Source organism: Magnetospirillum sp. XM-1 (assembly GCF_001511835.1).
Lineage (GTDB): Bacteria > Pseudomonadota > Alphaproteobacteria > Rhodospirillales > Magnetospirillaceae > Phaeospirillum.
In genome coordinates this window covers 1,690,714-1,745,882 of record NZ_LN997848.1, presented here as the reverse complement: position 1 = coordinate 1,745,882, position 55,169 = coordinate 1,690,714, and the positions used below count along the sequence as shown (strand labels likewise).

General features: G+C 65.3%; 58 protein-coding genes (1 of these 58 running past the window's edge). 41 read left to right on the top strand and 17 right to left on the bottom strand.

Annotated features, from left to right (window positions below; all coding sequences use genetic code 11):
• The 14 genes from XM1_RS08165 to XM1_RS08100 form a co-directional block, all read left to right on the top strand.
• Positions 1–1,043 carry the 3' portion of a DUF2800 domain-containing protein gene (locus tag XM1_RS08165; RefSeq protein WP_068432513.1) on the top strand. Its footprint begins 205 nt before the window's first position, so 1,043 of the gene's 1,248 nt are visible here — the last part of the coding sequence; the start codon falls outside the window, past its left edge; it ends in the stop codon at positions 1,041–1,043.
• Positions 1,044–1,064: 21 nt separating this feature from the next.
• Positions 1,065–1,688 (top strand): ssDNA-binding protein, encoded by a 624-nt coding sequence (locus tag XM1_RS08160; protein WP_068432511.1) that lies wholly within the window; start codon positions 1,065–1,067, stop codon positions 1,686–1,688.
• A 64-nt stretch (positions 1,689–1,752) separates the two neighbouring features.
• The gene (locus XM1_RS08155; protein WP_068432510.1) at positions 1,753–1,950 is read left to right on the top strand and encodes a hypothetical protein; all 198 of its coding nucleotides are present in this window, start codon (positions 1,753–1,755) and stop codon (positions 1,948–1,950) included.
• A 1-nt stretch (position 1,951) separates the two neighbouring features.
• Positions 1,952–2,233 carry an NUMOD4 domain-containing protein gene (locus tag XM1_RS08150; protein ID WP_068432509.1) on the top strand — a complete coding sequence of 94 codons (282 nt, stop codon included), beginning with the start codon at positions 1,952–1,954 and terminating at the stop codon, positions 2,231–2,233.
• Positions 2,224–4,233, top strand: a complete 2,010-nt coding sequence (locus tag XM1_RS08145) for a DNA polymerase (protein ID WP_068432507.1) — start codon at positions 2,224–2,226, stop codon at positions 4,231–4,233. The genes XM1_RS08150 and XM1_RS08145 overlap by 10 nt, the downstream gene beginning before the upstream one ends.
• Positions 4,234–4,268: 35 nt before the next feature.
• A complete protein-coding gene (locus XM1_RS08140; protein WP_068432505.1) occupies positions 4,269–4,736 on the top strand; it encodes a hypothetical protein in 468 nt (155 codons plus the stop codon).
• Between the two features lie 5 nt (positions 4,737–4,741).
• Positions 4,742–5,410, top strand: a complete 669-nt coding sequence (locus tag XM1_RS08135) for a hypothetical protein (protein WP_068432503.1) — start codon at positions 4,742–4,744, stop codon at positions 5,408–5,410.
• Positions 5,411–5,721: 311 nt separating this feature from the next.
• The gene (locus XM1_RS08130) at positions 5,722–5,904 is read left to right on the top strand and encodes a hypothetical protein (RefSeq protein WP_068432501.1); all 183 of its coding nucleotides are present in this window, start codon (positions 5,722–5,724) and stop codon (positions 5,902–5,904) included.
• Positions 5,901–6,860, top strand: a complete 960-nt coding sequence (locus XM1_RS08125; protein ID WP_068432500.1) for a hypothetical protein — start codon at positions 5,901–5,903, stop codon at positions 6,858–6,860. Before XM1_RS08130 ends, XM1_RS08125 begins: the two co-directional genes overlap by 4 nt.
• Positions 6,853–7,380 carry a hypothetical protein gene (locus tag XM1_RS08120; protein ID WP_068432498.1) on the top strand — a complete coding sequence of 176 codons (528 nt, stop codon included), beginning with the start codon at positions 6,853–6,855 and terminating at the stop codon, positions 7,378–7,380. The genes XM1_RS08125 and XM1_RS08120 overlap by 8 nt, the downstream gene beginning before the upstream one ends.
• The gene (locus XM1_RS08115) at positions 7,380–7,613 is read left to right on the top strand and encodes a hypothetical protein (protein ID WP_068432496.1); all 234 of its coding nucleotides are present in this window, start codon (positions 7,380–7,382) and stop codon (positions 7,611–7,613) included. The genes XM1_RS08120 and XM1_RS08115 overlap by 1 nt, the downstream gene beginning before the upstream one ends.
• Before the next feature lie 158 nt (positions 7,614–7,771).
• On the top strand, positions 7,772–10,270 hold the full coding sequence (locus tag XM1_RS08110; protein ID WP_172821895.1) for a DUF5906 domain-containing protein: 2,499 nt from the start codon (positions 7,772–7,774) through the stop codon (positions 10,268–10,270).
• 422 nt (positions 10,271–10,692) lie between these two features.
• A complete protein-coding gene (locus XM1_RS08105; RefSeq protein WP_082700421.1) occupies positions 10,693–11,148 on the top strand; it encodes a RusA family crossover junction endodeoxyribonuclease in 456 nt (151 codons plus the stop codon).
• Positions 11,149–11,597: 449 nt separating this feature from the next.
• Positions 11,598–11,879 carry a hypothetical protein gene (locus XM1_RS08100; protein WP_068432492.1) on the top strand — a complete coding sequence of 94 codons (282 nt, stop codon included), beginning with the start codon at positions 11,598–11,600 and terminating at the stop codon, positions 11,877–11,879.
• Positions 11,880–12,042: 163 nt separating this feature from the next.
• On the opposite strand, the gene XM1_RS08095 is transcribed toward XM1_RS08100, so the two are convergent.
• The 4 genes from XM1_RS08095 to XM1_RS08080 all read right to left on the bottom strand — a co-directional run bounded on the left by XM1_RS08095 (position 12,043) and on the right by XM1_RS08080 (position 15,043).
• On the bottom strand, positions 12,043–12,240 hold the full coding sequence (locus XM1_RS08095; protein ID WP_068432490.1) for a hypothetical protein: 198 nt from the start codon (positions 12,238–12,240) through the stop codon (positions 12,043–12,045).
• Between the two features lie 104 nt (positions 12,241–12,344).
• Positions 12,345–12,797 (bottom strand): hypothetical protein, encoded by a 453-nt coding sequence (locus XM1_RS08090; RefSeq protein ID WP_068432488.1) that lies wholly within the window; start codon positions 12,795–12,797, stop codon positions 12,345–12,347.
• 93 nt (positions 12,798–12,890) lie between these two features.
• Positions 12,891–13,724 (bottom strand): hypothetical protein, encoded by an 834-nt coding sequence (locus tag XM1_RS08085; RefSeq protein ID WP_068432483.1) that lies wholly within the window; start codon positions 13,722–13,724, stop codon positions 12,891–12,893.
• 2 nt (positions 13,725–13,726) lie between these two features.
• Positions 13,727–15,043 carry an AAA family ATPase gene (locus XM1_RS08080; RefSeq protein ID WP_156428676.1) on the bottom strand — a complete coding sequence of 439 codons (1,317 nt, stop codon included), beginning with the start codon at positions 15,041–15,043 and terminating at the stop codon, positions 13,727–13,729.
• Between the two features lie 125 nt (positions 15,044–15,168).
• Between XM1_RS08080 and XM1_RS08075 the strand changes: the two genes are divergently transcribed.
• The 22 genes from XM1_RS08075 (at position 15,169) to XM1_RS07970 (ending at position 41,685) form a co-directional block, all read left to right on the top strand.
• Positions 15,169–15,717: a terminase small subunit gene (locus XM1_RS08075; protein ID WP_068432466.1), complete on the top strand. Its 549-nt coding sequence runs from the start codon at positions 15,169–15,171 to the stop codon at positions 15,715–15,717.
• A gap of 597 nt (positions 15,718–16,314) precedes the next feature.
• Complete coding sequence (locus tag XM1_RS08070; protein ID WP_068432464.1) at positions 16,315–16,653, top strand: DUF6378 domain-containing protein; 339 nt, start codon at positions 16,315–16,317, stop codon at positions 16,651–16,653.
• Complete coding sequence (locus tag XM1_RS08065; RefSeq protein ID WP_068432462.1) at positions 16,653–17,174, top strand: hypothetical protein; 522 nt, start codon at positions 16,653–16,655, stop codon at positions 17,172–17,174. The genes XM1_RS08070 and XM1_RS08065 overlap by 1 nt, the downstream gene beginning before the upstream one ends.
• The gene (locus tag XM1_RS08060; RefSeq protein WP_068432458.1) at positions 17,171–17,572 is read left to right on the top strand and encodes a M15 family metallopeptidase; all 402 of its coding nucleotides are present in this window, start codon (positions 17,171–17,173) and stop codon (positions 17,570–17,572) included. Before XM1_RS08065 ends, XM1_RS08060 begins: the two co-directional genes overlap by 4 nt.
• A 4-nt stretch (positions 17,573–17,576) precedes the next feature.
• A complete protein-coding gene (locus XM1_RS08055) occupies positions 17,577–17,984 on the top strand; it encodes a hypothetical protein (RefSeq protein WP_068432451.1) in 408 nt (135 codons plus the stop codon).
• 99 nt (positions 17,985–18,083) lie between these two features.
• Entirely contained in the window at positions 18,084–19,460 is a 1,377-nt protein-coding gene (locus XM1_RS08050; protein ID WP_068432447.1) for a hypothetical protein, read from the top strand.
• A gap of 2 nt (positions 19,461–19,462) precedes the next feature.
• Complete coding sequence (locus XM1_RS08045) at positions 19,463–21,436, top strand: hypothetical protein (RefSeq protein WP_068432444.1); 1,974 nt, start codon at positions 19,463–19,465, stop codon at positions 21,434–21,436.
• Between the two features lie 2 nt (positions 21,437–21,438).
• Positions 21,439–21,909 carry a hypothetical protein gene (locus tag XM1_RS08040; RefSeq protein ID WP_068432441.1) on the top strand — a complete coding sequence of 157 codons (471 nt, stop codon included), beginning with the start codon at positions 21,439–21,441 and terminating at the stop codon, positions 21,907–21,909.
• A 6-nt stretch (positions 21,910–21,915) separates the two neighbouring features.
• The gene (gene terL / locus XM1_RS08035; RefSeq protein ID WP_068432438.1) at positions 21,916–23,532 is read left to right on the top strand and encodes a phage terminase large subunit; all 1,617 of its coding nucleotides are present in this window, start codon (positions 21,916–21,918) and stop codon (positions 23,530–23,532) included.
• A complete protein-coding gene (locus XM1_RS08030; RefSeq protein ID WP_068432432.1) occupies positions 23,532–25,676 on the top strand; it encodes a hypothetical protein in 2,145 nt (714 codons plus the stop codon). Before terL ends, XM1_RS08030 begins: the two co-directional genes overlap by 1 nt.
• A 74-nt stretch (positions 25,677–25,750) precedes the next feature.
• Positions 25,751–26,779, top strand: a complete 1,029-nt coding sequence (locus XM1_RS08025; protein WP_068432429.1) for a hypothetical protein — start codon at positions 25,751–25,753, stop codon at positions 26,777–26,779.
• Between the two features lie 29 nt (positions 26,780–26,808).
• Complete coding sequence (locus tag XM1_RS08020; RefSeq protein ID WP_068432427.1) at positions 26,809–27,855, top strand: phage major capsid protein; 1,047 nt, start codon at positions 26,809–26,811, stop codon at positions 27,853–27,855.
• A 75-nt stretch (positions 27,856–27,930) separates the two neighbouring features.
• Positions 27,931–28,830 carry a hypothetical protein gene (locus tag XM1_RS08015; protein WP_068432424.1) on the top strand — a complete coding sequence of 300 codons (900 nt, stop codon included), beginning with the start codon at positions 27,931–27,933 and terminating at the stop codon, positions 28,828–28,830.
• A gap of 60 nt (positions 28,831–28,890) precedes the next feature.
• Positions 28,891–29,262, top strand: a complete 372-nt coding sequence (locus tag XM1_RS08010; protein ID WP_068432420.1) for a hypothetical protein — start codon at positions 28,891–28,893, stop codon at positions 29,260–29,262.
• A gap of 6 nt (positions 29,263–29,268) precedes the next feature.
• Entirely contained in the window at positions 29,269–29,961 is a 693-nt protein-coding gene (locus XM1_RS08005) for a hypothetical protein (RefSeq protein ID WP_068432416.1), read from the top strand.
• Between the two features lie 57 nt (positions 29,962–30,018).
• Complete coding sequence (locus XM1_RS08000; protein ID WP_156428675.1) at positions 30,019–32,328, top strand: hypothetical protein; 2,310 nt, start codon at positions 30,019–30,021, stop codon at positions 32,326–32,328.
• Positions 32,328–32,783, top strand: a complete 456-nt coding sequence (locus tag XM1_RS07995; protein WP_068432410.1) for a hypothetical protein — start codon at positions 32,328–32,330, stop codon at positions 32,781–32,783. The genes XM1_RS08000 and XM1_RS07995 overlap by 1 nt, the downstream gene beginning before the upstream one ends.
• 95 nt (positions 32,784–32,878) lie before the next feature.
• Entirely contained in the window at positions 32,879–33,436 is a 558-nt protein-coding gene (locus XM1_RS07990) for a hypothetical protein (protein WP_156428674.1), read from the top strand.
• Between the two features lie 10 nt (positions 33,437–33,446).
• Complete coding sequence (locus tag XM1_RS07985; protein WP_068432402.1) at positions 33,447–34,244, top strand: hypothetical protein; 798 nt, start codon at positions 33,447–33,449, stop codon at positions 34,242–34,244.
• 9 nt (positions 34,245–34,253) lie between these two features.
• Positions 34,254–35,423 carry a hypothetical protein gene (locus XM1_RS07980; RefSeq protein WP_068432400.1) on the top strand — a complete coding sequence of 390 codons (1,170 nt, stop codon included), beginning with the start codon at positions 34,254–34,256 and terminating at the stop codon, positions 35,421–35,423.
• A gap of 4 nt (positions 35,424–35,427) precedes the next feature.
• Positions 35,428–41,094, top strand: coding sequence for a hypothetical protein (locus tag XM1_RS07975; protein ID WP_068432398.1), 5,667 nt, complete (start codon positions 35,428–35,430; stop codon positions 41,092–41,094).
• A 180-nt stretch (positions 41,095–41,274) separates the two neighbouring features.
• Positions 41,275–41,685: a PaaI family thioesterase gene (locus XM1_RS07970; RefSeq protein ID WP_068432395.1), complete on the top strand. Its 411-nt coding sequence runs from the start codon at positions 41,275–41,277 to the stop codon at positions 41,683–41,685.
• A 132-nt stretch (positions 41,686–41,817) separates the two neighbouring features.
• Here the strand turns inward: XM1_RS07970 and cysW are convergent, their stop codons facing one another.
• From cysW to cysP, 3 genes are all read right to left on the bottom strand, one after another.
• Complete coding sequence (gene cysW / locus XM1_RS07965) at positions 41,818–42,690, bottom strand: sulfate ABC transporter permease subunit CysW (protein WP_068432392.1); 873 nt, start codon at positions 42,688–42,690, stop codon at positions 41,818–41,820.
• A 4-nt stretch (positions 42,691–42,694) separates the two neighbouring features.
• Positions 42,695–43,519 carry a sulfate ABC transporter permease subunit CysT gene (gene cysT / locus XM1_RS07960; protein WP_068432390.1) on the bottom strand — a complete coding sequence of 275 codons (825 nt, stop codon included), beginning with the start codon at positions 43,517–43,519 and terminating at the stop codon, positions 42,695–42,697.
• A 90-nt stretch (positions 43,520–43,609) separates the two neighbouring features.
• Positions 43,610–44,638, bottom strand: a complete 1,029-nt coding sequence (gene cysP / locus XM1_RS07955) for a thiosulfate ABC transporter substrate-binding protein CysP (RefSeq protein ID WP_197603109.1) — start codon at positions 44,636–44,638, stop codon at positions 43,610–43,612.
• A gap of 206 nt (positions 44,639–44,844) precedes the next feature.
• Here cysP and XM1_RS07950 point away from each other — a divergent pair, with 206 nt between their 5' ends.
• Together XM1_RS07950 and rpmG are read left to right on the top strand one after the other, a co-directional pair.
• On the top strand, positions 44,845–45,873 hold the full coding sequence (locus tag XM1_RS07950) for a GGDEF domain-containing protein (protein WP_068432388.1): 1,029 nt from the start codon (positions 44,845–44,847) through the stop codon (positions 45,871–45,873).
• Between the two features lie 74 nt (positions 45,874–45,947).
• Positions 45,948–46,115 (top strand): 50S ribosomal protein L33, encoded by a 168-nt coding sequence (rpmG, locus tag XM1_RS07945; RefSeq protein ID WP_002725389.1) that lies wholly within the window; start codon positions 45,948–45,950, stop codon positions 46,113–46,115.
• Between the two features lie 393 nt (positions 46,116–46,508).
• Here rpmG and XM1_RS07940 read toward each other — a convergent pair whose 3' ends face one another.
• Together XM1_RS07940 and XM1_RS07935 are read right to left on the bottom strand one after the other, a co-directional pair.
• Positions 46,509–46,874 (bottom strand): response regulator, encoded by a 366-nt coding sequence (locus XM1_RS07940; protein WP_068432386.1) that lies wholly within the window; start codon positions 46,872–46,874, stop codon positions 46,509–46,511.
• A gap of 89 nt (positions 46,875–46,963) precedes the next feature.
• Complete coding sequence (locus tag XM1_RS07935) at positions 46,964–47,332, bottom strand: DUF423 domain-containing protein (protein WP_068432384.1); 369 nt, start codon at positions 47,330–47,332, stop codon at positions 46,964–46,966.
• 93 nt (positions 47,333–47,425) lie between these two features.
• On the opposite strand from XM1_RS07935, the gene XM1_RS07930 reads away from it, so the two are divergent.
• On the top strand, positions 47,426–48,052 hold the full coding sequence (locus XM1_RS07930; protein ID WP_068432381.1) for a FecR domain-containing protein: 627 nt from the start codon (positions 47,426–47,428) through the stop codon (positions 48,050–48,052).
• Positions 48,053–48,055: 3 nt separating this feature from the next.
• On the opposite strand, the gene purU is transcribed toward XM1_RS07930, so the two are convergent.
• Complete coding sequence (purU, locus tag XM1_RS07925) at positions 48,056–48,916, bottom strand: formyltetrahydrofolate deformylase (protein ID WP_068432375.1); 861 nt, start codon at positions 48,914–48,916, stop codon at positions 48,056–48,058.
• A gap of 130 nt (positions 48,917–49,046) precedes the next feature.
• On the opposite strand from purU, the gene XM1_RS07920 reads away from it, so the two are divergent.
• Complete coding sequence (locus XM1_RS07920) at positions 49,047–49,388, top strand: hypothetical protein (protein ID WP_068432370.1); 342 nt, start codon at positions 49,047–49,049, stop codon at positions 49,386–49,388.
• Positions 49,389–49,633: 245 nt separating this feature from the next.
• Here XM1_RS07920 and XM1_RS07915 read toward each other — a convergent pair whose 3' ends face one another.
• The 5 genes from XM1_RS07915 to XM1_RS07895 form a co-directional block, all read right to left on the bottom strand.
• Positions 49,634–50,125, bottom strand: coding sequence for a hemerythrin domain-containing protein (locus XM1_RS07915; protein WP_068432367.1), 492 nt, complete (start codon positions 50,123–50,125; stop codon positions 49,634–49,636).
• A gap of 7 nt (positions 50,126–50,132) precedes the next feature.
• Positions 50,133–51,428 (bottom strand): hypothetical protein, encoded by a 1,296-nt coding sequence (locus XM1_RS07910; protein ID WP_068432364.1) that lies wholly within the window; start codon positions 51,426–51,428, stop codon positions 50,133–50,135.
• The gene (locus tag XM1_RS07905; protein ID WP_231920729.1) at positions 51,428–52,012 is read right to left on the bottom strand and encodes a DUF2249 domain-containing protein; all 585 of its coding nucleotides are present in this window, start codon (positions 52,010–52,012) and stop codon (positions 51,428–51,430) included. Before XM1_RS07905 ends, XM1_RS07910 begins: the two co-directional genes overlap by 1 nt.
• A gap of 139 nt (positions 52,013–52,151) precedes the next feature.
• The gene (locus tag XM1_RS07900) at positions 52,152–52,850 is read right to left on the bottom strand and encodes a Crp/Fnr family transcriptional regulator (RefSeq protein WP_068432360.1); all 699 of its coding nucleotides are present in this window, start codon (positions 52,848–52,850) and stop codon (positions 52,152–52,154) included.
• A 4-nt stretch (positions 52,851–52,854) separates the two neighbouring features.
• A complete protein-coding gene (locus XM1_RS07895; protein ID WP_068432357.1) occupies positions 52,855–53,553 on the bottom strand; it encodes a cyclic nucleotide-binding domain-containing protein in 699 nt (232 codons plus the stop codon).
• A gap of 147 nt (positions 53,554–53,700) precedes the next feature.
• Here XM1_RS07895 and murI point away from each other — a divergent pair, with 147 nt between their 5' ends.
• Positions 53,701–54,522 carry a glutamate racemase gene (murI, locus tag XM1_RS07890; protein WP_068432352.1) on the top strand — a complete coding sequence of 274 codons (822 nt, stop codon included), beginning with the start codon at positions 53,701–53,703 and terminating at the stop codon, positions 54,520–54,522.
• Positions 54,523–54,624: 102 nt separating this feature from the next.
• Here the strand turns inward: murI and XM1_RS07885 are convergent, their stop codons facing one another.
• The gene (locus tag XM1_RS07885) at positions 54,625–54,822 is read right to left on the bottom strand and encodes a CCE_0567 family metalloprotein (protein ID WP_068432350.1); all 198 of its coding nucleotides are present in this window, start codon (positions 54,820–54,822) and stop codon (positions 54,625–54,627) included.
• A 66-nt stretch (positions 54,823–54,888) separates the two neighbouring features.
• Positions 54,889–55,098, bottom strand: a complete 210-nt coding sequence (locus XM1_RS07880) for a hypothetical protein (RefSeq protein WP_068437630.1) — start codon at positions 55,096–55,098, stop codon at positions 54,889–54,891.
• Positions 55,099–55,169: the final 71 nt, after the last annotated feature.

Sequence of the window (55,169 nt, the reverse complement as noted above, 5' to 3'; positions counted from 1 at the left end):
TTTGCTCCGAGACGGAAGTCATCGCACCCAAGAAGCCGGACGCCCTCGCGCTCAAGAAGTTCCGTTGGTTTGAAGTGACCGACGAGATGATTGAGGCCGTCCAAATCTACGTGGACGCCGTCCGGGCGGACTTCAATCCGGACGACGGCGACATCCTGATGGTCGAGCAGAAGTTCGATCTGGGGGTGAACTTCACCCAGATGTTCGGCACCGCCGACGCCGTCATCTATAAGAGCGGGGCCCGGTCGCTGCACGTCTTCGACCTCAAGTACGGGCGCGGCGTGCCTGTGGAGGCCCGGACCGGGTCCGGCACGGGTATCGAGAGCGTCAACCGCCAAGCCCTCTATTACGCGCTGGGGGCCACCCTGGCGCTGCCGCCCGGCAAGCCCGTGACCTCCGTCGAGGTGGTCATCGTGCAGCCGCGTGCGCCCCACAAGGACGGCCCGGTGCGCCGCGCCACCGTGGACGCCTACGAGCTGCTGGAGTGGCGGTCGGATGTGCTGGCGGCGGCCCGGCGGACCCTGGAGCCCGACGCGCCGTTGGCCGCCGGCTCCTGGTGCAAGTTCTGCGGAGCGGCGGGTTTCTGCCCCAAGCTCCGGGAGCAGTCCCTGGAAAACGCGATGTCCGAGTTTTCGGATGATTTGTCCGAGTTGACGCCGGACGAAATCGCACGTATTTTGAATGCAGCCGAGGATGTTGAGAACTGGATCAAGGCGGTGAGGGCCTACGCCTATCAGCGCCTGGAGCAGGGGGACGCGGTCCCCGGCTGGAAGTTGGTGCCGAAGCGCGCCACGCGGAAGTGGGCCGAAGATGAAGAGACCACCGCCGAGGCGCTTCGACTGCTGGGGCTGGACGACGGGGACTTGTTCAAGAAGTCCCTCCTGACGCCGGCCCAGGTGGAGAAGCTGATGTCCAAGGATGACCGGGAGGCGCTGGCCGCGCTGACCGTGAAGGAAAGCAGCGGCAGCACTATGGCCCGTGAAAGCGACGAGCGGGGGTCGGTCCCCGGACGCCGCAACGCGCAAGACGAGTTCAACGACTGACACGAAAGAGAGACGCCTAAAATGAGCAAGCCGAGCAACGCTAAGGACACGACCTTCAAGACCCCCCGCGCCCGTCTGAGCTACCCGCACCTCGTTGAGGCGGTGGCCAATGACGACGGTGTCGAGTGGTATTCCTGCGTCCTGATCTTCGACCCGGAGGCCCAGAAGACCGCCGAGTTCCAGGCGATCAAGGAAGCCATCAAGACCGTGGCCCAGGAAGACTGGACCAAGAAGTTTGGCGGCGAGAAGCCGGAAGGCTATCGGATGCTGATCCGGTCCGCCGAGAGCAAGATGAAGGGCGGCGAATACGACCCCGCCGTGCCGAAAGGCTCCGTCTTCATCCAGGTTAAGACCAAGACCCGTCCGTCCGTGGTGTCCAGCAAGAAGGGCCCGGACGGTCGCCCCCTCAAGATCGACGACGCCAACGTGGCGGACGAGATGTACGCGGGCTGCTACGTCCGCGCCACCCTGTCCTACCCCTACGCCTACGAGGTCAAGGGCAACAAGGGCATCGGCATGTTCCTCAATAACATGCAGAAGCTGGGCGAGGGTGAGCGTCTGGGTGGCCGTAAGGACGCCCGCGACGACTTCGACCCGGTCGAGGGCGAGGAAGTCGCCACCGGCGGCGAAGAAGTCTGGAACTAAACCGGGCACGGGGCGGCAGCGATGCCGCCCCTTCGTCCGATTTGACGACAAAGGAAAACGGACAATGGGATACCCACCTAACTTTGACCGCGAGATCGACGACAACTACCTGCTCGATCTGGAGCTGCGCGGCACCCTGGAAGGCCAGGAGCTGTTTTGCTTCTTGAAGCGCGTCCGGGCGCTGATGGAGGACAAGGCCCAGGCGTTGATGGACCTCCAGAGCGCCGAGAACTGCATCAACTCTTTCCGGCAGAGCGTTTGACATGAGCGCGAACGAGGAAGAGTGGGTGACGATCCCAGGCTACGAGGGCTACTACGAGTTCTCGTCCAAGGGCCGGTGCCGAGCCCTCCGTCGCACCATCAAGCACCCCAACGGCGTCACCCGCATCATGCCGCAGAAGATGCTCAAGCGGGGCCGCGCCGGACGCTATAAGACGCCCCTCTACCGCCTGTGCAAGGGCGGGGTGTCGCGCTGCGTCTACGTGACCACCTTGTGGCGGCTGACCTTTGGGGCGCCGCTGGAAGAGGTGTCGCCGTGGAAGTGATCCACCTGCACTTCGACATCGAGACGCGGGGCGCGGTGGACCTGCGGAAGACCGGGGTCTACGTCTACGCGCAAGACCCGTCCACCGCCGTCTGGTGCGCCTGCTATGCGTTCGGTGACGAGCCGGTGCAGGTCTGGGTCGAGGGGCAGCCCTGCCCGCCCCGGATCGTGGAGCACGTCCTGGCCGGCGGCGCCATCTACGCCCACAACGCCGCTTTCGAGCGCATCCTGTGGGAGTTCGTCCTCGGTCCGAAATACGGCTGGCCGGTCCCGAAGCTGGAGCAGTTCTTCTGCACCATGGCCATGGCGTCCGTTATGGCTCTGCCCCGTGGCCTGGGAGACGCCGCCAAGGCGCTGGGCCTGGACGTGCAGAAAGACGACGCTGGGCGCCGCGTCATGCTCCAGATGTGCAAGCCCCGGAACAACGCCGCCGTCCGGGCGACGGGCGACGCCCCGATCTGGTGGAACAGCGCCGAGAAGCTGGAGAAGCTGATCGCCTACTGCAAGATCGACGTTGAGGTCGAGCGCGCCCTCACGCAGAGGCTCAAGCCCCTCTCGGACGAGGAGCGGGCTATCTACCTGCTGGACCAGAAGCTCAACGACCGGGGCGTGCTGGTGGACATGGCCGCCGTCAAGGCCGCCAGCGTGGTGGTCGAGGCCACCGCCGCCAAGCTCAACAAGGAGCTGGCCAAGCTCACCCGGCACGCCGTCACGTCCGCTTCTCAGGTGGCCAAGATGGTGGCGTGGCTGCGCGAGCAGGGTGTGCAGGCCGAGAAGCTGGACAAGCAGACGGTGGGCGACCTGATCGAGGAAGACGAGGACTTGGTGGTCATGGGCGATCCGAACGCCATGCCGCCGGTAGCCCGTCGCGTCCTGGAAATCAGGCGGGAAGCGGCCAAGAGTTCCACGGCCAAGCTGGCAGCGTTCGCTGGCCGGACCTGCGCGGATGGCCGGATGCGCGCCAATCTTCTCTATCATGGCGCGTCCACCGGACGGTGGTCCGGACAGGGCGCCCAGCTCCAGAACCTCCCGCGTCCGTCCCTCAAGCCCAAGCAGCAAGAGTTCGCCCTGGGCCTGTTCGCGGACCACTCCCCGGAGCTGGTGGACCTGCTGGTGGGCCCGCCCATGTCGGTGGTGTCGGACTGCCTGCGGGGCATCATCGTGGCGCCGGAGGGCATGGAGCTTATGGCCTGCGACTTCTCCAACATCGAGGGGCGCGTGGTCGCTTGGCTGGCCGGCCAGAACGATCTGGTGGAGCTGTTCCGGTCCGGCGGCAAAATATACGAAGAGATGGCCGGCTTCATCTACGACAAGCCCGCGTCCGAAATCACCAAGGACGGCATCGAGCGCCAGCTTGGCAAGACGGCAGTGCTGGGCTGCGGCTACGGGATGGGGGCCGCCAAGTTCCAAGCCACCTGCGAGAAGCAGGGCATCGGCATCGACGACGATCTGGCCAAGCTCGCGGTAGCCAAATACCGCGAGAAGAACGACCGGATCGTGGCCTTCTGGTACGACATTGAGGACGCCGCCATCGAGGCCGTCCGGAACCCTGGCCAACCCGTGAAGCACCGGCACATCACCTATGGCTTCGACGGGAAGTATCTCCGCTGCCTGCTGCCGTCCGGGCGGAAGCTCTGGTATGCCCGCCCCCGCATCGAGATGGACGAGAAGTTCTTCGGCAAGGAGGGTCTGACCTATCTGGGCGTCAACAGCCTCACCAAGAAGTGGGGCGTCCAGCGGACCTATGGGGGCAGGCTGGTGGAGAACATCACCCAGGCGGTGGCCCGGTGCCTGCTGGCGTCCGCCATGCTGCGTCTGGAGGCCGCCGGCTACCGCAGCGTCTTGACCGTCCACGACGAGATCGTCGCCGAAGTCCCCGAGGGCTGGGGGTCTGTGTCCGAAATGGAGCGCCTGATGTCGGAAGTCCCGGCGTGGGCGCAGGTCGGGCGCGTGTTGCCCGTGGCCGCCGAGGGGTGGCGCGGGAAGAGGTACAGGAAATAGTCCGTTTTAACTCACCACGAAACAGGAGAACCAGTATGGCAAAGCGAGACAGCGTGTTTTTTGGGGGCGTCCCCACCGATCCGGACGTTCGGGCGATCCGGGAAGCCTACCCCGAAGCGGACCTGCCCGTCGGCATGGTCATTCCGTACCACGATGTCGCCGGGCTCCTCGGCGTCTCTGTCAACTCCAAGCGTTTCCGGACCGTCACCTGGAGATGGCGCCGCCGTGTGGAGGCCGAGACGGACAGCCTCGTTATCGGCGTCGAGAAGGGTGTCGGCTTCAAGGTGTTGAGCGCCTCGGAGAAGCTGGACGCCAGCGTGGCCAAGCTGGGCAGCGCCGTGAAGGCGGCCCGCCGTTCCTATTCCCTTTCCGGACGAGTGTCCGTCACCGAGATCAGCCAGGAAGAACGCGACCGGCTGATGTGGGTCCAGCGCAACAGCGCCGCCCTGATTTCCACCGCAAACACCCGCAGCAAGACGGCTCTGCCGTCCATCGAGGAGTAACCGCCATGAAGCAGTACAACGTGACCCTGACTGGGCTGACCCCCCTGCTGATGCACCAAGACAACCTGTCCTTTGGCGAGAAGATTAAGGCGTGGCAGAAAGACCCCGCCAACAAGGAGCTGTCCACCAAGGGCGACGACCGCTCCCCCGCCTGGACCTGGATGGGCTACGCCTACCACGACACCCGCGTCCTGGGCATCCCGTCCGATAACCTGATGACCTGCATCCGCGAGGGCGCGACTAAGGTGCCGTCGAAGGGCAAGGCGACCTACAAGAAGCAGTCCCAGGCCGGGCTCGCCATCGACCAGCAGCAGTGGGACTTGCGGGTCAACGGGAAGACCATCGACTTCAAGGCGCTGTGGTCCGGGCTGATGGGCGAGAACGACTTCGCCCGGCATATCGACGAGGTCGAGGCCGCCGGTTTCGAGCTGTTCATCAAGCGCGCCAAGGTTAACTCGAATAAGCACGTCCGCGTCCGTCCGATGCTGCGGACCTGGGAGGCCAGCGGCAGCTTCACCGTGTTCGACGACGAAACGTCCGGACTGACACTGCCGGTCCTGACGCGCATCTTCGAGCAGGCTGGGGCTTATTGCGGACTGGGCGACTGGCGGCCTTCGTCCCCGCAGTCGTCGGGGTCGTTCGGCAAGTTCACCGCCAGCCTGTCCGCCGTCTAAGGCCGCGAGCGCGCCGTGCGTATCTCCATGGAACATGGAAAGGCACGGCGTGGCTCGGCTAGGCCGGGCTCGGCAAGGAGCGCGGCGGGGCAGGGCCTGGCGCGGCAAGGCACGGCGAGGATCACGGCTAGGCGGGGCTCGGCAGGGCTCGGCTAGGAGCAGGGTCAGGCTAGGCGCGGCTCGGCCAGGCGTGGTGCGGCGAGGAACACGGCAAGGCGTGGCGCGGCTGGGCTTGGCGTGGCGTGGCAAGGGACGGCGGGACGTCGATAAAAACCCGACCGATTTAACGACCGACACCACAGGACGAAACCATGATGAATTATGACGAAGCCTTCGAGCTGGCGGTCGCCGGCAACGCCGGGTCCGGACGGCCCTACTTCATCTACAAGATGATCTGGACCAACGAATACATCGCCAGCCTGTGGCCACTCCGGGGGCAGCTCCCGACGTTCATGGTGCTGATCGGTGAAGTGAGAAGGATGACCCCGCGATGACCATAGATTGGTCGAAAGAAATCGAAACAACCGAAGACCCGCCGCGCCCTGTGCGGGTGCTGGCGACTGATGGAAAATTTAGGCTCCCTGTTATCGTCGAATTTCCTGACGGCAACGTCTATTTCTACGACTTGAACGGGGAAGCCTGTCCGACAGCCCTTCCTGCCCTCCGCAGCGTGCCGCCCAAGCCCAAGCCGGTGCTGATGGAAGGCTGGGTCAAGCTCTACGCCAATGACGGACAGTGGCCTAGCGCGTCGAGTTCAGTCTTCACCTCCGAAGACGATGCGCGTGAGTCGGTGACGATGCGCGAACCTCTGGCTATCTGCAAGGTCGCCTGGATGAGCGACGGCAGCCCGGTGCCCAGCGAAGCGTCGGAAGAGGAAGACCCGACGCGCTATGGTGTCTGCGAAGTCTGCGTGGAGAAGGCTGTCAAGGCTGCCGATGAATGGCGCACGAAGGCCGAAGCCCTCCAGGCTGAGGTGGATGACTGGAAATCCGAATGGGAAATCCGATGCCGCACCGTAAGCAAAACTTTGGACAGGCGGCGCATCAACGAGACTGAGGCGTTGAAGGACGAGGTGGAACGGCTGCAAGAAGTCGAGCGCGAGTGGTGCGCCCTGCATCACGCAGCCGTCAAGGAATTGCATGCCGAGGTGGACAAGCGCAACGACAGCATCCTTGACCACCTTGAGCGCATCCAAGCGATGAAGCCCGTGGTGGACGCTGCGGTGGACCGTTTCTCTGGTGTCAAGCACCGACCCGAGGGGCAGAAAAGCGCGGCATTGTGGGAAGCCGTCCGCGCCTACCAGTCCAAGCAAGTCCCTGCCGAGCCGGTGAAGAACTGCACGACGTGCCGGTTCAACCACATCTACCACGCTGACGAGCCGTGCAATGTCTGCGCGGGTAACACCCGACGCAAGCCATTCAAAAGCTATTGGGAGCCCCGCCATGACTGACCACGCTGATCTGATCCGGCGGCTGGAAACCCCGTATCCTGCGGGAAGGTGGATGTCGAATGGCACTACCGTAGACCCTGCATGCCTTGACGCCGCCGCCGCCATCAAGGAACTGGTGGCTGAGCGGGACGGGTGGAAGGACACAGCGAACCAACATTGCCGCAACGAACTCTACTACACCGACCTGATCGACGAGGTGGCCCCGCTTCTTGGCCCGACCATGTACACCCAGGACGATGGCAACGTGGTGCCCGAACCCTTGCGGGCCTGCCTGCCCAAAGCTGTGAAGGCGCTGGTGGCCGATTACAAGGGCCAAGGCGAAGCGTTGATCCGAGAGGTTAACGCCAAGCTGGAGGCGCAGTTGCGTGCCGAGAAAGCCGAGGCCGACCTCGCCGCCGCACGGGCTGCTCTGCTGTGGGCGTATGAGGCTCTGCCGATTTCATGCGCTGTGGCAGATGTTGAGGAGCATAACCGCCACCAAGCCGCCATCGCAGCGGCACGGGCCGAGGGAGGTGAGTGATGAAGCCTGATTTTGAGAAGATGGCCGGGGAACTCGACGTTCCATACAGCAACAGCGAGAGCATTGCCGACGCCCTCCGCGCCGCCTACGCCGCTGGCCTGGAGCGTGCTGCGGAGATTGCTTGTGGTGGCAATCTTAATTCAGAAACATACCCCAGACACGTCGTTGAAGTGTCTGTGTGGATTGGGAAAATATTAGCGGACGCCATCCGCGCCGAGGTGGAGAAGCTGTAATGTGCGACATCCTCCCCCGTCTGACCATCCTGGCGCTGTACCTCGCCGCCGTCTGGGCTTCCGTCCGGGCGGTGGTTTCGCTTATCGCCCCCAGTCCGATTTGACGCCGGACGAAACAGACCATGCCATACGAGCATCACCACCCACGGAGTACCAACATGACGACGCAATGCGTCTCCCCCGCCGTCTCTGTCTCTGAACAGACCTTCTTGAACTATGCCGCGTCCGGTTTCATGGACAGCATCCTGCCCATCATCCCGCCGGGCGCCAAGCTCTCCCCCACTTCCAACCTGCCGCCCGAGAACATCGGGAAAGTCCCCGGACGCAAGACGCCGTCCGGCTGGGTCGGCCTGGGCGACTGGGTCAACCACCGATCCACCCAGTCCGATCTGAGCCGCTTCGCGGCCTGGGGCGCGGGCCTCGGGCTCAACTGCCACAATCTGGTGGCCTTCGACATTGATGTGCTGGACGACGCCCTGGCCGCCGCGCTGGAGCGCGCCGTCCTGGAATACGCCGAAGCCTACGGCATGGGGCTGTTCCCGGCCCCGCCCGTCCGGTTCGGCAATCCGGACGTGGCCAAGCGCCTGCTGTTGGCCCGCACCACCACACCCACCCCCAAGCGCCGCTTGGCTTTTCGGCTGCCGGGCGAAAGTCCGGACGAAAAGCCCAAGCACGCCGTGGAGCTGTTGGGCCACGGGCAGCAGTTCATCGCCGAGGGCCTCCACAAGTCCGGAAAGCCCTACCACTGGCGGGATGATATTTCACCCGCGTCCCTGACATCGGACGGTCTGGTGCCGCTGGCACCCGGTGACATCGAGGAACTCTGGGCCGCCATCGGGTCCGTGGTCGATATGTTCGGCGGGGAAGTCTCTTCGTCGTCCGGTGGCAGCGCCTCGACGCTTGAGCGCGTCCCGGTGATCGACGGCGCCCTGCGCGCCCCCAGCCCCGACGCCGCCGTCCGGGCTTTGAAGTCCATCCCCTGTGAGAGCATTTCGGACTACGAGGGCTTCTACCAGCTTGTGGCATCCTTCAAGGCGTCCGTGGGCGGCGACGAAGAGTTCTATCCCGATCTGGAGGAGTGGGCCCTGGGCTGGCCGGACAACGATCCGGACACCGTCCGCGAAAAGTGGGACAGCTTCCGTGAGACTTCGCTGGGCTGGGGTTATCTCTCCAAGACAGCGGACGAGCACGGGTATTGTTCCGCCCAGGATGATTTCGAGCCTGTGGAGACGGGGCCCGGTGGGTCCGGCGGCGCGGGTGAGGACGCGGCAGACGGCAGTGCCATCGACATGCTGGTCCGCCGCTACGCCTACTTCGAGTTCGACGAACGCTTCATCGACCTGGAGACGGGCGCGATGCTGACGGACGGAATGCTCAACAAGCGCCACTCCAACATTGGGAGCTTCGCCTCCAAGGCCAACAGCGCCTCCGGGCAGTATCACCGCCTGCCGGCGGCGGTCCGCAATTACGTCCAGCGAATAACCTACCGTCCGGGGCAGGGCCCGATGCTGACCGAGGACGGCGAGCGCGCCGTGAACCTCTGGCGGCCCGGACCTCTGAGGGCAGCGGTCGGGGTTTCGGACGCGGACATCAAGCCCTGGCTCGATCTGGCCGAGTATCTCGTCCCGGACCAGATGGAGCGCGATACCATCATGGACTGGATGGCCTGCGTCCTGGGCGGCAGCAAACCCAACTGGGCCGTGGTCCTGGGTTCGGACGCGTTCGGCGTGGGCAAGGGCCTGCTGATCCGCCCCCTCCAGAACGCCCTCGGGCAGCGCAATTACCAGACGGTGCCCGCCAAGAGCCTGGAAAGCCGCTTCAACACCTGGGCTTGGTGCTCACAGCTCACGGTCTTCGAGGAAATCCACAGCTTCGAGCGCAAGGGCATCTACGACATGCTCAAGCAGCACATCACCGCGCCGCCCGATTATGTGGAGATCGAGCGCAAGGGCCGCGATCCCATCCAGCACCCCAACGTGACGTCCTTTATCTTCCTGACCAACCACCGCGACGCCCTGGCCCTGGAGGACGGCGACCGCCGCTACTTCGTGAGCTGGATCGAGAAGCCGAGCCACCCGGACGGCAAGGACTACTACAAGCCCCTGGCGGACTGGATTGACGCCAATAGTCATCTGGTGGCTGGGTGGCTGCGGCAGCGCGATCTGAGCCGGTTCAACGCTCAAGGCGCCGCTCCCGTCACCGCCGCCAAGTTGGAGATGACCGAAGAAGCCGCGTCGTCCATCAAGTCCTGGGCTGATAGCTGCATCCGGAACGGCGCGGCCCCCTTCGACACGGACCTGATCGTGATGTCGGACGTGGCGGCCCAATGCCCGGACTGGGCACGGGGCAAGACCACCACGGCCAAGTCCATCTCCATGACGGTGTCCCACGTCCTGAGAAAGCACGGCGCCAAGAAGATGGGCGAGTTCAAGCTGGGTAGGGAGCATCCCCGCTCGGGGCAGCGCCAGGGCGTGCTTTGGGCAGTCCGCCGCGTCGAGATGCTGAAACAGGCCGCTGATGACGGACGGGTGGTGGACCTGTACTGGTCCATGTGGGAGAAGGCGAAGGCCAAAGCCCTGGATGATGGCGACGGCGGCGCCGGAGGTAAGGGTGCGTCTAATGGGCGAGTGATCGACGCCAGCGACGAGTTCGATTGACGGTTGGACATACTATCTGCGGACTACGCCCACTGCGGTGGGGTAGTCCTGCGGTCCGGACGGAAAATAGGATCGTTGCTTCTAATTAACGGATTAATTCGGACGGGGATTTATCCGGCAGGGGTGGGCGAGGGCTGGGGCCGGGCGGACAACGGATTTTTGGTAGTTCGCGGTAGTCCGATTTTAGTCTGTCCGACCGGATGAAACCCTTATATATCCTAGTGTTCTTCTCTCTTAGTAGTACTAGTAGAACTAAAATAAGAATATATGTGTAAGGGGTAATAGGGGGAGGGGTATATGGGGGGTATGGGGTGTGTGGGGAGTGGGGTGTGTGGGGGTGTATAAAAAGGGTTTAGGGGTTTAGTTCAGACAAGTTCGACCGGACCCGGTCCGCTGCTCGCAGAGATAGTAGAGGTTGGAGTATGGGAGTTCATGCCTGCGTGACCGTGCCGGGAAAGGCAAGAGGGAAACAACGACCGCGAGCCGTGCGGACGAAGGCCGGCGTGCGGGTGTACACCCCCGAGGAAACCATCAACGCCGAGGGCTGGGTGAGGGCGTGCTGGTTGGACCAGATTGGGCGGGTCTGGCTGACCGGACCGCTGCGGGTTGAGATCGACGTGGTGGTGGCTCCGCCTAAGAGCCTGTCCAAGGCCCGTCTGAGCCTCGCCCTGGCCAACGACCTGCGGCCCACCACGAAGCCCGATGCCGACAACGTGGCAAAGCTGGCGCTTGATGCCTTGAACGGGGTGGCCTGGGCCGACGATGTCCAAGTGGTCGAGCTGGAGGTGCGGAAGTTGTTCGGGTCTGAGCCTGAGATGGTACTGCGGGTGATCCCCCTGTCTGAGCCTGACGAGATGGCGTTGTTTTTGGGGGCTTAGGCTGGGCGCTTGTGGGTAGGGGTTGATTTGGGCGCCAGATGTGGTATGGTCCCTGTGTGAATGGTGGTTCCTCCTGTGGTGGGAGTTAGAGGCCCCGGACTGGCAGCGGTCCGGGGCCTCTTCACGTCTGAGCCGTAGCCGTCTGAGCCTAGTGCCGGAAGACCACCCCGAAGAAAGCGTCAACGCAAAAAGTCGTTACGCCGACTATAACCATAATAAATACTACGCCAGCCACGTTGCCCATGTCCTCTTTGGAAATCCAGAGACGGGGCTTGGCGGGGGTTGGCGAGTAATCCCGCTCCGGACGAGGGGGCTTCCGGGTGTATTTTTTGCTCCTGGATTTTCTGGGATAGGGCCTTGACATTTCGGACCGTCCGGAATTAGTGTCGGGATACATCGGGGTTGCCGCCCCGATGTATCCCTAAGCCAAGCTCAAATGGAGTTACGCCATGAGCCAGACCTACCAGAACACTACCACGTCCCCCATCACCCTGCCCAGTGACCCCGCGTTGCTGGATGCCATAGCGGACCTTGTGGAGGCTCTCGACCACAAGGCCCTATTGGACTTAGCCCTTAACAGTCTGAGGGTCATGGAGAAGCGCGCCCTGAGCCTAAAGCACGCGTCGTCCAACGGCGGTTGTGTCTTGACCGCATACATGGCGTTGACCCGTCTGGTGGCCGAGGCGCCCGAGGCCCGGCCTGTGCGGCGTCGTCGGGCGGCTGCCTACTAGCAACGCCCGGCCAAGAGAAAGCCCCCGCCGGACGGGCCGACGGGGGCTTGGGGTTGGGGTTGGGGGCGCCTAGCGGATTTGGGCGAACAGGGCGTCGGTCAAGAGGACAGAACCCAGAACGACAAGCCAAACCGCTACCAGCCCGATGAAGTCCAGAACGTCCTCACGCCACCCCACGGACTGCCTCCCCCGTCCGGCGGGCGTAGATGCCCGCGAGGTGGCGGACCATGGCTTCCCCGGCCTCCAAGGCGGCGTCGCCGGTGCCATAGATGGCCGGTGATACGATCAGGGGCGCCCCGGCGCAGTCGTTGACGACATACCAGAACGAGCCGGACGGCGTGATGTGGGTTTCAACGTCCATTGCGGACTTCCCGGAGGATGGCGACGGCGAGCTCCCGCGTGTTGACGATGTGGCCGTCGGAGAGGCGCCAGAGGCGCCCGTCGGTGCTGGCTTGGGTCATTGACCTAGCACTCCCCATAGGTGGCGGACGGGATGCGGACGGGGATCACGTCGGTGATGGTGGTGGAGCCGTCCGCGTTGATGACCCCGATCTGTCCGTCATAAACCCCGGCCTCGGACTTGGCCCAAACGTCCGATTTGTCAGACCAGTGGACGATTTGCTTGACCGTCAGAACGGACACATAGGCCGGAAGGGGGGTGTCCCTGCCTTCGTCGTCCGGCCCCCCGAGCAACAACATACGTCCGGCAAAGGGGCGGACCTCATGGGCGAGGGTGAAATAGCCTTGATCTTCCAGGGCGACGAACAGGCCTTCGTCGTCCACGTAGCCGGTAACATCCTTGCCCAGGGCCACGGCGTCGATGAGGTCGCACTGAATGGCTGCCTTGATCTGGTGGTACCCGGAAACATCGGTTTCGGTGATGGTGCGGGCGATAGGGTCGATAAGAATGGCACGCATGGTTTCTACTCCTCTTGTGGTGTCGGGCGGTCCAAGTCGGGCGGCCCAGCGGATGCCCGGAAGTGTCCGGGCATCCTGTGCGCCGTCCGGCGTTTAATCGGACGTTGTCCGGATGCCTCGGGCCTCCAGGGCGGCGCCAATGTTGGCCACCGCGCTCTCGACTGTAAGCCAGGGCCCGGCCTCGTCCGGGTCGATGTGGGGCAGAAAAATCACGTCGTCCGGAACCTCCAGCGGGCGACACGTCCCGCCGTAGTTCCCGCCGAATGCTTTCCTAAAGCCCGGTTCGGTCGCTTGCTCCCGGAGGGCAAACACCATCCGGCGGTGCATAGAGGGGTGCGCCAGGACAAAGGCCAGCCGGTCAAGCTCCAGGGGCTCGCCGGCCCGCTTGACCGTGTAGCTGGTTTCGTGCCTCCAACCCTGGTAACTGGCGGCGTGGATGGCGGTTAGCTCCACCGAATATCCGGCGTCCTCTAGACGGTCGATGTGGGAGAGGAGAGCGGCGCCCCGATTGATAATCCACTTGGCGTCAACACCGGAGCGGACCCCCTGCCCTGTCAGGATGCGGACCACTGGCTTGGCAGCGATGTGCGTATCCCCCAAGGACCACATGCAGTCGGGGGCGCCCGCCGCAGCTAGTGCCGCGTGGGGATAGGCTCCGGCCACGTCCAGAAAGCGGGCCTGGACGGTCGCGGTGCGTTGCAGGGCGGTCGCGGCGTCGAAGGTCCGGACCAGCCGGTCCCGGCCCTCCTGCCAGCCGTTGCGGGCTAGGTCCATGGCGGCGTCCCAGGTGGGGGTGCCGTAGAAGTACTCCTCATAGTAGGCGGAGCGGGCGTGGCCTTTTTCGTCCAGGGGCTTGCCGGGCACTTCGGCGGCGTCGAGGACGGCGGACCAGTCCGGGAACTCCCGAATGATAATCTTGTCGGCCATGGTCACACCTCCGCCTGGATTTTGGCGATTGTGGCCTTGTCCAAACCCTTCCAGAGCAGCCCGGCTTCTACCGTGTCCCGGTCGAGCCCGGCGGCGAGGGCGGCGGCGCCCATGATCGAAGCGCGGGGGCTCACGATGTGGCGGATTTGCAGTTTCCGGACGGCGTCCCGGACGCGCTGCACATGGCGGACCCAGTCGTTGTTTGGGCAAAGCATCCGCTCCAAGTCCTCGTCATAGTCGAGGGCTACAGAGAAGAACCGGTCGAGGCTGGCGCCGTCCAGCTGGTTACGGCCCACATACACCCGGTCCGCGCCGTTGCCGTAGGTATTGGCGGCGGCGATGCAACGAAAGTCGGGATGGCGCTTTACCATGCCGTCCGGAAAGTCAGCGGCGCCATTGGCGAGGGCTGCGTTGAAGGCCATCAGGGCGCCCGGCAAGCTGGCGTCCACTTCGTCGAACAGGTACAGGCCACCCTGTTCGTAGGCTTTGCGAAAAGCGGTAGAAACCACCCGGCCCTGGGCGTCAATGAACCCCGACAACTTGTACGCGGTGTCAATGGCGCCGTTGAAGTAGAACGGCAGGCCCAGGGCCTCGGCCACTTGCTCGGCCAATGTGGTCTTACCGGACCCGGCGGGGCCGACCAGCATAACGTGGATGCCCGCCCCGGTCAGGGCCAGGACGTTCGGGAAGAGGTAATGGCGGGGGGCGGTGCCGGTGGTGATGGTGCGCGTCGGGGTGGTGACTTCCACTTTGTAGACGGGCGTCTCCGGCTTGGGCGCGTGGCATTGGATCAGCTCAATAATCCGCGCCTCGGACGGTCCGGCATTGGCGGCGAGCGAGGCCAGCAGCGCCTGGAGGGCGGCGGCAGTGTCGGGGGCAGCGGTGGGCGCCTGGGGGAAAGTCATAGCGTGGGGCTCCTGGGGGGTGGCGGTGGGGATGATTTCGTCCGGCTCAAAAACGGACGGGGTGGGCGCGGTGGGCCCGGAAGCGGGCTCAGGGTAGGGCTCGGAGTTGCCGGACGGGTCCGCATGGTGGTTGCGGATGACAGCAGCGAGGTATGCGGGGGCGTTGTAGCACTTGGCCAAATTCGACAGCTTCATCTTATCGACGACAGCGGACGGGACGCCCTTTGCGCGGAGCCAGCCCTTAAGCAGGGTCCTGTTCTCGGTGGTGGCGACGATGGGGGCCGGTCCAAGGACTGCCTCGATTTCGTCCGGTGATTTGGTGGGGGTTCGTGCCATGGTGGTGTATCCTAAGCTGTTGATTTTGTTGACTAATACCTGTGGTGGCCCACATTCAAAATGAATGTAGAGTTTCATTCTGTCCGATTTCGTCCGGTGTCGTCAACACCCTTGTAAATCGCTGTTTTTGTTGACTTTGGCGTTAACCGAAATCAGGTTAAAAGAGGTAATATACCAATAGACAATTTGCCGGGAAAATGCCCATGGGACGCCAGCTTTCAGACAAGCAACTCGCCTTCATCCAAGCCATGATCGCCGGGCGCAACGCGAAAGAAGCCGCCCTAGAGGCAGGCTACGCCGGGGAGGAGTATGCCGCCCAGACGGGCTATCGCCTGCTCCAAACCCCGTCTATCGCCGCCGCCGTCCGGAAAGCGCACCGGTCGCGCATAGACAATACGTTGGTGCCTAAGGCGCTGAACTTGCTGGAGCACGTCATTGATGACGCGCAGCACGCTATCGGCGTCCGGGTCAAGGCGGCGCAACTTGTGCTCCAGGCTGGCGAGTATCTCGGCGCCCTACGGAGGGATGAGGCCGCCGGCGCCGAAAAGCCAATGTCCGAGATGTCGTTGATGGAGCTGGCCCAGTCCGCCAAGGCGTCGAAGGAGCGCATAGTCCAGGCGTTGAAGGTGGTAGAGGACTTGCGGACCGAGGCAGGCGACCGGGTCATAGAGCACGAACCCGACCTGGCGGCGCCTGGCGACGACCAGGCCAACGACCAGGCCGACGACAACGAGCCCGATCCCTGGGACTGATGCGCCCCGTTGCGCCCCGGCCCCGGGCGTATCCGGACGCGTCCGAATAGGAAAGGCGAGCATTTCCGCCATGTTGCGCCCGGTCCGGAAACTGTAAAGGACAGTGTCCCACCCCATGGGGGCCCTGTCCGGCCCGGTCCGACCCCGAGGCCCGGCGGCGTCCGAGGCCCGGCGCCGACCCGGACCGCCTGCCCTCTGCCCCCTGCCACCCCACCCCCTCCCTGGGCACCACGCTCATGCCGCCCCCGCCCCCTGGGCTAGTACCGCGCGCCGCGCGATTTCCTATGCCGGACGGCTTCCGAAAATTTCGCAGATTTTGAAAACCTCGACTCCCCCAACTCCCTATCCTCCAACGAGGCTCCCACGTAGCCGGAATGGTCTGTGGCGGGTTTCGGGCCCCGATCCTGTGTGGGCTCCCCCGGCCAAACCGAAATGGTCTGTGGGGCCGCGCAGGTCTGTCCGACGCAAATCCTACTTGTCGGACAAAATCGAACGGGTTACTTTACCGCGTAGGAGCTTCCCCCAGCTCCGAGTGGCGCGGGAGCCCTAAACCTCCCCGGGTAGCCCGCGCCCAACTAATTCAACGGAGCCTGCCGCATGGACCGTAAGAGCACGCTGGACGGAGCTGCGAAAGCCGTGCTCCAGGACCGCAACCAGTCTTACGGAACTCCCGAGGACTGCTTCGGTCTGGCTGCTAAGTTCTGGACAACGCTGTTCGGGATCACGGTACTGCCACATCAGGTCGCTCTGGCCCAGGACTTGCTCAAGACGGCCCGCATCATGCACAACCCGACCCACGCGGATAGCTGGGTGGACAAGGCGGGCTACGCGGCCTGCGGGGCAGAGGTCGCCCGACCCGTACCCGCTCCCCGCGTCGTCTCCCTCCAGTCAGACCGCCATCAGGCCCAGGCGCCCGCAGATACAGAGGTCGGTTGATGTCCGGGATGGAGTGGCGCCCGGACCAGCGCAAGGGCCACAGCCGTCGCTCCGGCGATGACATCGGAGAGAGGGTGGCGACAATGGAGGCGCGGCTGGAAGGCGTCGAGAAGAAGATCGACGAGATCGACGGCAAGCTCGACAAGACGGACGGCGCAATCGTCCGGCTGCACACTCGGATCGACGAGCTGAACGGCAAGCTCTTGGAGTTTTCCAACTCCGTGCATGAGCGTGTCTCGGAGGTCATCCAGGACGTTGAGCGGTCCATCGACGACCACTGTAAGGACGAGGAGAAAATCCTCGATGCCAAGCTCTCCGCCATCAGTACGCAGCTCGACCATATCGCAACCGAGGGCAAGGCACGCGGCGACGAGGCCCACGAGCGGCAAAAGATTTTGGTGCGGGTGCTAATCGGCATCGCCACGGCTGCCGCGCCGGTTCTTGGTTATCTGGGCGCGAAGCTGTTTGACAGCCTGCCCAAGGTAATCCTGTTGCTCGACAAGCTGGAGAAACTGCAATGAAGTTTGGCCGCGTCAGTCTGGAGCGCATTGCGACCTGTGATTACCGGTTGCAGGAGGTGTTGTCGGAAGCCATCAAGGACTGCCCGATTGATTTCGGGATCACCTGCGGCCACCGGGATAAAGCGGAGCAAGATCGGTGCTGCGCCCAGGGTTTGAGCAAGACGCCCTGGCCCACGTCCAAGCACAACGCCATGCCCTCCAACGCGTTTGACTTCGTCCCGTTCGTGGACGGCAAGGCGGTGTGGAACGACGTGCAGGCGTTCAAGGACATCGCGCATCACATCCTGATGACGGCGGACCGGCTGGGGATCGCGCTGCGCTGGGGCGGCGATTGGAATTGTAACGGGCTCGCGGACGAGAAGTTCATCGACATGCCGCACATCGAGCTGAGGGGCTAAGGCTATGGCTCTCGATCCGATCACTGGGGCCATGGAACTCGTCGGAACCATTGGCGGCTGGGTCAACGACAGCTTCAAGGCCAAGCGGGAATTGGCCGCTGCCGAGGCGGAGAACAAGGCCCGGCTGCTGCGGGACGCCCAGACCAACAACGCGGCGTGGGAGATGGCCAACCTCACGGACAAGGACCAGGGCCTGCGGCGGGTGTGCTTCGGCATCTTCATCTTCCCGTTCTTCTGGTCGGTCTTCGACCCGGCGGGCGTGACCAACTATTTCCAGGTGGTCCTGACCGCCATGCCGGAATGGTACGTCCAGATCGTCATCGCCATGGTTGGCGGCATCTGGGGTATCAGCGCGCTGAAGAACGTGGTGCCGTCCGTCATCGGCCAGACGATCAGCATCCTGCGGAAGTAGCTGGCCGACCGATTAGGCGTCGGACCATATCGGACAAAACACAAGACTTTCTTTCCGGACCGATTTATATTTCGGACGGAACTTGTGGGGTAATCCGCTATGACCATGCCGCCTCGGGCCTATAACAAGACCACCTCTTTTAACGACTACGCCACGAACTATCCGGACGGGGCACTGCCCGGATCGCAGCTCGACGTGGAGATGGTCAACATCGAGCACGCGCTCGACGACACCCAGGCGGCGCTGGCTCTGATCCAGCGGTCGGACGGGGCTTTGAAGAACGGCGTCGTCACCAGCGACAGTCTGGCTCCTTCACTGGCCGCGTCGCTGATCGCGGACGTGGAGGCGGCCACCGGCGCGACTGCGGACGCAGCTCTGGCGGCGGCCAACGCCGCTGCGGCGGACGCGACCACGGCCCTGGCCCATGTGTCGGCCACCAACAACCCCCACAACGTCACGGCGGCCCAGGTGGGCAACGGCACCGCCCAGTGGAACGCCAGCCATATCCAGGGCGTCGAAGTGGCGTCCGGCGGCACGCCGGTCCAGGGGTCTTTCTTCGCCTACGACGCCGTCCAGACCAAGATGACTTTGACCTCGTCCACCACGCTGCTGGGGTCGCTCCAGACCCAGGTGGACACCGCCACGGCGGCGGCGCTGTCGTCTGCCGCGTCGGCTGCGGACGCTGCCGCAGACGCCGGGACCGCGACGACCGAAGCGGGCATCGCCACCACTCAGGCCGGGATCGCCACGACCAAGGCCGGCGAAGCCGCTGCGTCCGCTGCCTCGGTGCTCGGTGTGGCCGCGCTGAAAGCCAACAACCTGTCCGATCTGGCGAGTGCCGCGTCCGCCCGGACGAACCTTGGGCTGGGGACCGCCGCCACCACGGCGGCCAGCGACTATGCCACCGCTGCCCAAGGCGCCAAAGCCGACACCGCGCTCCAGGCGTCCGCCATCGGCGTTACCGTCCAGGGCTATGACGCAACCATCCTCAAGTCCGCTGCCATCGGTGTGACGGTTCAGGGCTATGATGCTACTACGCTGAAGGCTTCGGCTATTGGTGTCACCGTCCAAGGCTACGACGCGACCATCCTCAAGTCCGCTGCTATCGGCTCCACGGTCCAGGGCTACGACGCCAACACCGTGAAGAAGAACGTGGCGAATACCTTCACCGCCCAGCAAACCCCCCTGAAAGCCGCCCTGACCGATCAGGCCACCGTTGCCTGGGATTGCTCTGCCGCCCAAGTCGCCACCCTGACCACTACCGCATCGCGGACCATTGGCGCTCCGACGAACGGCGTGAATGGCACCAGCTATCGTCTGGTTCTGACCACCGGCGGCTATACCCCGAGCTGGAACGCTGCGTTCAAGTTCCCCGGTGGCACTGTGCCGTCGTCGCTGACTGGAACCTGTGTCTTCGACTTCCACTATGACGGCACAAACTTCCTGTGCGTCGGCCAGAACGTGGCGGAGGCTTAACCATGTTTCTCATGGGTAGCCAAGGGCCGACCGGCTACAGCATCACCAACAGCGCACGGTTCAACGGCACCAGCGACTATCTCAGCAAGACGCTGACCACCAGCGCGACCACTTCCGGCTCTGTGTGGGTCAAGCGGTCCAAGCTGGGCGCTACGTCCCCGATCTTCGACAACAAGGTGTATTTCACCAGCGGGGACGCGCTGTATGCCTTCGGCCTGACCAGTACGGCGCTCTATCGTGATCCGTCAGCGTGGTATCACATCTTCTGGAACGGCACGGGCGTCTACGTCAACGGCACGCTGGTCACGGGCACCGGCACATACACCGCTGCGTCAGTCACCAACCCCCGTCTGGGCTTCGACGGCACCAACTATTTCTCAGGCTACATGTCCGACTTCGCTTTCTGGAATGGCTCCTCTGCCAGTCTCCAGGGCGGTGCGGCTGATGCGAATGGAGTGTGGGCGGCAAAGCGCCCGTCTGCCGGATACTCGTTCCTGGCCTTTGGTTCTTCCGGCGCTCTCGGCACCGACACCTCGGGCAACGGCAACAACTGGACCGTCAGCGGCAGCCCGGTACAGACCGTCGATACGCCGACCAACAACTATGCGACATACAACGCTGTCTATCCAGGCGTTAGCGGCCTGACGAACGGCAACATGACTTGTACGGGAACCGCTCGAGCCACGTTCGACGCCATCCGTCAGAACAGCTATTGGGAAGTCACAGCGTCTACTACAGGGGTGACTTCTGGAACCGTCAACGACGCGGGAACGGCCTCTACTGTGTCAGTCCCCAACGGTTCAACCTACGGCTTCCGTATTACCACGGCAGGGGTTCTTGATTACACGACCAACGGAAGCTCTTGGACGAATATCGCCACTGTGTCTGGGCAGGCGTACCCGTACTCTACGGGAGGCACGACGACCGTAAATTTCGGCGCGACAACGCTTGTCAATAGCGTCCCAGCCACCTATGCCAAACCCTGCACCGCAAATCTCCCGGCGGTCAGCATCAAGAAGCCGTCCGACCACTTCAACGTCGTCCTGGCGGCGGGTGCGTCCATCAAGTCGTCCAGCGAAGCCCTGTATACCTACTTCTTCGAATGGATCAAGGACAGGGCGAACAGCAACAACCACCAGCTTATCGACACCGTGCGCGGCGCGTCGGCTGTGTTGCAGTCGAACAGCACGGGAGCAGAGACGACCTACAGCGCCCCGTCCGGGTCGTCGGTGGGCTGGGTGTGGAATGCTGGCAGCGCTGCCTCGTCCAACACCGCCGGGTCGGTCGCCTCCCAAGTGAGCGTCAACGCTGCGGCTGGGTTCAGCGTGGTGACTTGGACGCACACGACCTCTGGCAACTACACCGTCGGTCACGGGCTGGGTGCCACCCCAAAGCTGATCATCGAAAAAGGTCGGAATGCCGTGCTCGGCTGGGGTGTTTATCACCCGGCGTTGACTGCTGGAAATCGCCTCATCCTAAATTCCACGTCTGCGCAGGTTGCGGGGTATTGGAACGGAGCGCCGACCAGCACGACGATCCCGTACCTGACCACAATGGCGAGTAACGGGGACACGATGGTCGCCTACTGCTTCGCCGAAATCCCCGGCTACAGCAAGTTCGGCAGCTACGTCGGCAACGGCTCGACTGACGGCCCGTTCGTCTACTGCGGGTTCCGCCCAAGATGGATCATGGTTCGTGGCGCGACCGCTTCCGGCGCGGGGTCTTGGCGTATCTACGATACCAGTCGAGACACCTACAACGTAGAAGCGAACCCGCTCTACGCCGAGAGTTCTGTCGCTGAGAAGGCGAACGACGCTTCGGGCTTCAATCTGATCGACGTGACTGCCAACGGTTTCAAAATCCGCAGTTCCGCTTCTGGATCAGAAACGAACGCCAGCGGCGCTACTTACATCTTCGCCGCCTTCGCTGAATACCCCTTCGGCGGCTCCAACGTCGCCCCCAGCCCCGCGAGGTAAAAATGGACTGGTATCACCCCTCAATCGGCCTCGTCTCTGCCTCCTCGGGCTTCGTCCTGGCCGACATCCAATACCCCGCCGGCTGGCTTCGTCAGCCCGGTGCTGCTTCCGAGATCGGCTTCATCCCCACCCGCTGGGAAGCACGGCCCGACGACCGGCTGTTCTTCGTGAGCGACACCGTGGGCACCGTAGAAGACGGTATCTATGTGGTGCGGTGGAACGCTACCCCGCGTGACCCTGCCGACATTGCCAAGGCCAATGCCCTGGCCGAGATCGACCGGCTGGAGAAGTCCATCACCGACCGCATGTGGCGCGAGGATGCTGTCGGGTCCACTGCCCTGATGGAAATCAAGAAGCAGGACGAGAACGGAGACTGGGTGGTCGATAACGACGACCCCCGCACCGGCAAGACTGCGACCCAGTATATTAGTTACGTTAACGGGGCCATCGCTAATATCCGTGCGAGGCTCTAGCCCAGCATGGCCACCAAGCCGCTCTCCGTCCGGAAAAGCCTGAGCGCCGCCGAGGCCGAGCTTCGCCGCGAGTTGGAGGCTGCGCGGGGCACGGACCGGCTGTTGGCTGCCTGTAAGGCCCGCGACGACCTGATCGACTTCGTCCGGCTGATGATGCCCGATCCGAACGACGTGGACGATCCGCACCGCTCTCGATACACCCCGGCCAAGCACCACCGGGCCCTGGCCGCTGCCTTGGAAGCCGTCGAGCGTGGGGACATCACCCGGCTTATCATCAACATGCCGCCCCGGCATGGGAAGACGGAGCTGGCCCGCAAGTTCGTCGCTTGGTTCCTGGGGCGCGACGCCTACCGGTCCGTTATCTACGCCACCTATAACGACGACTTCGCCATGGACCATGGCCGGTCGATCCGCGAGACGATCAAGCTGCCGGCGTATCGGCAGGCGTTCCCGACCGTGGACGTGGTCAAGGGCAGCTCTGCGTCCGACAGGTTTGAGACGACCGAGCGCGGCATGGCGGTCTTCAAGGGCGTCGGCGGCTCGCTTACCGGACGTGGCGCGGACCTGCTCATCATCGACGACCCGATCAAGGACCGCGAGGACGCGGACAGCCCGCGCCAACGGCAGAAGCTCTACGACTGGTATCAGGACGTGGCCCGGACCCGTCTGATGACGGCGGGCGCCCGTGTGGTCATCATCCAGACCCGGTGGCATGAAGACGATCTGGTCGGACGGCTGATCGACCCCAAGAACCCCTTCTATAATTCCCGGTCCGCTGCCCGCTGGCGCATCCTCGATCTGCCGGCCCTGGCCTACGACGAAGACCCGCTCGGACGGGCTCCGGGCGAGGCGTTGTGGCCGGAGCGGTTCAGCCGTGAGTTCCTGGAGAACATCAGGGAGGACAACCCCCGAGGCTTCGCCGCGCTCTACCAGGGCAAGCCGGCTCCGGACGACGGCGACTTCTTCCGCCGGGACTGGATCAAGACCTACGGTCCGGACCAGCTCCCCAAGAACCTACGCATCTACGCCGCGTCCGATCACGCGGTCAGCACGGCCCAGGATCGGGATGCCACCTGCCTGCTGCTGGCGGGCGTGGACGAGAACAACAACGTCTATATCCTCCCGGACACTTGGTGGCGCCGGGCGCAGACGGACGTGGTCGTCGAGGCCATGCTCACCCTGATGGAGGTCCACCGGCCCCTGATCTGGTGGGCTGAGAAGGGCCACATCTCCAAGTCCATCGGCCCGTTCCTGCGGAAGCGGATGCAGGAGAAGCACGTCTTCGTCGCCATCGACGAGCAGACCCCGGTCAAGGACAAGCAGACCCGCGCCCAGTCGATCCAGGGCCGCATGGCCATGGGCAAGGTTTTCTTCCCTGCCTTCGCTCCCTGGTACATGGACGCCGTGGACCAGATGATGAAATTCCCCAACGCGACCCACGACGACTTTGTGGACGCCCTGGCCCATCTGGGTCTTGGGCTCCAGCGGCAGGTCGCGGCCAAACCCAACTACCCCTTCGCCGGCCAGGAAGGTGGGCGGCCCAAGTCCGGAACTCTGGCCTGGGTCAAATGGTCTGCCGATAAGGCGCGCAAGGCCGCAGCGAACAGCCACGGAGGCTTCTGATGGACGACGAGAACGAGATCAACTGCAACGATGGTGACTGCGCCCCCACGCAGGGCCATATCATCAACCGGGACACCCCGGACGTTCCGGACGCCCGCAAGAAGCTGGTCAAGAAGTGGAACGACCGCGTCATTGCTGCCAAGGAGCGGTGGAAGGACGACTTCGACCGGATGCGTGAGGACCAAGACCTCGCCTATGGCTACCAGTGGAGCAAGAGCCTGGACCCCGAGCAGTATCAGGCCAACCTGATCCAGCGGCACATCCAGCAGCGCGTGGCTGCCCTCTATGCCAAGAACCCCAAGGCGGTCGCCCGGCGCAAGGAGCGCCTCGACTTCACGCAGTGGGACGGGCATCCGGGGTCGCTGGCCGCTGCCAACCAGGCCGGCCAGATGGCGCTCGCCACTGCCACCCAGCAACCCATGGCGATGCTGGCCCAGCCGCAGATGATGCAGCAGGGCCTCCAGGCCGCCGGCGTGCTGATGGACGTGCAGCAGGGCGTCGCCCGCCGGCAGATGCTGGACAAGCTGTCCAAGACGCTGGAGCTGATCTACGCCTACTACATCGACGAGCAGACGGTGCCGTTCAAGGCGTCCATGAAGCAGCTCGTCCGGCGCGCTGTGACCTGCGGCGTGGCCTACGTGAAGCTCGACTTCCAGCGGATCATGGAGCAGACCCCCGAGGTGTCGGCCAAGATCGCGGACCTGTCCGAACGTCTTTCGACCATGGAGCGTCTGGCCGCCGACATCGCGGACGACGAGGTCCGGACGGACAGCGCCGAGGCCGAGCAGCTCAAGCTGGCGATCACCGCCCTGGCCGCCGAGCCCCAGGTCATCATCCGCGAGGGACTGCTGTTTGATTTCCCGGCGTCCACCGCCATCATTCCGGACCCCAAGACCAAGCGTCTCAGCGGCTTCGTCGGCGGCGACTGGGTCGCGGAGGAATACCTGCTGTCCGTGGACGACGTAAAGGAAATCTTCCGGATCGACGTGGGCAAGGACTACACCGGCTACCAGTGCTCGACCGAGGGCTCCGCCGCCATGCGCCGGTCGGACGAAGACACCAAGTCCGGGAAGGGCGATGTCTGCGTCTGGCAAATCCATTCGCGCAAGGACGGCCTCGTCTACTGGGTCGCGGACGGATACCCTGACTTCCTGCGGGAGCCGACCAACCCGAACGTCAAGCTGGAACGCTTCTGGCCGTACTTCGTCCTCACCTTCAACGAGGTGGAGCACGAAACCAAGCTGTTCCCGCCGTCCGACGTGACGATCCTCCGACCCATGCAGCGCGAGTACAACCGGGCCCGTGAGGGCATCCGGGAGCATCGGATCGCCAACCGCCCGGCCACCGCCGTCGCGGCCAACGCCCTGTCCGAGGAAGACGTGGCCAAGCTCCAGAGCCACCCCGCCAACGCGGTGCTGGAACTCCAGGCGCTGCTCCCCGGCCAGAAGGTGGACGACCTGCTCCAGCCGTTGAAGGGCCCGCCCATCGACCCCAACGTCTACGAGGTCAAGTTCATCTTCGAGGACATCCTCAAGACGGTCGGCGCCCAGGAAGCCAACTTCGGCGGCACCGCGTCCGCCACGGCAACAGAGAGCAGCATCGCGGAAGGCTCGCGCATGTCGGCCATGGCGTCGGCGGTGGACGAGTTGGACGACATGCTGTCCGAAATCGCCAAGGCGTCCGGGCAGGTGCTGCTGATGGAAGTCTCCGAAGACACCGTCAAGCAGATCGTCGGCCCCGGCGCCGTCTGGCCGCAGCTCACCCGCGAGGAGATCATCTCGGACGTTTATCTGGAGATCGAGGCCGGCAGCTCGGGCCGTCCGAACAAGGCCGCCGAACTCCAGAACTTCCAGATGATGGCGCCCTATCTGATGCAGTTGCCCAACCTCAACCCGGAGTGGCTGCTCCGAGAGATGGTCAAGCGACTGGACGACAAGCTCGATCTGTCGGACGCCTACTCCGAGGGGATGCCTTCGATCATGGCGCAGAACTCCCAGAAGCAGGTTGGCACCGGCGACCCCACGACGGACCCCAACCAGCAGGGCCCGCAGGGGGTGCAGAGCGGCGGACCGTCCGGCCCTAAAGCCCAGGAGGGCTCCAACCGCGACCCGAATGTTGTCCCTATGCCGCAGCGTCCGATTTGACGCCGGACGATTTCGGACGTATAACGGAAACCGATTAACCGAAACTCGGTTAATCCAAACAGGAGATTTGGCGTATGGCTGATGAAGCCCTCGACGTTTCGCCAACGTCGGATAGCGCGGTGGGCGCTGCCGACACGGCCACCACCGTCACCGATACCGCAGCCGAGGCTGCGGCCCCGGACGTAAACGATGCCGCGTCTTCGTCCAGCGCGGACGACCAGGGCGTACCGGAAACCAAGGAAGACCTGCTCTCCATCGTCAAGAAGGCAGCGCAGGAAGACCAGGAAGTTCCGGACGGGAACTCGCCCGACCCCGAAAAGCGGGAAGCGTCCGAAACGGACGATGCCGGACAGGCTCAGACGGACGAACAGTCCGATGAGAAGCTGCCCTTTGGCAAGCACCCCCGCTGGAAGGCTCTGATCGAGGAGCGCAACGCCTACAAGGCCGAGGCCACCGAGTACCGCAAGATCACTGACTTCATGCGGGAACATCGGGTGGAACCGACCGAAGCGGCGGACGCGCTCCAGGCTGCGGCCATGGTCAAAGGCGCTTTCGAGGGTCGTATCGAACCCAAGGAGGCACTCGCCTTTATCGACCGTTGGCGTGGCCAGCTCGCTCAGATGGCCGGTCTTGAACTTCCTGACGATCTGCGTGAGCGGGTCGAGCAGGGCTACGTGGACGAGGACAGCGCCGCCGAACTGGCAGCCGCCCGATCTCGCGCCAACATCGCTGCGGCCCAGACGCAAGCCCAGGTTCAGCGACAAGCCCAACAGGAAGCCGCAGCCGCTGCCACCGCCCTCCAGACGGAAGCTGCCAACTGGGAAGCCCAGAAGTCCGCGTCCGATCCGGATTACTCCCGCAAGCAGAAGGCTGTCGAGCGTTACGCCCGCGCCCTGATCGCGGAACACGGGGCTCCTGCGAACCCCACCCAGGTCAGGCAACTGCTGGAAGCGGCCTACAAGGAGGTCAACTCGACCTTCGTGGTCCCGTCCCCGCAGCCCACGGCGCCATCGCCCCGCAGCCATTCGTCCGCGACGGCTGGGAATGCTCCCGCCCCCAAGAGCTTTGCCGAGGCAGTGGCCTTGGCTGCCAGGGCGAGCTGACCCAGGAAGACACGTAAAGGAACACGGAAATGGCTTTTTCTGCCGGCGAACTCGCCAACATCGCTAACGCCGCCCTCGACTTCTACATCAAGGGCCCGGCTTTCGCTCAGACCATCCAGAAGCGCCCGCTGCTGGATGCCATGCTCAAGGCCAAGAAGACCTTCCCTGGTGGCAAGGGTAACATCTCCCTGCCGGTGAAGGGCGACTACACGACCGCCCTGGAAGGCTATACCCACAACGACAGCGTCTCCTACGCGAACCCGGCCAACCTCAAGCGCGCCGTCTTCCCGTGGAAGGAACTGCACGCTGGTATCAGCCTGACCCTGACCGAGCTGAAGATCGACGGCATCTCCGTCACCGATACCACGACCGGCAAGGGCACCTCCAACCACAGCTCCCGTGAGCTGACCGCTCTGACCGGGCTGCTGGAGGACAAGCTGGACGACATGGCCGAAGGCTGGGCTCGTTCGTTCGACGCCATGCTGCACAAGGACGGCTCGCAGGATGCGAAGCAGGTTCCCGGCATCAAGGCGTTCATCACCGACGACCCGACCACTGGCACCGTCGCCGGTCTGGACCGCTCGACCGTGACTTGGTGGCGCAACCGCTCGAAGGTTGGCGGCAGCAAGATCACTGCCTCGGCGGCCAACCAGACCCTGACCAAGACCCTGCGGTCCGAACTGCGCCAGATCCAGCGTTTCGGTGGCCGTCCGAACTTGGTCATCTGCGGCTCCGACTTCATCAACGCTCTTGAGCTGGAAGTCGCCGAGAAGGGTATCTACACCCAGCAGGGCTTCACCAAGGCCGGCTCCACCGACATCGGTCTGGCTCAGATTTCCATGATGGGCCTGGGTGATTTCATCTACGACCCGACCCTGGACGATCTGTCCGAGAGCAAGCGCTGCTACATGATCGACACCCGTCACACCAAGCTCTGGGTGATGGATGGCGAGGACATGAAGCAGCACAACCCCGCCCGTCCGGAAGACAAGTACGTGCTCTATCGGGCCGTGACTTGGACCGGCGGTCTGGCCTGCGACCAGATGAACGCCAACGCGGTCTACGAGGTCGCCTAAGTCTGATTTGAGGGCGGACGGTCCGGGACAATCGGACCGTCCGCTCTCAACGTCTGCTCTCGCAGGAGAACTGCAATGTTCGATGTCGCTTCGTTTACCCTGGGGTCCAGCCTCGCTGCCTCCGGCACCGCCACCGTCTCGTACCCGAGCGGTCGCTCCAAGGGCAGCTATGTGGGTGTGGGCAACAAGGGCCACGTCCTGGTGGTCAACGGGAACACCTATGTCTCCCCGACCCACTTCGCCCTGACCTTCAACGCCAACGCATCCAACATCACGCTGACCTGGGGCGCGGGGATGCCGACCATCGCGTCCGGCACCACCTGCTCGCTCCAGATCAACCGCCTGGGCCCGGACGACTACATCACCCGTCCGACCACCGATGTCGTCAAGGTCATCAACGCCAGCGTTCAGCTCATCAACTTGGGCTCGCCCAATGTTGCTGACGCCGACGGCGTCGCTGCGTCGCAGTCCGTCACCATCGCTACCACCCCGCTCGCCGTCATCAACGGCGCGCTGGCGACCAGCGGCGTGGCGACCTTCGACGTGCCCCGCAACGTGGTCGCGGCCTGGACCGGCACCGCCGTCCTGACCGTTACCGGCACCGACGAGTTCGGCAACACGGTGGTCGAAAGCTCTGCCTCCGGCACTTCGCTGGCCGGCAAGAAGGCTTTCAAGACCGTCACCTCGGCGTCGTTCAGCGCCAACGTCACCAGCGCCACCATCGGCACCGGCGACGTGCTGGGCTTGCCCGTCTACCTCCCGGCCACGGGGCTTGTGCTCCATGAGCTGGAAGACGGCGCGACTGCCACTGCCGGCACCGTTGTCGCGGGCGTCACCACCAAGGCCACCGCCACCACTGGCGATGTCCGTGGCACCTACGACCCCAACTCGGCCTGTGATGGCAGCAAGGGCTTCGTGCTCGTCGCTGCCATTCCGGACGCGTCCAATCGGGGCGTGAGCCAGTACGCAGGCTAAACCGGGAACCCCGGCGGGATCGTCCCGCCGGGAACCCCATCGTCCATGTAAGGAGAACTCATGGAACTCGCTAATTGCTTCGTCCGCCTCGGCGGTGAGATCGGCTATGAGGTCCGCAAGACCGGTATTCCGCTCGCGGAAATCCTGCTGCTCCAGTCCATCCACGGCGCCGACGCCGTCGTCCGGATCGAGCGCGCCGGGTCCGACGACCGCAAGAACCGCGACATCGTGGACTACCTCAAGGCCGTCTACGGCGACACCAAGTTCCGTGTGGTCTTCCCCGGCACCAACCCCAGCGTCCACGTCCAGTTCCGGGACATCGTCCCTGGCGAAGACGTGGTCGAAGAAGATGAACCCCAGGCCCCCGTCCGGCGCGGCAAGAAGCCTGTCCCCGGACAGGACGATGCCCCCGCAGTCGATCCCACGGAGTAACCAGCCATGCCTCGCGGTGTCCAGCTCGTCCAGCTCGTATCGGATTTGAGGGCCGAAGCCGGCCATTCCTCCAATCCGGCGCTGGGCCAGCAGGCCCGTGCCGGACTGGTCCGGATGCTCCAGCGGGTGCAGACGCACCTCTACAACGACTTTGATTGGCCGCATCTGGTGGTGGACCGGGATGTTTCCCTGTCCGCCGGCCAGAGGTATTACGGCTTCCCGTCGGACCTCAACTACGAGCGGATCGTCAACGTCCACACCAAGCAGGGCAGCCAGTGGCTCCCGGTGGCGTTCGGGATCGGTCCGGGCGAGTTGTCGCTCTACGACAGCGACGCCGGGGTGCGCGGGGCCCCCGCCCTCAACTGGGCGCCATACGAGACTTCCCAGCTTGAGGTATGGCCCATCCCGTCCGAGGCAGCGACCCTGCGGTTTCGCGGTGTCCGCCAGCTCGGACCGTTCGCCGCCGACAGCGACACCTGCGATCTGGACAGCGACATGATCGTCCTGTTCGCTGCCGCCGAGCTGCTCGGGCAACAGAAGAACCCCCGCGCCGAGAAGCTGCTGTCCGCAGCCAATGCCCTCTACGGGAAGATCAAGGGCCAGGGCGGCGCCAACAAGCGCGGCGTCTGGACCCGGACGCCCAGCGCTGCCGGAACAGTCCCCGGAAAGATCGAAATCCCCTTCGCGCCCCGGAGGTAGCAGATGCCCTACATCCTGGTAGAAGACTTCCGGGCCGGACTGGACACGCGCAAGACGGTGCTGACTGCACCGCCGGGCTCTCTCCAGACCCTGTCTAACGCCCACATCACCCGAGGCGGTGAGATCGAGAAGCGCAAGGCGTTCGTGGGGAAGTATACCCTGCCAGCGGGCACCTTCGGCATGGCCGCCGCCAACTCGAAGCTCTATGTCTTCGGGTCCGCGACCGCCCCGGCGGTCCCGACCGGCGTCACCTACCAGCGGCTCCAGCATCCGGACGGGCTCACCATGTCCCGCGTCGTCGATGCCGAGGTCTTCAACGGCAAGCTCTATGTGCTGGCCGAGTATTCGGACGGGTCCGTCTTCCACTTCTACGACGGCGCCCTGGTCACGGATTGGGGTGCCGGCATCGTCCGGTCCGCCATGACCAACAACGATGGCATCGCGGAGCACCTGCGGGCGCTGATCGACGCGGACGCCGACTATACCGCTACGCGGGTTGGCAGCGTCGTCACCGTCACCGGCCCGGTTGGGACGACCTATGCGGTGTCCACCACGGCGACCAACGGGGGCGCCACGGACAACCAAGCCCTCACCGCTGCCACCACCCAGGTCGCCATCTCGGGCATCTCGGAGACGCGGGCGTCCGGCACGGTCACGATCACCGGCGGCACGGCGAACACCGCCGCCACGGGCACCGTGACCCTCACGGGGGGCGCGTCCGGATCGGTGAGCAGCATCACGGTCAACGGCGTCGAAGTCTTGGGCGCCACGGTGAACTACAACGCCTCGCTCACCCAGACGGCGACTGACATCGCCACCCAGATCAACAGTTACACCTCCAGTCCGGAATACACCGCTGCCGCCGTCGGGGCTGTCGTCACCATCTCGGCTGCCCAGAGCGTCGGCGCGGACGCCAACGGTTTCGTGGTCGCGGCCACGGCCAGCACGATCACCACCTCCACCGCCAACATGGCCAGCGGCGTGACCAACGCCATCACCTCCATCAAGGTGGACGGCATCGAGGTGCTGGGCTCCCGCGTCAACTGGTCGATCTCCAACTCGGCCATGGCGACCAACGTGGCCTCGACGGTCACGTCCTATTCGTCCAGCCCCGACTATGACGCGACGGCGAGTTCCTCGTCCGTGACGATCAAGGCGGCTGCCGGTGCCGGTGCCGGCGCCAACGGAAAGGTGATTACGGTCACAACCTCCGGGTCCGTGACCGTCACTGGCAGCGGCAACGCGCTGGCGGGCGGCGTGTCCGCCGTGACCGGCCAGTCCCAGATTTCCACCCTGACGGTGGGCGGCACCTTCGAGGTGGACGATAGGTTCTCGGTGACGCTGGGCGACAAGACCTTCGGCGCTGCCACCCGCCCGTCCGGAAAGGCCACGTCCGTCAAGACCATCAAGTCCAAGGTCTACGCCACCGCTGCCAGCTTGATGCCGTTCTGCGCCCTCAACGACCCGACCAAGTGGTCCTCCAACGAGACGGGTGCCGGCGTCATCAACATGGCCAACCAGGACGCCGGTTCCGAGGAGCTGGTGGGCATGGAGATTTACTACAACCGGGTCGCCATCTTCTCCCGTGGCTCGATCCAGCTTTGGCAGCTCGACGCCGACCCCAACCAGAACACCCAAATCCAGGTGGTCCGGAATAACGGCGCGGTCGCCGGCGGCGCCATCATGCAGTTCGGTGACGCGGACGTGTTCTACCTGTCCGCCAGCGGGCTCCGTAGCCTCCGGGCCCGCGATGCTTCCAACGCCGCTGCGGTGTCGGACGTGGGCACGCCGGTGGACAAGCTGCTGATCGAGCACATGCTGTCCCTGGGCGCCACGAACACGGCCAAGGCCCGAGCCATCGTGGAGCCCGTCACCGGTCGGTTCTGGCTGGCGCTCGGCAACCTGATCTACGTCTTCTCGTATTTCTCGGGGTCGAAGATCGCGGCGTGGTCCACCTATGATCCCGGCTTCACCCCGGACGAGATGGTGGTCCTGGGCAACCGCATCTACGTCCGCGCCGCCGACGAGATTTACCTCTATGGCGGCGACGACGAAGTGACCTACGACAACTGCACGGTCACGGTCGAGCTGCCTATGCTCGACGGGCAGGCGCCGGCGACATCCAAGACCGTGGCCGGTATCGACGTGGCGTGCAGCAACACTTGGTCCGTCTATGTGGGCACCGACCCACTGCACCCGACCGTCCGGGACTTGGTCGGCACGGTGACGCAGACCACATACTCTCTGGGGCAGGTCGCCGCCGTCGGGGAAGGAACCCATATCGGGCTCAAGCTGGTTTGCGCCAGTGCCGGCGCCGCCACACTCTCAAACGTCATTGTCCACTATACCTCCGTAGGGTCCGGCTGATGAACCTCGCGGAGCTGAATTACGCGGATGTCCTGCGGGTGGCAGCGAACATGCGCGAGTGGGACAAGAAGGAAATCTACGCGACCATGTGGTCGGACGACCCTATGGACTTGGCTGAGAAGACCATGGTGACGGCGGGTGCGTTCTCCTGGATCGCCGGCACGGACCGGCCCATCGCGTGCTTCGGGGCGGTGAACCCCTGGCCGGGCGTCTGGACTGCCTGGATGTTCGCCACGGACGAGCTACCTAAAGTCGGTTTGGGGTTGTCTCGTTTCGTCCGAAATAATATCATACCGACACTGCGTAAGTCCGGATCGCATCGGATACATGCGTACTCGATGGTCGGGCACACCGACGCGCACGACTGGCTTCACCTCCTCGGCGCTGAAATCGAGACGACCCATCGCGGCTTTGGCCGCAACGGGGAAGACTTCCATGTATTCGTGGTGAGGTAGCTATGTGTGGTTTCGGCGGCGGCGGTGGTGACGGCGGTGGCGACGGTGGCGCTCGCGCTGCGGAGGAAGCAAGGCAGGCTCGCATCAGCGAGGGGATGCGCAGCATCGACGCCGCGTTCACCAAGTTTGACGACCCCTACTACAGCAACATCCGGACGGCGTACCAGGATTACGCCACGCCCCAGCTCGAAGACCAGTACAGCAAGGCCAAGCAGCAGCTCGCCTACGCCCTGGCTCGCGGCGGCATTTCGGACAGCACCATCGCTGGTGAGCGGCAGGCTGCCCTCCAGAAAGAATATGACATCAACCGTGGCGCCCTGGTGGACGAAGCTCTGAACCAGGAGAAGCAGGCCCGGTCCGCCGTGTCCAACGAGCGGTCCTCGCTGGTGTCGCAGCTCAATGCGTCGGCTGACCCTGCGGCTGCGTCCGCTGCGTCCGCCGCTGCGGCCAACAATCTCTCCCTGCGCCCGACCTTCTCGCCCATCGGCCAGATGTTCACCAACATCGCCGCGAGCTTGGCCGCGTCGCAGCCGACCGCGACGGACGGCACCGGCATCCTCGGGCAGATCGCCAAGTCGAACCTGTTCGGCAGCAAGACGGCCACCGGGACCGGGAACGCAACTGCCGCCGGCAGCTCGCGGATCGTCAACTAAGGAGGCGGCCATGTGCGCTGTACTGCCTATCGTCGCCGCAGCTATGTCGGTGGCCGGCGCCGTCATGCAAAGCCGGGCACAGCAGGAGGCCCAGGAGAAATCCCAGCGCGCCATGGAGGATGTCCAGGCCGCTGAAGCCGCCCGCCAGAAGCGGTATCAGGACAGCGCCCTCCAGACGTGGCAGGGGCAGTTGGACAAGATGGACCGCCCGCAGCAGGACCAGCTCACCGGCCAGAAGACGGACGAGCGGCAGGCGCTCTACGACAACGTCGTGCCAGCGTCCCGCGACTATAACGACCAAGCGTCCGAAGTTGGCGCGTCCTCGGAAGCTCCCAAGGTCATCCAGGACAGCAACGCCGCCACCTTGGCCCAGGCGCTGGGTGAAACCCGTAAGCAGCTCTCCGCCAAGGCGCGGCTGGGCGGCTTCGCGGACCGCACCTTCTCCAACGCCGAGATGCTCCAGAAGGGCGCCGGCGATGTGGGCATGTGGGGCAACTTCTCCAAGGGCTCGGCGGGTGTGGTGCCGGCTGAGATGCAGGCGGCGTCCCGTGCGGGCGGGAGCGGGCACTCGATGCTCGGCTCGCTGCTCTCGCTGGGCGGTATGGGCCTGGGCATGGCCGGCAGCGCGGGCGCGTTCGGCGGCGCCAGCGCCCTGGGCGGGGCCTCGTCCGGCACTGTGTCGGGCGCGGGGTCCGTGACCCCTGGCGTCGGGTCTGTCGGGTCTTTCGCTCCGTCCGGCGGCAACGTGCTCTCGACCAGCTACAGCCCGTACCTCTCGCGGGTGCCTCACCCCGGCTCGATCTACTAGGAGGCCCCGATGCCCTATTACCCCGGTGACAACACCGACTACCTCCAGATGCTGGGCGCGGGCTCCTCCCTGGCCAAGTCGCTCTTTGGCGACCCGGCGCAGATGGCGCGGCATGAGCTGTACCAGAAGCAGGGCGGCTACTACGAGGCCAACGCCTCCAAGGCCCGCCAGGAGACGGCGGACCTGCAAGAGGCCGCGAGCGTCAAGAGCGCCCTCCCTGGGATGATGACCGAGGGCTGGGCCAACGACCCGGCCACCCGGCAGCGTGTCATGTCGCACATGGTTCGCCTGGGCAAGGACTACCTCCCGCACATCGGGGGCGTCACGCAGTCCATCTACGGCGCCGGCGACCCGAGCGCGGTGAACCAGAGCGCCCTGGCGAACATGGTGGTCGCCAACGGCGGCGACTACGCCAAGACCCAGCTCGGCTTCACTGCGTCCGACGCCACCGAGCGGCGCGGGCAGGACATCAGCAGCGCGGACAGCCGGTACGGCTCGGACACGTCCGCCGCAGCGCAGCGTTACGGGTACGACAAGACGGACACCCGCGAGCGGTGGAAGTTCAACAACCCGAACTACGTCCAGACGAACAAGGACCAGACCACGACCTTCCGGCCCGATGTCGCACAGAACATGGGGCTGCCGGGAGTAGTGGTCCAGGGCGTGTCCGGCGCCGCCGACGGCAAGGTCAACGCGCCCGCCTGGACGGACAAGGAAGATCAGGCCCTGGAAGTCGGCATCGCCAAGGTGTTGGGCGGGCTCTCCGTGGACGCCAAGGGCAACCAGGGCATCGACCCCAACCTCCTTATGGCTATCCCTCCTGAGAAGATGGCGGTGGCCAAAGCCGAGGCAGCCAAGGTCTTCCAGACGACCAAGAACATGCAGTCCGCGACCGACGCCGCCGTGGCGTCGCTTGGGTACGCCCAGGGGTCCAAGTACACCCCGGCGGACGAGAGGTCGTGGCCCGCCAAGATTGTCCGCTCTCTTAGCCCCTTCGACATACTCAAGGACACCCCGGCGCAGATCACGCCCCCTGCCGCTGCCGCCCCGGTGAAGGCGCCCCAGCAGCCGGCGATCCCCCCGATGGCGTCCCGCGTCAAAGGGAAAGTCTACGACACCCCCAGAGGACCGATGACCTGGACTGGCACCGGTTGGGTTCCCGCCGCACCTGGAGCGTAATCAAATGGCTGAACTGAGCGACGCGGAAGTCTTTGGAGCCCCCCAGGAACTTTCGGACGCGGACGTATTCGGCGCTGCTCCGGCGGCCCCGTCCGGATATACCCCCGGCGAGGGTCTGGCCCGCGTCGGCAAGGCCGTGTGGTCCGGCCTCCAGCGCGGCGGTGCCGGTGTGACCCATAATCTGGCCAACGCCTCGGAGCTGCTGGACCGTGCGTATGGCGGCGGGGAAGTCGCGCCGGACAACGTCGTCACCAACTACCTCCGTGGCATGGAAGGCCGCTTCCAGCAGCGCGCCCAAGACATCATGCCGCAAGACCCCAACCTGCTGGAGAAGGTCTACGCCGGCATCGGTCAGGCGCCCGTCGATCTCGCCATGCTGGCGCCCGTCGTCTCTGTCATGGGCCCGGTGGCCGGCATGGGCGCCATGGGCGCGCTGGGCAAGGCCGACCAGGGCATCGTCCCCGCCATCGAGGGCGGCGTCGAAGGGTTGGCCGCCGGCAAGATCATGCACGGTCTTTCGCCTTACGCGATGCCGACCCGCGTGGGTGGCAACGCTGCCTTCGGCGGCGCCCAGGCTGCGGCGGACCCCAACGCCGACGCGACGGACATCGCTGCCAGCGCCATCCTGATGGGCGGCATGGGCGCCCCCGGCGGCGGCACTGTCCGGCTCCGTGACCGCAACGTGATGCCCCGCCGTCCGGAAACCCTCACCCCCGAGGAGACGGCCTACCTCTCCCGCATCCCGACCGATGCCGACACCCTCCAGGGCCGTGGCGTCGATCCGGCTGTCGTCGCCCAGAACCCCGGCATCGTCGAGAAGGCGGTAGTCGCTCTGGAGAGCGGCGACCCGCGTCTGGCCAACCGCTTGGCGAACCTGGGCGCCAACCGTCCGGAACAGCCTCTGATTTCGGACGCCGCTGCCACCCAGGCGACTCTGGACCAAAATCTCGGACTGGTCCGGAAGGGCCTGGGCGAGGACGCGGCCAAGGCGTTCCCCAAGCTGCGTCCGGAGCAGCAGGCCCGGATGCTGGAGAAGGCCAAGAGCAACATGCAGGCCCAGGCCCCCGGTGAGTATTCCCCGGAGGAGTTGGCCGCGTTCCGCGAGCAGGGCCTCCAGCCGCAGGCCCCGACGAACCCGGACGTGATCCCCGTTGCCCCTGCCACCCGGTTCGGGGACGCAACTGCCGGCACCGCCGACGCTGCCACGGCAGCCGCTGTCCGCGATCAGGCCCCCCGTGCTCTCCCGGCCCCTGGCCAGGAAAGCCGGCTGCCCATGTCGGACACCCAGGTCGCCCAGGCGCAGACCGAGATGAACGTGCGGCGCGGCGCCTCCGGCGAGCGTCCGGTTTACGTGGCTCCGTCCGGAGAGGCGGGGGCCCGTGGTCAGACCATCCCGGAGCAGACCGGGCTTGCCCTGCCTTCCCCGGAGAAGGCTTCGCGCCTGCCCATGACCGAGCAGCAGGTCGGCATCGCCCAGAAGCAGATGGAGACGCCCCGCGCTGTCCCGTCCGGCGAGGCCATGACCGGCTACGAAGACCTTGCCCCTCGCGTCCGCGAAGACGGCCAGCGCCACATCGGGGAAATCCAGGGCCGTATCGGGGAAGACCCCGTGGCCCTCGTCCGCGACCAGCTCGGCATGACCGAGAACGATTTGATCCGCATGTCTCCGGACGCCCGCGAGCGGGTGGTGGCGGCGGCCCAGCGCCAGCGCGGCGCCGAGCAACCCGGTGCCACGCTGCACACTGCGGACGCCGGGCTGTCCGGGCGGGAAGGGTTTACCCCCGAGGCCGGCGGGCAGCCGGGCGCCACCGGTGAAGGCCGGTACTCCCCGGCCACCAAGCCCGAGCCCGGACGCCCCGGCGCCTATCAGCCGACCGACACCCAGGTCGAGGGACGGCAGACCAGGGCCGGCGAGGGCCAGCCCCGCGCTGGCGCCTACGACCGCACCAGCACCGGCACCTCGGATCGTCCGTTCAAGATGGAGAGCACCGACGGCGCCAACCCGGCCCAGCAGGAGGCTTTCCGCCAGCGGGCCGAAGCCGAGGCCAAGGCCCAGCGCGCCGCGTCCGAAGAGGAACTGATCCGGCAGTGGAAGGCCCGCGAGGAAGCCGACCGCCGGACCCGCGAGCAGACGGGTCGCGGCGAGGACTTCGACGCCCGAAACAAATATGACGGCGCCAAGGCCAAGGGCACCTTCTCCAATAAGCCGGGCAAGCCGGATGCCGAAGGGCGCTACGCCACCGACGAGTTCGGCTTCGTGAAGTCCGAGAAGGGCGGCCCGGTGATCTTTGGCGACCAGAAGCAGGCGGCCAAGTGGATCATCAACGAGGGCCACAAGAAGTCCCCCGATCAGGTCTTCGAGGTGTCCAACCACCCGTCCGGCAAGGGCTTCACCGTGAAGGAGCGCGGGCGCACCGCCCAGGAGCCGCCGAAGACCGAGACGCCTGCCCCCGAGGCCCAGGCCCCGCAGCCCGGACCCGTCCGTGAGCTGGCGGGCCCGAAGCCCGAAGAGGTAAAGCCCGTCGAGCCGGCGCCCGCGCCGACCGTGGACCCCATGGCGGAAGTCAAAGCCGCCAAGGAGCGCGAGGCCGCCGCGCACGCCGAGACGGACCGGGTAATGGCCGAGCTGCAAGCCGAGCGCGAGAAGAACGCCAGTAACGCCGTTACCGAACCCGCCCCCGCCGGTAACACCGTTACCGAGCCCCAGCAGGGCGTCCCTGGCTGGAAGCCCAACCCTAACCTGCCGGCGCCGTCCGGGGAGCTGTCGTCCCGCAAGATCAACCCGGCAGCGGCCAGCGAGGCTTCGATCCTCAAGACGATGTCGGACAACGACTATCGCCGGACGCAGTCGCCCCTGACCAGAGAGCAGAAGGCGGCTGCCGAAGGCGCCCGGCAGGAGACGCTCAACCGATTTGAGGCGGCCAAAGCCGATGTCGCCGGGCGCTGGGAAAATAAGAACCAGCGGGCCCTGGACCTCGCCCTGGCCGGACGCGACTTTAAGGGTGGCGGGCTCGTCGCCTTTGAGCGCGGCTGGTCTGACGCGGTGAACGGAAAGCTGGACCCCGAGCGGACCGATACGACCAAGTCCTATCGGTACGACGGCAACTACTCCGCAGGTGTTCGCGCTGCCGAAAAGTTCCTGGCTGACAATCCGGCGCCTCCGGAGCTGGGCGGCCCCGTCAAAGTCCAAGGTGTCACTGCCAGAGGCAAGGGCGCGACCTACGAGATGCCCCCGACGGAGCGGGCGGTGGAGGGCGTCAAGAACAACGTCGCCAAGCTGCCTCTCGACCGCTTCTACTCCAACCCCGCTGACCCTGCCCTCATCAAGCAGATGCTGGTGGACCCCGCCATCAAGGCCGTCCGGAATTTCTTCCAGCGCGAACGGCAGGGCATCGAGCGCGGGCTGCGTGGCCTGCGGGCGGACCCGGCGGACCTCAAGTCCCCCAACCGTCTGAACCTGCGCGAGGCCCTGGCCAATAACGCCCGCTACTTCTTCGCCAGCAACCGGGCGCACTTCTACGCCATGGAGGCCCGCTACAAGGACATGCCCGCCGTCAAGGAGGCCGTCCGCCAGATGTCCGATCTTCTGGGCTCGGCGCCGGGTGAAGGCCGGCTGGTCCGTCAGGGCTACGACGAAGCCGTCGAGCAGCGTGGCCGTGGCATGATGTCCCGGATGCGGAATATCCTGGAGCAGCACCTGGACGACGTGCCTTTCCAGGATGCCGTCCGCGATGCCCTGGCCGGCGTCCGGACCCCCAGTGATCCTCGGGTGGCGCGGGTCGCCAACTCGATCCGCAAGCTGCTGGACGAGCAGCGCGACTTCGTCCAGAAGTCCGGCGTCGAGATCGGCAACCGCAAGGACTACTTCCCCCGCATCGTGGCGGAAGCCAAGGTGCTGGCCGATACCAAGGGCTTCCTGGCCAAGGCCGAAGAAGCATACCGTGAGAACGGACTGGACGCCGAGACGGCCCGGACCGCTGCCCGTGAATGGCTCGACCGGATCATGGGCATCGGCGCGGACGAGTTCGGCATGGGCCCGGCGTCCCGGCACACCAAGGGCCGTGAGCTGACCAGCCCCAAGACCGACGCCATCCTCAAGCCCTATTACGAGACGGATGTCGTTTCGGCGCTGACCAGCTACTTCCACCAGACCACCCGGCTGGCCGAGTTCACCACCCGGTTCGGGCGGAACGGCGAGAAGGCCAACGAGCTGTTCGACAAGATGCGCGAAGGCGGCATGAAGGCCCCCGATGTCTCCATGCTCCAGTCCGCGTGGGAAAGCTCCGTGGGCCGCGTCCGGACCTCCTGGCCGGATGCCATGCTCGGACTGAGCCAGTGGGCGTCCACCATGGCCAACGTGGCTCTGCTGCCTCGCGCAGTGCTCTCGTCCGTCATGGAGCCTCTCACCGCCGGCGTCCGCACTGGCAACGTCGGGGACGGGCTCCGGGCGTTCCACGACACCATCCGGTCCGTGCTCAAGTCCAAGGACATGCAGGACGCCCGAGAACTGGCCGAGGGCCTGGGGCTGGTCGGTGAGGCAGCGCAGCAGATGATCCTGTCGGCCCGTTGGGGCGCTGGCCTGTCGGACCGCCACGGCATCGTCGTCGGGAGCAAGAAGATCACCCCGTCCCGCGTCAACGCCATGTTCTTCGACAAGGTCGGTCTGGCTGCCCTGACCGAGCATCAGCGCGTCGCCTCAACCCGCATCGGCCAGGGCTATGTGGGATCGCTGCTTCGCAACCTGGAGCGGCCCGAGCGCAGCGCCTCTGCGAAGTCCATGCTGGCCGAGCTGGGGATCGCCCCCGAGGAGACGGCGTCCGTAAAGGCGTGGCTCGACAAGAGCCCGTCCAGCCATGAGATCATCACCAGCGACGCCCCCGAGGCCAAGATGTACCGGGCGGCCCTGGGTCGCTTCGTCGATGAAGTCGTCCAGCAGCCCAAGGCTTACGACAAGCCGATCATGGCCAACATTCCGGTCGCCCGGTTGATGTATGGCATCGCGTCGTTCAACTACGCCTTCTGGCGGAACGTGATGCTGGCGTCCGGCAAGAGAGGCATCCGCAATGTCGCCGGGAAGACTGGGCTGGGTGAGAAGCTCACCGGCGGGGAGCGGGTTTCCGGCGCCGCCGGGATCGCCGCCGCCTACGCGATCATGTCGATGGGGCAGGTCGCCATGTCCAATATCCGCGAGGGCGCGTTCAACCCCTCTGCGGATAAGGAGCGCCAGAAGGAACCCATCCGCAGCACGATGACGCACTTGGACCGGGCCGGCATGTTCGGCGCGGCGTCCCCCTACGTGAACTCGATCCTGTCCGTCCGCTATGAGCGCGATCTGGCCAATATGTTCCTGGGGCCGGGTCCGGGCTACTTCCTCCAGAACGCCCAGAAGCTCATCGGCCTGCTCCCCGAGCCCTACGGCAAGAACACGGGCAACACCAACACCGCCGAGTGGAACGCGGCCCAGGCCGGCTATCGCCTCGCCTCCCCGTTCGCGTCGGCGGCGCTGGCGGTCGTCCCTGGCGGCCCGGTGCTCAACACCCTGACCGGCGCTGCCATCATGGGCCTGTCGTCCCCCGAAGCCTCCACCCAGTTCGCCAACGCCGTGGCCGGCGAGAAGAGTAAAGGCAGGGGCGGGCCCAGCGGGGGCAAAGCGAGAACGTACACCCGGTAGGGCGACAGGGCGTTCTGGGTTTATACGCCCCGTTTTACGCCCGGTTCTTCGTTTGATCCGCCCGTCCGGTTCGTCCGGCACGGGCGGATTTCTTTTATGGATCAGTGGGTTATCCCATGCCCGTTGCGGTCGCCAGAGCCGACGGGCACAATGGTCGGACCAGTTTACCCGGGAGGTCCGATGTCCGCCATCTCCGCCGAACAGTTCAACGCTCTTCTGATGGAAAAGCTGCCCATGGCCCGCGATCTGGCCATCCGGGCCGAAAGCATCGGCAAGGGCAGCGCGCGCCTGATCATGCCGTTCGGCCCCCATCTCACCCGTCCCGTGGACGTGGTGTGCGGCCCGGCCCTGATGACCCTGGCCGACGTGGGGCTCTACGCCGCGGTGCTGTCGGCCATCGGCCAGCAGGAGATGGCGGTGACCAGCAATCTCAACATCAGCTTCCTGCGCAAGGCCGAACGCTGCGACATCATCGCCGAGGCCACCTTGCTGAAGCTGGGCCGCCGCCTCGCCATGGGCGCGGTGGAGCTGATCGCGGCGGGCAGCGACGAGCTGGTGGCCCACGTGACGGCCACCTACGCCATTCCTTAGACCATTGAGCGTCAAACGCGACGCTCAATGGCCTAAGGATTCATATTTGCCCCTCTGCCTTAGCGCTCGCCTCCGCGAGCTTGGCCGCGGCCTCAATGGCCGCTGGAGCAACCTCGCCCTGCATCAGAGCGCTCAGCCCTGGCGCTCGGCCAGGGTTTGCTCGATCTCACGGTCGTAGAAGCGCTCGACCAGCAGCTTCAGCACCAGGGTGACCAGGGCCAGCAGGGTCAGCACCGAGGCGGCGGCGAAGGCGCCCGAGCTTTCGTAATCGTGATAGAGCAGATCGATCTGCAAGGGCAGGGTCATGGTCTCGCCCCGCACCTGCCCCGACACCACCGAAACGGCGCCGAACTCGCCCAGGGAACGGGCGGCGCACAGGATGATGCCGTAATACAGCGCCCATTTGATGTTGGGCAGGGTGACGCGCAGGAAGATGGCCAGCCCCCCCGCCCCCAGCGTCAGGGCAGCTTCCTCGTCGTCGGTGCCCTGCAGTTGCATCAGGGGCAGCAATTCGCGGGCGATGAACGGGCTGGTGACGAACAGGGTGGCGATGACGATGCCCGGCAGGGCGAACATCACCTTGAGGTCGTACTCCTCCAGCCAGGGCCCCAGCAGCCCCGATCCGCCATAGACCATCAGGGCGGCGACGCCGGCGACGATGGGCGACACCGAGAACGGCGCCTCGACCAGGGCCACCAGCCACTTCTTGCCCTTGAAGCGGAACTTGGTGACCGTCCAGGCCACCGCCAGGCCGTAGACGGCGTTGATGGGCACCACGATGGCCAGCACCAGCAGCGAGAGGCCGATGGCGTGCAGGGTCTCGGGATGGCTGACCGCGCCCCACCACGCCGCCCAGCCCTTGGAGAAGGCCTGGGCGAAGATCACCGCCATGGGCACCATCAGGAAGCCGAGCGCCAGCAGCCCGGCCAGGCCGATCAGGACAAGGCGCCGCTTGCCGCCGGGTTGGCGGTGGGGCACGTGGTGGACGGCCATGGCGGGTATCATGGGTTCACCCCTTTGCCAGATAGCGCTGCTGCCAGGCCTGGATGCCGTTGGTCAGCAGCATGGTGATGAAGGCGAAGGCCAGCACCACGGTGGCGATGGCGGTGGCGGAGCCGAACTCGTACTCCTCCAGCTTGATGAAGATCAGCAGGGCGGCGATCTCGGTCTCGAAGGGGCGGTTGCCGGCGATGAAGATGATGGCGCCGAACTCGCCCAGGCAGCGGGCGAAGGCCAGCGACATGCCGGCCAGCAGCGAGGGCGCCAGGGTCGGCATGATCACCTTGAGGAAGACCTGCAGCTCGGACGCGCCCAGCGTGCGGGCGGCCTCCTCTGTCTCGGTCTCCAGTTCCTCGATCACCGGCTGCACGCTTCGCACCACGAAGGGCAGGCTGGTGAAGGCCATGGCGATGGCGATGCCCGGCTGGGCGTGGACCACCTTGAAGCCAAGGGGCTCGAGATACTGCCCCACCCAGCCGTTGGGCGCGAAGGCGGCGGCCAGGGCCAGGCCGGCCACGGCGGTGGGCATGGCGAAGGGAAGGTCGATCAGCGCATCCAGCAGGTTGCGCCCGGGAAACTGATAGCGGGCCAGCACCCAGGCGAACAGCAGCCCGGCCAGACCGTTGAACAGCACCGCCTCGGCCGCCGACAGCAGGGTGACCTGATAGGCCGCCAGGGCGCGCGGGCCGGTGGTGGCGGCGATGAAGGCCTCCAGGCTCATGCCCGCCGCCTTGACCAGCATGGCGCCCAGCGGCAGGAGAACGATCAGGCCGAGATAGGCCAGCGTCATTCCCATGGTCAAAGAAAAGCCGGGCAACAGCCTGCGGGCGCGCATCGAACCAACTCCGGAGGAACCAAACGGCAGGTCATCCCGCGCTCGCACGCGGGATGACGGCCTTTTTACCCGGCTAAAGCCGTTCGTGCATCACTTCTTGCCGAAGACCTGATCGAAGATGCCGCCTTCGGCGAAGTGGATCTTCTGGATGTTGTCCCAGCCGCCGAACAGCTCGGTGGTGTAGAGACGGACCTTGGGGAAGTCGCCGGCATGCCGGGCGGCCACCTTCTCCGAATGCACCCGGTAGAAGTTCTTGGCCAAAATCTCCTGCGCCTCGTCGGTGTAGAGGTAGTCGAGATAGGCCTTGGCGGTCTTGGCCGAGCCCTTCTTGGCCGCCACCTTGTCGACCACCGCCACCGGGAATTCCGCCAGGATGCTGACCGGCGGAATCACCGCCTGGACCTTGTCGGCGCCGAATTCCTTGATCACGCCGCCCACTTCGGCCTCGAAGGTGACCAGCACGTCGCCGGTGGCCCGCTCGACGAAGGTGGTGGTGGCGCCGCGCCCGCCGGTGTCGAACACCGGCACGTTGGCCACCAGCTTGCGGATGAACTCCTTGGCCTGCACCTGATCGCCCTTGTAGGTCTCCAGCGCGAAGGCGTAGGCGGCCAGATGGGTATAGCGGCCGTTGCCCGAGGTCTTCGGGTTGGGGAACACCACCTTGACGTCGGGGCGGACCAGATCGTCCCAGTTCTTGATGTTCTTGGGATTGCCCTTCCTGACCACGAAGGCCGGCAGCGAGTAATAGGGCGACGCGCCGTTGGGGAAGGCGGTCTGCCAGTCCTTGCGCACGAAGCCCCGGTCGGCCAGCACCTGCACGTCCGTCACCTGGTTGAAGGTCACCACGTCGGCGGGCAGGCCTTCCAGGATGGCGCGGGCCTGCTTGGAGGAACCGGCATGGCTCTGCTTGATCTCGATCGCCTTGCCGTCGGCGGCCTTGCCGGCCGGGGTGGCCTGGAAGGCGGGGTTGATCTGCTGGAACAGCTCGCGGGCGATGTCGTAGGACACGTTGAGCAGCTCGCCCGGCGCCTTGTCCTGGGCCAGGGCGCCGGCCGGGGCCAGGACCGGGGAAAGCGCCAGGGCCGTCAGCGCGGCCAGGGTGGAGAAACGAAAAGCCATGGGAAACTCCGTTCGGTCATCCTTGGGTTAAACAACGTCTAGCATGTGTTATTGATAATAAAAATACATATTTTTTACGTTGTTAATGGCCGTGCATAAACGACCCAACCAAAAGCAATGCGCCACCGCCGCCGCCAGACGCGCATTGACTCCAGGCACATCCTTAGGAATAAGCTAGAACCAGATACTTTAGAGGAAGCTCTGGCTTGGCGATCACACCGGAATCCGTTCTATCATCGATTGTACTTCTGACCGAACAGCGGAGTCAGAAGCATCTGGAAGATTGCCTGACCGCCACTTTGGCCGAGTTGGCCAACCTGCCGTTCTGCGGCATCTGCACGCCCATGCCCACCGCCAACGGCATCTTCGTCGACTGGGCCGCCATCCGAAGCCATGACGGCGCCAACCCGTCGGACGAATTGCAGGAGATCGGCACCGACCCCCTGCTGCTGGACTGCATGGCCATGGGCTGCGAGCGCAGCGAGACGCTGGCCGACGGCGGCATCCGCCGCGCCCATCCGGTGATCGACGACCGCGGCAAGGTCTGCGCCTTCCTGGTCACCCACACCGCCCCGGGCCAGGCCGAGCCCTCCGGCCTGATCAAGGGCTTCATCGCCATCTACCGCAACTACCTCACCATTCTGTGGGACGCGGCGCGCGACACCCTGACGGGGCTGAAGAACCGCAAGACCTTCGACGAGAATTTCAGCACCATCGTCGCCGAAAGCCGGCACATCGACGTGTCGTTCAACGGCAACCGGCGCGAAGCCCATCTGGACGGCCAGCACCACTGGCTGGGCATCATCGACATCGACCACTTCAAGCGGATCAACGACACCTACGGCCACATCTTCGGCGACGAGGTGCTGCTGCTGCTCTCGGCCCTGATGCGCAAGGCCTTCCGAGCCGAGGACAGGCTGTTCCGCTTCGGGGGAGAGGAATTCGTCGTCCTGCTGGCTCCCACCACCTTCCTGGCCGCCCAGGCGGTGTTCGAACGCTTCCGCGCCACGGTGGAGGCCTTCGCCTTCCCCGACGTGGGGCGCATCACCGTCAGCGTCGGATTTGTCCGCATCGATTGCGACGACAAGCCCTCCGTGGTCATAGGCAACGCCGACCGCGCGCTCTACTATGCCAAGGCGCACGGCCGCAATCAGGTCCACTCGTTCGAGCACCTTGTCGCCCAGGGGGATTTGCCGTTCGAATCCCCCTCTCTCGCCAAGGCCAAGCTATTCTGACTTGACTCTGCCGCCGGTATCAGTATGGTGCGCGCCTCAAGTTTTCATCACCAACGCTGTTCGGGATTTTCGCCATGGCTAAGCCTGCCACCATTCTCATCAAGCTGCTGAGCACCGCTGGGACGGGCTTCTTCTACGTGGCCAAGAAGAACCCCCGCAAGACCACCGAGAAGCTTGAATTCCGCAAGTACGATCCGGTCGTGCGCAAGCACGTCCAGTTCAAGGAAGCCAAGATCAAGTAGTGGAGCGCCGGCCTGCGGGCCGGATGCGACAGCAAGGATCAAAGGGCGTCCCAAGGGGACGCCCTTTTCGTTTGTCTTTTCGCCCACTCTGAGAGACCCGAATGGCAGAGCCAATGCGGGTTTCATCTGGTCATGGAACATGGATGGACTCGGATGCCGCTTCGCGGCCACGGATGATCACGGATAATGGAAATCCCCCATGGCCATCCTGGGGCGGGGTCGGGAAGGCGGCCGGAAACGAGAGCATTTCCGTGTTTATCCGCGAGCGGTGCGAAGCACCGCATCCGTGACATCCGTGTCTCATGACTCCACGTCCGCCGGTTCAAATTAAACCGGGCAGAAGTGGGAGACACCTCAGGGTGACGACGTGTCGCGGATTAAACAGGCGGCGCCCTATTCCAGGAAGCGCGCCACGGTCTGCAGGAAATTGGCCACCGAGATGGGCTTGGCGATATAGCCCTCGCAGCCGCCCTCGCGGATCTTTTCCTCGTCGCCATTCATGGCGAAGGCGGTGACGGCGATCACCGGAATGGCCTTCAGCTCGGCGTCGTTCTTCAGCATCTTGGTGATTTCCAGACCGGAAATCTCGGGAAGCTGGATGTCCATCAGGATCAGGTCGGGACGATGCTTGCGGGCGATGTCCATGGCCTCGCGGCCATCCTTGGTCTGGATGGTCTCGTAGCCGTTCGCCTGCAACAAGTCGTTGAACAACTTCATGTTCAAGTCGTTATCTTCGACGATCAGCACTGACTTGGCCATGACCTTCCCGTTTCCCCGCTCAGCCCGATGCGACCCCGATGGCGCAGGCTGCCCACGCAGAGGCATCATGGGCAATTCCCGTCGCCAAGTCAAATCCGAGCATGATCATCAGCTAACCATCCCGCCGGGACCAGCAGCAGCCAGGACAGAATGAAACCGACGCCCCCCAATGGGGTCAGCATGGGCACCGGCAAGGACAGGCCCAGCGCCTTCGCATAGAGCGATCCCGAGAACAGGACGATGCCGGCGACCATCAGGGCGGCGGCGGGCCGGAACAGCCGGCGGCCCTCGGCGCAGAAGCGCGCCAGCCCCAGCAGGGCCACCGCGTGCAGCAACTGGAACTGGCTGCCCAGCCCGACCCAGCGGGCGGCATCGCCATCCAGCCCGTGCGATCCCCAGGCCGCGAAGCCCACGGCCATGGCTCCGTTCAGCCCGGCCAGCATCAACCAGACACGCATGCTTTCGCCTCCTTGACCCGTCCGCCTCGCGGCACGAAATAATGGATGGAGTTTGACCGCCACGAGAAAATTTGGGAATGGGGGGATTTTGGAATGGCCGTTCCGCGCATGCTGATCGCCCTGGTTCTCGGCCTGGCCTTGCTGGCCGGCGAAAGCAGGGCGCAGGACGCCGCAAAGGTGATCCGCCTGCAGGGAGCCGCCCAGGCCCGGGACGGCGCCGCCACCCGCCCCCTGGCGGCCGGCGACCCGGTGCGGCCGGGAGAGACCTTGCGCACCGGCCCCGGCGCGCGCCTGCTGGTCCAGTTCAGCGACGGCATGGAGCTGACCTTGAGCGACGGGGCCGAGATGAAAATCGCCGCCTATGACTGGGCGCCGGAGCGCGCGGCGGGCAAGGCGGAGCTGGCCCTGGCCGAAGGTTCGTTCCTGCTCCAGACCGGCGCGGTGGGCAAGCTGCCCGACCATCCCCTGACGGTGAAGACGCCGCTGGCCTCGGTGGGGGTGCGCGGCACCCGCTTCTGGGGCGGGCCGCTGGACGCGCCCTTGAGCGTGCTGCTACTCGAGGGCCGCGTGGTGGTGAGTTCCGCCGCCGGCTCGGTGGAGCTGGGAACGCCCGGCGAAGGCACCTCGGTGACCGGGCCGGGCGAAACGCCCCGTCCGCCCTCCTTCTGGGGCGAGGAACGGATCAATCGCGCCTTCGCCACGGTCAGCTTCGGAAACTGATCCTTACCGGAACACCACCGTCTTCGAACCGTTGAGCAGCACCCGGTGCTCGGTGTGCCAACGGACCGCGCGGGCCAGCACCACGTTCTCGATGTCGCGGCCGATGGCCACCAGGTCGTCGGGGGTGTGGGTGTGGTCGACGCGCTCGACGCCCTGCTCGATGATGGGGCCCTCGTCCAGGTCGGGGGTGACGTAATGGGCGGTGGCGCCGATGATCTTCACGCCCCGGGAATGGGCCTGGTGGTAGGGCTTGGCCCCCTTGAAGCTGGGCAGGAACGAGTGGTGGATGTTGATGGCCTTGCCCTGCAGCCGGGTGCACATGTCGGTGGACAGGATCTGCATGTAGCGGGCCAGCACCACCAGTTCGGCGTCGGCGCGCTCGATCACCTCCATGACGCGGGTTTCCTGGGCGGCCTTGTCGTGCTTGTCCACCGCCATGTAGTGATAGGGAATGCCGTGCCATTCGACGATGGAGCGCATGTCCTGGTGGTTGGAGATCACCGCCGGTATCTCGATGGGCAGCGAACCGGTGTGGTAGCGGTGCAGAAGGTCGTTCAGGCAATGCCCGAACTTGGACACCAGGATCACCACCCGGGCCTTGCGGGTGGCGTCATGCAGCTTCCAGATCATCTGGAACTGGGCGGCCACCACGGTGAACAGCTTTTCCAGCTCGGGGATGGGCGGCGTCATGGCGCCGGCGCCGAACACGATGCGCATGAAGAAGCGCGACGACAGCGGATCGCCGTACTGGGCGGCCTCGGTGATGAAGCAGTCGTGCGTGCTGAGGAAACCCGATACCGCCGCGACGATTCCCACCGTGTCGGGACAGGTGATGGTCAGGACCCAGGTGGGTTTGTCGGCCATGGTCGATTTCCTCATTCAAACGGAGCAATGGGTTTAGCCGACCCCGCCCCGATGGGCAATCCCGCCCTTGCCTTTTCGCCGCAAATGGCCGAAGGTCCGGAGCAAGTTTTTCGCCCACGGAGCAGGCTCGATGATCACCGTTTACTACAAGTCGGGCAACGCCCAGTGGAAGTACGAGCTGGAAGATTCCGAGCACGACTACATCATCAAGAACGTGCTCGAGGACAAGCCCGACGTGAACGAGATGTTCGAGGATTCGCTGGAAATCCTGCGCGACATCTCGGCCATGGACGAAGACGAGATGGACGAGGACGACGAGATCGACCAGACCATCGCCGTGTCGTTCCTGTGGCACTACTTCAACAATCTGGTTGAAGACGGCGACCGCATCGAGGGTGACCTCGTCCTGATCGAGGACGAGGACGGCACCGGCGTCACCGTGCTGCCCGCCGCCGGCATCGAGGAAGAATAGGTCCGGCCGGCACCCCCGGCACGCGCAGCAAAAAGGCGTCTCGTGGAAGCGAGACGCCTTTTGTCATTAAGCCGCCAAAAAAATCATCCCACGGCCGTCATGGCCGGGCCTGACCCGGCCATCCACGCGGTTCCGCCGGAACACCTTTGAAACGACCGCTTGGCGGCGGTAATCGTGGATGCCCGGATCAAGTCCGGGCATGACGAGCTTCCGACGGTGAAGCGCCTCCCGCCGCAGGGACTGGATCAGCCCACTTCGCGACGGTAGATGTCGGCCAGTTCCTCGTCCATCTCGGGATCGACCAGGGCGGAGATGGCGGACAGCAGGCCCATCTCTTCCTTCTGGATGTGGAAGATCTCGCGCTCGACCAACTCGGCGCCGGCGTCCTTGAACTCGGTCCAGGTGGCGTCGGTGAAGCCGGCCTCGGCGGCGGCCACCGCCAGGTCGGCCACCTGCAGGGCCAGCGGCAGGATCGAGCGGTGCTCGTGGGTCAGCATGGTGACGATGCCGGTCTCGCCCTGCTCGACGAACACCTTGAACAGGTGGTTCTCCTCGAAGCCGAAATGGTTCTCCACCTCGGACTTGAGGATGCGGGCCAGCTGCTTGAGCTTGCGGGCCAGCAGCTCGTCCTTGGCGGGCGCCTTCTTGTTGGAGCCGAGCAGTTCGTCCAGCGACTGCAACGCCTCGATGGTGGTCATGTGGGCCTGATGCAGCAGGGCGCCGGTCTGGGTGTTCATGAAACGCTCATCCTTGTTGATTGGCCGCGGCGGCGGCGGCCATGTGGGCACGATACCGGCGCAACACCTCGATGGTGTAGACGCCGAAGGCGATGGCGCCGATCAGACCGGCCAGCAGGCCCAGCCGCATGGGCCAGACCCAGCCGCCGACGATGGCGACGGAAACCAGAACCAGGGCGGCCGCGTGGCAACCCAGGTGAATGTCCACCGGCAGTTTGGGCGACAGGTGCGACAGCAGCGCCGGCTTGCCCCCCAAGGCCGAGGAATGCATGGAGGCCAGGAATGGCATGATCCGCTGCAAGATCGCCGTGACGAAGGACAAGAGCCAGCCGAACACCAGGAGAAATCCCCACAGCTCGGCCCAGGGATCGAGCGGCGCGCCCAGCGCCGGGGCCAGGGCGGCCAGCAGGCTGGCGGGCAGCAGCGCCCAGGCGATCCACACCATGCGGAAGAACGGCTCCAGGCGCTTCTTCATGCGGGTCTTGAGGCTGGCCAGCATGCCGCGCAGATAGATGACGCAGGCCGCCAGCCCCAGCACGATGCCGAGCGCCGAGACCAGCCCCAACCCGGCCAGCGCGCCACCGGCGCCCAACGCCAGGCCCAGCGCCGACAGCAGCGCCGTCCGCTTGCCCACCGCGTCGGGCACGGCGGAGCCCAGCACGAACATGGGGATCAGCACGTAGGAGAAGCCCAGGGCCAGCATGCCCATGAAGCCGTATCCGGCCAGCACCGCGTGGGCGGCCGCCGCGGCGGTGTGATCGGGCAGGAACCCCTTGGTGAAGTCGATGATCAGCAGCAGCCCCAGGATGGCCAGGCCCACCAGCGACGCCACCGCCAGCCACGCATGGCGGGTGACGCCCGGCAGATCGTCCACCTTGCGCAGGTTGGTCCCCACCAGATACCCGAAGAGGCCCAGCCCGGCGACGGACAGGGTCGCGCCGGCATGCTGGGCCCAGGCGAAGGAATGGGCCAGTCCGGCGGCGAACAGCGCCACGCCGGGGGCGTAGAGGATGAACATCAGCTTGATGGCCCAGACGGGCCCCAGCGGGCGGCGCGTCGCCACCGGCAGCAACTGGATGGCGGCGCCCATGGCGGTCATGGCCAGGGTGCCCAGCGTGATCAGGTGCAGCGCGGCGAGAACCATGCCCTGGCCGCCGACGAAGCCCAGCGTGCCCTCGCTGCCCACCAGCAGCAGCACCCAGGCCAGCAGATGGAAGGCCGAAGCGGCCACGAAGAAGCGATAGGGGACGGACGGGGGCAGGAGGCGATCCTTCGCCCCCATCATGAAGCTGCCGGGGAACATCAGATCATCCGCTCCAGCCACAGCCTGACATTGACCACCTCGCTGGACACCCGCGCGATGCGCCAGCCGCGTTCGGCCAGCTCCGGAGCTAGAAAGTGGGGTTCGCGCTCGTGATGCACAACCACCGTCTCGTCCGGTCCGACGTTTTCGACCAGCCGCAGGATGGCCAGCATGGGATTGGGCGGGGCCAGCTTGCGCACGTCGATGTGCAGCCCGTCGTCTTCCCGCCAGCTCATGGCGCCCTCGGGCCCCACGTCCACTTCGGCGCCGCTTTCCCAGTCGGTGCCGCCGTCCAGGTGGAAGAAGACCCGCCAATGCCCCTCGTTCAGCTTGCGCCCGTAGGACGAGAATCCCCGCCCGGCCAGGATGCGCCGCAGCGGCGAGGGATTGAAGGGGGCGTCCACCACCAGGGAGCCGCCGAACTCGACGGTCGTGGCCGCCTCCATGACGGTGGCGAAAGGGTCGACGCCCTGGGCCAGCAGCGGCCGGACGTCCAGCGGCGCGGCGTCGAGCGCCAGGGACAGCCATTCCGGCGGCCCGCCAGCCTCGTTGATACCCGCACTTGCCACGTTACCGGCCATCATGAACACCTTCCGCAAGGATGATGCAAAGCTGCCCCGCCGCCCAAGGCGCCGCCTTGACGTTTGTTAAGCTGTGACTTTATGTGCGGAATGGCTGCACGCCCCGAAGGCCTGGGGCGAAAGATTTTCCCAAGTGTGACGGCTATTCCCCGCCGCCCTCGCGCACCATGCGGCGCAGCGCCTCGATATCGGTGATCTCCACCTCGCGGCCATGGGTCTCGACGCCATAGGCCTTGAGACGGTTGAGCGCGCGCGACAGGCTTTCCGGCGCGATGCCGATGCGGCTGGCCAGCACCGCCTTGGTCAGCGGCAGGCGCACCCTTCCGGCGGTGTCGGCCCCCGCCTTGGCGGCCAGCGCCAGCAGGAAGGTGGCGAGGCGCTGGCCCGGCGACTTGCTTTTCAGCTCGCTGATCTCGTGGGCCAGACGGAACTGCCACTGGGACAGGCCGCCCAGCAGCAACAGGCCCAGCGAGCGGTTGTCGGCCAACCGCTTCAGGAACAGCGGGGCGGGCACGTGCACCAGCTTCGAGCCGGCCATCACCTCGGCGTTCAGCGGGAAGATGCCGGACGAGAAGATGGCGGCCTCGGCGAAGGAGACGATGGGGTCGAACACCTCGATGATCGACTGGTCGCCGGTCTCGGTCAGGGCGAAGACGTTGACCCGGCCCTCCAGCAGCACGAAGAAGCGGTCGGCCTTGTCGCCCTGGTTGAACAGCAGCTCGGTCTCGGGATAGACGGCGGAATGGGCCCCGTCCATCAAGAGCGCCAGGTCGGCGGGCGACAGGCCGGCCAGCAGGGGGGCCTTGGCGACGAGGTTCAGTTCGGCGGGGCTGAGGGCCATGGCGTCAGATGCCTTCTTCTTCGGCGCAGAATTCGCGCAGGCGCGCCACGTCGGCGATCACCACCAGATTGTCGGGCAGGGATTCGACCCCGATGCGCCCCAGCTTGCCCAGCGCGCGCGACAGGCTTTCCGGCTTCATGCCCAACTGGTCGGCCACCAGCTTCTTGTCGTAGGGAAAGCGCAGCTCGGCCCTGCCGTCCTCGGCCTCGACCATGGTCAGCAGGAAGCTTCCCAGGCGCTGGGCGGTGGTCTTCAGCTTCAGCTCGGCGATCTGGCGGACCAGCATGCGCAGGCGGAAGCTCATGGTGGTCAGCATGTGCAGCGTGATGTCCAGACGCTCTTCCAGGCGGGCGCGGAAGGAATCGGCGGGAATGGCCAGCAGGGTCGCCCCGGTCAGCACCCGGGCGGTCATGATGTAGCGCCCCGGTCCGAACATGGCGGCGTCGCCCAGCACGGTGGCGCGCCGCGCCACCTCGACCACGCTCTTCTTGCCGTCCACGCCGAGCGACAGCTCCACATGGCCGTCCAGCACCACGTAGAAACGGCTGACCACCTCGCCTTCCCGGTAGAGCAGGTGCTCGTGCCCCAGGACCAGCAATTCGGCGCCGTCGAGAAGCTCGCGCACGTCCTTCTCGGCCAGGCCGGTGAACAGCGGCGCGAATTGCAGTTGCAGCAGCACCTCGCGGTCGAGCACCTGCGTCATGAATGGGTTCCCCATGTGACTCTGGTCAATCGGAGCGCACCGTACGCCGAAGCGCCGCCCCGTTCCAGCCCCTAAATGCCCCGCCTCTTGCCCGATGGCGGCGGGACCGCTAAGTATGCACTCGAGGGACATTCACATCCGGACATCATGACAGACAGCGCCAACCTTCCCATCGGCATCTTCGACTCGGGCGTCGGGGGGCTGACCGTGCTGAAGGCGGTGCGCGAACGCCTGCCCGGCGAATCGCTGATCTATCTGGGCGACACGGCCCGCCTGCCCTACGGCACCAAGAGCGCCCAGACCGTGGCGGCCTATGCCCTGGAAGCCACCCGCCGCCTGGTGTCCTACGGCATCAAGGCGCTGCTGGTGGCCGACAACACCTCGTCGGCCCATGCGCTGGACGCGCTGCGCGCCGCCTTTCCCGGCCTGCCGGTGATCGGCGTGGTCGAGCCGGGCGCGGCGGCCGCGGCCGCCGCCTCGGCACGGGGGCGCATCGTGGTCATCGCCACGGAAAGCGCCGTGCAGGCCGGGTCCTATCCCCGCGCCATCCTGCATTCGCGGCCCAACGCCCAGGTGACGCAACTGCCCTGTCCGCTGTTCGTCTCCATGGTCGAGGAAGGGCTGGTGGACGGCCCCATCGCCGAGCAGATCGCCCGCCACTACCTGGACCCGCTGTTTTCCGGTCCCGATGCCGCCGATTGCCTGCTGCTGGGCTGCACCCACTTTCCCGCCCTGGCGCCCCTGTTCCGCCGCCTGCTGGGGCGCGAGGTGGCGGTGGTGGATTCCGCCTCGACCACCGCCATGGTGCTGGAAGACCTGCTGTCGCTCCGCAACCTGAAAAGCGAGGGCGGCGAGGTCCGTATCCGCTATCTGGCCACCGACGCGCCCGAGCGCTTCGCCCGGGTGTCGAAGGTCTTCGTTCCCTGGGCGATCGGGGAAGCCGAGGTCGAGGCCATCGACCTGGGATAGAGCCCGCCTTTTTCCGATTTCGTCACCCCCGGGCCTGACCCGGGGGTCCACACGGCATGGATGGCCGGGTCAAGCCCGGCCATGACGGAAATGCGCCGCCAATCAGCCCCCGGCCACCTTCAGGGCGGCGCGGGCCTGGGCCAGACGGGCGTAGAGATCGTGGCAGAAGGCGGCCACCTCGGGGATCTTCTCCCAGCCGATAGGCAGTTCTTCGGACAGGTCGTGCAGGTCCATCTTGGCCTGGGTCGCCTGGGCGTTCAGCTTCTTGACCTCGGCCTTGAGGGCTTCGACGTCGCTCATGATGGAAAAACTCCGGTCAGAGGGGCGTGGCGGCAGGCCGAGTGTAGCCTTGCCCCACCCGCCCCATCAACCGGCGAGGCGGAAGGTCTGCCCTGCGTCGACGGGACGGGCGATCCGCGCCTTCGGCGTCCTCTCCACCTCGACCGCCTCGATGCGGGTGCGGAAGCACGACAGACACCACAGAACCGGAGCGAGCACCCTTTCCCGCACCACGGAATGCCGGGTCCGGCGTCCACAATGGGGGCAGTGGCAGAATTCGTCCTGGGTCGGGATCATGATGGTCCGGTCGTCCTTGTTTCGGTGCTCTTGTCTAGGATCACGGGCCTTCGCGCTCAAGCGAAGGTTCC

Excerpts from the sequence above, each read along its gene's own strand:
- XM1_RS07940 (WP_068432386.1), bottom strand. The coding sequence starts at position 46,874 with ATGGCCAAGTCAGTGCTGATCGTCGAAGATAACGACTTGAACATGAAG.
- XM1_RS08005 (WP_068432416.1), top strand. The coding sequence starts at position 29,269 with ATGCCTCGCGGTGTCCAGCTCGTCCAGCTCGTATCGGATTTGAGGGCC.
- XM1_RS08015 (WP_068432424.1), top strand. The coding sequence starts at position 27,931 with ATGTTCGATGTCGCTTCGTTTACCCTGGGGTCCAGCCTCGCTGCCTCC.
- XM1_RS07930 (WP_068432381.1), top strand. The coding sequence starts at position 47,426 with ATGGCCGTTCCGCGCATGCTGATCGCCCTGGTTCTCGGCCTGGCCTTG.
- XM1_RS07985 (WP_068432402.1), top strand. The coding sequence starts at position 33,447 with ATGTGCGCTGTACTGCCTATCGTCGCCGCAGCTATGTCGGTGGCCGGC.
- XM1_RS08120 (WP_068432498.1), top strand. The coding sequence starts at position 6,853 with ATGACTGACCACGCTGATCTGATCCGGCGGCTGGAAACCCCGTATCCT.
- cysP (WP_197603109.1), bottom strand. The coding sequence starts at position 44,638 with ATGGCTTTTCGTTTCTCCACCCTGGCCGCGCTGACGGCCCTGGCGCTT.
- XM1_RS07905 (WP_231920729.1), bottom strand. The coding sequence starts at position 52,012 with ATGATGGCCGGTAACGTGGCAAGTGCGGGTATCAACGAGGCTGGCGGG.
- cysT (WP_068432390.1), bottom strand. The coding sequence starts at position 43,519 with ATGCGCGCCCGCAGGCTGTTGCCCGGCTTTTCTTTGACCATGGGAATG.
- XM1_RS07995 (WP_068432410.1), top strand. The coding sequence starts at position 32,328 with ATGAACCTCGCGGAGCTGAATTACGCGGATGTCCTGCGGGTGGCAGCG.
- XM1_RS08160 (WP_068432511.1), top strand. The coding sequence starts at position 1,065 with ATGAGCAAGCCGAGCAACGCTAAGGACACGACCTTCAAGACCCCCCGC.
- XM1_RS08095 (WP_068432490.1), bottom strand. The coding sequence starts at position 12,240 with ATGGACGTTGAAACCCACATCACGCCGTCCGGCTCGTTCTGGTATGTC.
- XM1_RS08090 (WP_068432488.1), bottom strand. The coding sequence starts at position 12,797 with ATGCGTGCCATTCTTATCGACCCTATCGCCCGCACCATCACCGAAACC.
- cysW (WP_068432392.1), bottom strand. The coding sequence starts at position 42,690 with ATGATACCCGCCATGGCCGTCCACCACGTGCCCCACCGCCAACCCGGC.
- terL (WP_068432438.1), top strand. The coding sequence starts at position 21,916 with ATGGCCACCAAGCCGCTCTCCGTCCGGAAAAGCCTGAGCGCCGCCGAG.
- XM1_RS08100 (WP_068432492.1), top strand. The coding sequence starts at position 11,598 with ATGAGCCAGACCTACCAGAACACTACCACGTCCCCCATCACCCTGCCC.
- XM1_RS08125 (WP_068432500.1), top strand. The coding sequence starts at position 5,901 with ATGACCATAGATTGGTCGAAAGAAATCGAAACAACCGAAGACCCGCCG.
- XM1_RS08070 (WP_068432464.1), top strand. The coding sequence starts at position 16,315 with ATGGACCGTAAGAGCACGCTGGACGGAGCTGCGAAAGCCGTGCTCCAG.
- XM1_RS08150 (WP_068432509.1), top strand. The coding sequence starts at position 1,952 with ATGAGCGCGAACGAGGAAGAGTGGGTGACGATCCCAGGCTACGAGGGC.
- XM1_RS07935 (WP_068432384.1), bottom strand. The coding sequence starts at position 47,332 with ATGCGTGTCTGGTTGATGCTGGCCGGGCTGAACGGAGCCATGGCCGTG.
- XM1_RS07920 (WP_068432370.1), top strand. The coding sequence starts at position 49,047 with ATGATCACCGTTTACTACAAGTCGGGCAACGCCCAGTGGAAGTACGAG.
- XM1_RS07885 (WP_068432350.1), bottom strand. The coding sequence starts at position 54,822 with ATGAGCGACGTCGAAGCCCTCAAGGCCGAGGTCAAGAAGCTGAACGCC.
- XM1_RS08030 (WP_068432432.1), top strand. The coding sequence starts at position 23,532 with ATGGACGACGAGAACGAGATCAACTGCAACGATGGTGACTGCGCCCCC.
- XM1_RS07910 (WP_068432364.1), bottom strand. The coding sequence starts at position 51,428 with ATGTTCCCCGGCAGCTTCATGATGGGGGCGAAGGATCGCCTCCTGCCC.
- XM1_RS07900 (WP_068432360.1), bottom strand. The coding sequence starts at position 52,850 with ATGGCCCTCAGCCCCGCCGAACTGAACCTCGTCGCCAAGGCCCCCCTG.
- murI (WP_068432352.1), top strand. The coding sequence starts at position 53,701 with ATGACAGACAGCGCCAACCTTCCCATCGGCATCTTCGACTCGGGCGTC.
- XM1_RS08040 (WP_068432441.1), top strand. The coding sequence starts at position 21,439 with ATGGACTGGTATCACCCCTCAATCGGCCTCGTCTCTGCCTCCTCGGGC.
- XM1_RS08115 (WP_068432496.1), top strand. The coding sequence starts at position 7,380 with ATGAAGCCTGATTTTGAGAAGATGGCCGGGGAACTCGACGTTCCATAC.
- XM1_RS08060 (WP_068432458.1), top strand. The coding sequence starts at position 17,171 with ATGAAGTTTGGCCGCGTCAGTCTGGAGCGCATTGCGACCTGTGATTAC.
- XM1_RS07880 (WP_068437630.1), bottom strand. The coding sequence starts at position 55,098 with ATGATCCCGACCCAGGACGAATTCTGCCACTGCCCCCATTGTGGACGC.
- XM1_RS08020 (WP_068432427.1), top strand. The coding sequence starts at position 26,809 with ATGGCTTTTTCTGCCGGCGAACTCGCCAACATCGCTAACGCCGCCCTC.
- XM1_RS07970 (WP_068432395.1), top strand. The coding sequence starts at position 41,275 with ATGTCCGCCATCTCCGCCGAACAGTTCAACGCTCTTCTGATGGAAAAG.
- XM1_RS08130 (WP_068432501.1), top strand. The coding sequence starts at position 5,722 with ATGATGAATTATGACGAAGCCTTCGAGCTGGCGGTCGCCGGCAACGCC.
- XM1_RS07895 (WP_068432357.1), bottom strand. The coding sequence starts at position 53,553 with ATGACGCAGGTGCTCGACCGCGAGGTGCTGCTGCAACTGCAATTCGCG.
- XM1_RS08085 (WP_068432483.1), bottom strand. The coding sequence starts at position 13,724 with ATGGCCGACAAGATTATCATTCGGGAGTTCCCGGACTGGTCCGCCGTC.
- XM1_RS08075 (WP_068432466.1), top strand. The coding sequence starts at position 15,169 with ATGGGACGCCAGCTTTCAGACAAGCAACTCGCCTTCATCCAAGCCATG.
- purU (WP_068432375.1), bottom strand. The coding sequence starts at position 48,916 with ATGGCCGACAAACCCACCTGGGTCCTGACCATCACCTGTCCCGACACG.
- XM1_RS08010 (WP_068432420.1), top strand. The coding sequence starts at position 28,891 with ATGGAACTCGCTAATTGCTTCGTCCGCCTCGGCGGTGAGATCGGCTAT.
- XM1_RS08045 (WP_068432444.1), top strand. The coding sequence starts at position 19,463 with ATGTTTCTCATGGGTAGCCAAGGGCCGACCGGCTACAGCATCACCAAC.
- XM1_RS08105 (WP_082700421.1), top strand. The coding sequence starts at position 10,693 with ATGGGAGTTCATGCCTGCGTGACCGTGCCGGGAAAGGCAAGAGGGAAA.
- XM1_RS08065 (WP_068432462.1), top strand. The coding sequence starts at position 16,653 with ATGTCCGGGATGGAGTGGCGCCCGGACCAGCGCAAGGGCCACAGCCGT.
- XM1_RS08025 (WP_068432429.1), top strand. The coding sequence starts at position 25,751 with ATGGCTGATGAAGCCCTCGACGTTTCGCCAACGTCGGATAGCGCGGTG.
- XM1_RS08050 (WP_068432447.1), top strand. The coding sequence starts at position 18,084 with ATGACCATGCCGCCTCGGGCCTATAACAAGACCACCTCTTTTAACGAC.
- rpmG (WP_002725389.1), top strand. The coding sequence starts at position 45,948 with ATGGCTAAGCCTGCCACCATTCTCATCAAGCTGCTGAGCACCGCTGGG.
- XM1_RS08080 (WP_156428676.1), bottom strand. The coding sequence starts at position 15,043 with ATGAAACTCTACATTCATTTTGAATGTGGGCCACCACAGGTATTAGTC.
- XM1_RS08140 (WP_068432505.1), top strand. The coding sequence starts at position 4,269 with ATGGCAAAGCGAGACAGCGTGTTTTTTGGGGGCGTCCCCACCGATCCG.
- XM1_RS08135 (WP_068432503.1), top strand. The coding sequence starts at position 4,742 with ATGAAGCAGTACAACGTGACCCTGACTGGGCTGACCCCCCTGCTGATG.
- XM1_RS08110 (WP_172821895.1), top strand. The coding sequence starts at position 7,772 with ATGACGACGCAATGCGTCTCCCCCGCCGTCTCTGTCTCTGAACAGACC.
- XM1_RS07915 (WP_068432367.1), bottom strand. The coding sequence starts at position 50,125 with ATGAACACCCAGACCGGCGCCCTGCTGCATCAGGCCCACATGACCACC.
- XM1_RS08055 (WP_068432451.1), top strand. The coding sequence starts at position 17,577 with ATGGCTCTCGATCCGATCACTGGGGCCATGGAACTCGTCGGAACCATT.
- XM1_RS07980 (WP_068432400.1), top strand. The coding sequence starts at position 34,254 with ATGCCCTATTACCCCGGTGACAACACCGACTACCTCCAGATGCTGGGC.
- XM1_RS08155 (WP_068432510.1), top strand. The coding sequence starts at position 1,753 with ATGGGATACCCACCTAACTTTGACCGCGAGATCGACGACAACTACCTG.
- XM1_RS07990 (WP_156428674.1), top strand. The coding sequence starts at position 32,879 with ATGCGCAGCATCGACGCCGCGTTCACCAAGTTTGACGACCCCTACTAC.
- XM1_RS07975 (WP_068432398.1), top strand. The coding sequence starts at position 35,428 with ATGGCTGAACTGAGCGACGCGGAAGTCTTTGGAGCCCCCCAGGAACTT.